The sequence below is a fragment of the Dyella sp. C11 genome (assembly GCF_003121485.1).
GTDB lineage: Bacteria > Pseudomonadota > Gammaproteobacteria > Xanthomonadales > Rhodanobacteraceae > Dyella.
Window position 1 is genome coordinate 1 of the sequence record NZ_QAVX01000001.1, and the last position, 57671, is coordinate 57671.

General features: G+C 64.1%; 43 protein-coding genes. 31 read left to right on the forward strand and 12 right to left on the reverse strand.

Annotation, left to right across the window (positions count from 1 at the left end):
- Nucleotides 1-155: 155 nt before the first annotated feature.
- Entirely contained in the window at nucleotides 156-653 is a 498-nt protein-coding gene (locus tag DK366_RS00005; RefSeq protein WP_198651385.1) for a c-type cytochrome, read from the reverse strand.
- A gap of 678 nt (nucleotides 654-1331) precedes the next feature.
- Between DK366_RS00005 and DK366_RS00010 the strand changes: the two genes are divergently transcribed.
- The 7 genes from DK366_RS00010 to DK366_RS00040 all read left to right on the forward strand — a co-directional run bounded on the left by DK366_RS00010 (nucleotide 1332) and on the right by DK366_RS00040 (nucleotide 14823).
- On the forward strand, nucleotides 1332-2621 hold the full coding sequence (locus DK366_RS00010; RefSeq protein ID WP_109123467.1) for an efflux RND transporter periplasmic adaptor subunit: 1290 nt from the start codon (nucleotides 1332-1334) through the stop codon (nucleotides 2619-2621).
- A gap of 178 nt (nucleotides 2622-2799) precedes the next feature.
- Complete coding sequence (locus DK366_RS00015; protein ID WP_109123468.1) at nucleotides 2800-6036, forward strand: efflux RND transporter permease subunit; 3237 nt, start codon at nucleotides 2800-2802, stop codon at nucleotides 6034-6036.
- A gap of 157 nt (nucleotides 6037-6193) precedes the next feature.
- On the forward strand, nucleotides 6194-6715 hold the full coding sequence (locus tag DK366_RS00020; RefSeq protein WP_109123469.1) for a Rossmann fold nucleotide-binding protein: 522 nt from the start codon (nucleotides 6194-6196) through the stop codon (nucleotides 6713-6715).
- A 336-nt stretch (nucleotides 6716-7051) separates the two neighbouring features.
- Complete coding sequence (locus tag DK366_RS00025; RefSeq protein ID WP_109123470.1) at nucleotides 7052-10180, forward strand: efflux RND transporter permease subunit; 3129 nt, start codon at nucleotides 7052-7054, stop codon at nucleotides 10178-10180.
- A 295-nt stretch (nucleotides 10181-10475) separates the two neighbouring features.
- Complete coding sequence (locus DK366_RS00030) at nucleotides 10476-12707, forward strand: NADP-dependent isocitrate dehydrogenase (protein ID WP_109123471.1); 2232 nt, start codon at nucleotides 10476-10478, stop codon at nucleotides 12705-12707.
- 286 nt (nucleotides 12708-12993) lie between these two features.
- Nucleotides 12994-13560, forward strand: a complete 567-nt coding sequence (locus tag DK366_RS00035) for a hypothetical protein (RefSeq protein ID WP_109123472.1) — start codon at nucleotides 12994-12996, stop codon at nucleotides 13558-13560.
- Nucleotides 13561-13755: 195 nt separating this feature from the next.
- On the forward strand, nucleotides 13756-14823 hold the full coding sequence (locus tag DK366_RS00040) for a TraB/GumN family protein (RefSeq protein ID WP_109123473.1): 1068 nt from the start codon (nucleotides 13756-13758) through the stop codon (nucleotides 14821-14823).
- Between the two features lie 93 nt (nucleotides 14824-14916).
- Here the strand turns inward: DK366_RS00040 and DK366_RS00045 are convergent, their stop codons facing one another.
- Nucleotides 14917-15861 carry an aldo/keto reductase gene (locus DK366_RS00045; protein ID WP_109123474.1) on the reverse strand — a complete coding sequence of 315 codons (945 nt, stop codon included), beginning with the start codon at nucleotides 15859-15861 and terminating at the stop codon, nucleotides 14917-14919.
- 111 nt (nucleotides 15862-15972) lie between these two features.
- Here DK366_RS00045 and DK366_RS00050 point away from each other — a divergent pair, with 111 nt between their 5' ends.
- On the forward strand, nucleotides 15973-18189 hold the full coding sequence (locus DK366_RS00050) for a glycoside hydrolase family 3 C-terminal domain-containing protein (protein WP_109123475.1): 2217 nt from the start codon (nucleotides 15973-15975) through the stop codon (nucleotides 18187-18189).
- A gap of 38 nt (nucleotides 18190-18227) precedes the next feature.
- Here the strand turns inward: DK366_RS00050 and DK366_RS00055 are convergent, their stop codons facing one another.
- Nucleotides 18228-18422 carry a hypothetical protein gene (locus tag DK366_RS00055; protein ID WP_109123476.1) on the reverse strand — a complete coding sequence of 65 codons (195 nt, stop codon included), beginning with the start codon at nucleotides 18420-18422 and terminating at the stop codon, nucleotides 18228-18230.
- A 105-nt stretch (nucleotides 18423-18527) separates the two neighbouring features.
- Here DK366_RS00055 and DK366_RS00060 point away from each other — a divergent pair, with 105 nt between their 5' ends.
- The 4 genes from DK366_RS00060 (at nucleotide 18528) to DK366_RS00075 (ending at nucleotide 23242) form a co-directional block, all read left to right on the forward strand.
- A complete protein-coding gene (locus tag DK366_RS00060; protein ID WP_109123477.1) occupies nucleotides 18528-19436 on the forward strand; it encodes a LysR substrate-binding domain-containing protein in 909 nt (302 codons plus the stop codon).
- A 1047-nt stretch (nucleotides 19437-20483) separates the two neighbouring features.
- Nucleotides 20484-21596: an S-(hydroxymethyl)glutathione dehydrogenase/class III alcohol dehydrogenase gene (locus tag DK366_RS00065; RefSeq protein WP_109123478.1), complete on the forward strand. Its 1113-nt coding sequence runs from the start codon at nucleotides 20484-20486 to the stop codon at nucleotides 21594-21596.
- Nucleotides 21597-21771: 175 nt separating this feature from the next.
- Entirely contained in the window at nucleotides 21772-22668 is an 897-nt protein-coding gene (locus DK366_RS00070) for a class I SAM-dependent methyltransferase (protein ID WP_109123479.1), read from the forward strand.
- Nucleotides 22669-22708: 40 nt separating this feature from the next.
- Nucleotides 22709-23242 (forward strand): pseudouridine synthase, encoded by a 534-nt coding sequence (locus DK366_RS00075; RefSeq protein ID WP_109123480.1) that lies wholly within the window; start codon nucleotides 22709-22711, stop codon nucleotides 23240-23242.
- Between the two features lie 22 nt (nucleotides 23243-23264).
- Here the strand turns inward: DK366_RS00075 and DK366_RS00080 are convergent, their stop codons facing one another.
- On the reverse strand, nucleotides 23265-24059 hold the full coding sequence (locus DK366_RS00080; protein ID WP_109123481.1) for a TatD family hydrolase: 795 nt from the start codon (nucleotides 24057-24059) through the stop codon (nucleotides 23265-23267).
- A 350-nt stretch (nucleotides 24060-24409) separates the two neighbouring features.
- On the opposite strand from DK366_RS00080, the gene gspE reads away from it, so the two are divergent.
- From gspE to hrpB, 12 genes are all read left to right on the forward strand, one after another.
- Complete coding sequence (gspE, locus tag DK366_RS00085) at nucleotides 24410-26098, forward strand: type II secretion system ATPase GspE (protein ID WP_198651386.1); 1689 nt, start codon at nucleotides 24410-24412, stop codon at nucleotides 26096-26098.
- A 189-nt stretch (nucleotides 26099-26287) separates the two neighbouring features.
- Nucleotides 26288-27505 (forward strand): type II secretion system inner membrane protein GspF, encoded by a 1218-nt coding sequence (gspF, locus tag DK366_RS00090; protein WP_109123483.1) that lies wholly within the window; start codon nucleotides 26288-26290, stop codon nucleotides 27503-27505.
- Nucleotides 27506-27533: 28 nt separating this feature from the next.
- Complete coding sequence (gene gspG, locus DK366_RS00095; RefSeq protein WP_109123484.1) at nucleotides 27534-27959, forward strand: type II secretion system major pseudopilin GspG; 426 nt, start codon at nucleotides 27534-27536, stop codon at nucleotides 27957-27959.
- Between the two features lie 69 nt (nucleotides 27960-28028).
- Complete coding sequence (locus DK366_RS00100; protein WP_255412535.1) at nucleotides 28029-28499, forward strand: GspH/FimT family pseudopilin; 471 nt, start codon at nucleotides 28029-28031, stop codon at nucleotides 28497-28499.
- Entirely contained in the window at nucleotides 28496-28894 is a 399-nt protein-coding gene (locus tag DK366_RS00105; RefSeq protein ID WP_109123486.1) for a prepilin-type N-terminal cleavage/methylation domain-containing protein, read from the forward strand. The genes DK366_RS00100 and DK366_RS00105 overlap by 4 nt, the downstream gene beginning before the upstream one ends.
- A complete protein-coding gene (locus tag DK366_RS00110) occupies nucleotides 28891-29574 on the forward strand; it encodes a prepilin-type N-terminal cleavage/methylation domain-containing protein (protein WP_109123487.1) in 684 nt (227 codons plus the stop codon). Before DK366_RS00105 ends, DK366_RS00110 begins: the two co-directional genes overlap by 4 nt.
- Complete coding sequence (locus tag DK366_RS00115) at nucleotides 29571-30431, forward strand: type II secretion system protein GspK (RefSeq protein ID WP_109123488.1); 861 nt, start codon at nucleotides 29571-29573, stop codon at nucleotides 30429-30431. Before DK366_RS00110 ends, DK366_RS00115 begins: the two co-directional genes overlap by 4 nt.
- Nucleotides 30428-31588 (forward strand): PilN domain-containing protein, encoded by a 1161-nt coding sequence (locus DK366_RS00120; protein WP_109123489.1) that lies wholly within the window; start codon nucleotides 30428-30430, stop codon nucleotides 31586-31588. The genes DK366_RS00115 and DK366_RS00120 overlap by 4 nt, the downstream gene beginning before the upstream one ends.
- Nucleotides 31585-32214: a type II secretion system protein GspM gene (gene gspM / locus DK366_RS00125; RefSeq protein ID WP_109123490.1), complete on the forward strand. Its 630-nt coding sequence runs from the start codon at nucleotides 31585-31587 to the stop codon at nucleotides 32212-32214. The genes DK366_RS00120 and gspM overlap by 4 nt, the downstream gene beginning before the upstream one ends.
- Complete coding sequence (locus tag DK366_RS00130; RefSeq protein ID WP_109123491.1) at nucleotides 32211-32927, forward strand: general secretion pathway protein GspN; 717 nt, start codon at nucleotides 32211-32213, stop codon at nucleotides 32925-32927. The genes gspM and DK366_RS00130 overlap by 4 nt, the downstream gene beginning before the upstream one ends.
- A gap of 3 nt (nucleotides 32928-32930) precedes the next feature.
- A complete protein-coding gene (gene gspD, locus DK366_RS00135) occupies nucleotides 32931-35345 on the forward strand; it encodes a type II secretion system secretin GspD (protein ID WP_109123492.1) in 2415 nt (804 codons plus the stop codon).
- A 149-nt stretch (nucleotides 35346-35494) separates the two neighbouring features.
- Nucleotides 35495-38011 (forward strand): ATP-dependent helicase HrpB, encoded by a 2517-nt coding sequence (gene hrpB, locus DK366_RS00140; RefSeq protein ID WP_109123493.1) that lies wholly within the window; start codon nucleotides 35495-35497, stop codon nucleotides 38009-38011.
- Between the two features lie 59 nt (nucleotides 38012-38070).
- Here hrpB and DK366_RS00145 read toward each other — a convergent pair whose 3' ends face one another.
- The 7 genes from DK366_RS00145 to DK366_RS00175 all read right to left on the reverse strand — a co-directional run bounded on the left by DK366_RS00145 (nucleotide 38071) and on the right by DK366_RS00175 (nucleotide 44623).
- Nucleotides 38071-39462: a sugar porter family MFS transporter gene (locus DK366_RS00145; RefSeq protein ID WP_109123494.1), complete on the reverse strand. Its 1392-nt coding sequence runs from the start codon at nucleotides 39460-39462 to the stop codon at nucleotides 38071-38073.
- A 64-nt stretch (nucleotides 39463-39526) separates the two neighbouring features.
- Nucleotides 39527-40432 carry an SMP-30/gluconolactonase/LRE family protein gene (locus DK366_RS00150; protein WP_109123495.1) on the reverse strand — a complete coding sequence of 302 codons (906 nt, stop codon included), beginning with the start codon at nucleotides 40430-40432 and terminating at the stop codon, nucleotides 39527-39529.
- Nucleotides 40429-41190, reverse strand: a complete 762-nt coding sequence (locus DK366_RS00155) for an SDR family oxidoreductase (protein WP_109123496.1) — start codon at nucleotides 41188-41190, stop codon at nucleotides 40429-40431. The genes DK366_RS00150 and DK366_RS00155 overlap by 4 nt, the downstream gene beginning before the upstream one ends.
- A 2-nt stretch (nucleotides 41191-41192) precedes the next feature.
- Nucleotides 41193-42341 (reverse strand): galactonate dehydratase, encoded by a 1149-nt coding sequence (dgoD, locus tag DK366_RS00160; protein WP_109123497.1) that lies wholly within the window; start codon nucleotides 42339-42341, stop codon nucleotides 41193-41195.
- Nucleotides 42338-42973 (reverse strand): 2-dehydro-3-deoxy-6-phosphogalactonate aldolase, encoded by a 636-nt coding sequence (locus DK366_RS00165; protein WP_109123498.1) that lies wholly within the window; start codon nucleotides 42971-42973, stop codon nucleotides 42338-42340. Before DK366_RS00165 ends, dgoD begins: the two co-directional genes overlap by 4 nt.
- Nucleotides 42974-42977: 4 nt before the next feature.
- Nucleotides 42978-43898 carry a 2-dehydro-3-deoxygalactonokinase gene (locus DK366_RS00170; protein WP_109123499.1) on the reverse strand — a complete coding sequence of 307 codons (921 nt, stop codon included), beginning with the start codon at nucleotides 43896-43898 and terminating at the stop codon, nucleotides 42978-42980.
- Nucleotides 43898-44623 (reverse strand): FadR/GntR family transcriptional regulator, encoded by a 726-nt coding sequence (locus DK366_RS00175; protein WP_109123500.1) that lies wholly within the window; start codon nucleotides 44621-44623, stop codon nucleotides 43898-43900. The genes DK366_RS00170 and DK366_RS00175 overlap by 1 nt, the downstream gene beginning before the upstream one ends.
- A 409-nt stretch (nucleotides 44624-45032) precedes the next feature.
- Between DK366_RS00175 and DK366_RS00180 the strand changes: the two genes are divergently transcribed.
- The 6 genes from DK366_RS00180 (at nucleotide 45033) to DK366_RS00205 (ending at nucleotide 54808) form a co-directional block, all read left to right on the forward strand.
- Nucleotides 45033-46181, forward strand: a complete 1149-nt coding sequence (locus DK366_RS00180; protein WP_198651367.1) for an aldose epimerase family protein — start codon at nucleotides 45033-45035, stop codon at nucleotides 46179-46181.
- Between the two features lie 125 nt (nucleotides 46182-46306).
- Nucleotides 46307-47491, forward strand: coding sequence for a cellulase family glycosylhydrolase (locus DK366_RS00185; RefSeq protein ID WP_109123502.1), 1185 nt, complete (start codon nucleotides 46307-46309; stop codon nucleotides 47489-47491).
- Nucleotides 47492-47604: 113 nt separating this feature from the next.
- Nucleotides 47605-50394 (forward strand): TonB-dependent receptor, encoded by a 2790-nt coding sequence (locus DK366_RS00190; protein WP_109123503.1) that lies wholly within the window; start codon nucleotides 47605-47607, stop codon nucleotides 50392-50394.
- Nucleotides 50395-50499: 105 nt separating this feature from the next.
- Nucleotides 50500-52077: an exo-alpha-sialidase gene (locus tag DK366_RS00195; RefSeq protein ID WP_109123504.1), complete on the forward strand. Its 1578-nt coding sequence runs from the start codon at nucleotides 50500-50502 to the stop codon at nucleotides 52075-52077.
- A gap of 2 nt (nucleotides 52078-52079) precedes the next feature.
- Entirely contained in the window at nucleotides 52080-53054 is a 975-nt protein-coding gene (locus DK366_RS00200; protein WP_109123505.1) for a glycoside hydrolase family 43 protein, read from the forward strand.
- A 101-nt stretch (nucleotides 53055-53155) separates the two neighbouring features.
- Entirely contained in the window at nucleotides 53156-54808 is a 1653-nt protein-coding gene (locus DK366_RS00205; RefSeq protein WP_109123506.1) for a M20/M25/M40 family metallo-hydrolase, read from the forward strand.
- Nucleotides 54809-54885: 77 nt separating this feature from the next.
- Here DK366_RS00205 and DK366_RS00210 read toward each other — a convergent pair whose 3' ends face one another.
- Nucleotides 54886-55980 (reverse strand): hypothetical protein, encoded by a 1095-nt coding sequence (locus tag DK366_RS00210; protein ID WP_109123507.1) that lies wholly within the window; start codon nucleotides 55978-55980, stop codon nucleotides 54886-54888.
- Nucleotides 55981-56308: 328 nt separating this feature from the next.
- On the opposite strand from DK366_RS00210, the gene DK366_RS00215 reads away from it, so the two are divergent.
- Complete coding sequence (locus tag DK366_RS00215; protein WP_232820855.1) at nucleotides 56309-57487, forward strand: alpha/beta hydrolase; 1179 nt, start codon at nucleotides 56309-56311, stop codon at nucleotides 57485-57487.
- Nucleotides 57488-57671: the final 184 nt, after the last annotated feature.

A 57671-nucleotide genomic window follows, 5' to 3' on the forward strand; every position in this document is an offset into this window, starting at 1 on the left:
CCAACCGCGCGGCTTGGTGGCTCTTTCTCGAGCACCCCCCCCTCACCCCGGCCCTCTCCCCGCCGGGGAGAGGGAGAAGTGCGGGGCATCGCGAATCGCCCAACGAAAAACGCCGCCCTAAGGCGGCGTTTTCAAATACGAAGTACGAAGAAGGCTTACTTCGCCTGATCCACGATCCAGTGCACCGCGGCCTTCACCTGATCATCCGTCAGCGCCGGGTTGCCACCCTTCGCCGGCATCATGTTGCCGTCCGGACCCTTGTAGCCATCCGTCGCGTGCTTGATCAGCGTGTCGATGCCTTCGGCGATGCGTGGACCCCAGTTGGCCTTGTCACCCAGCTTCGGTGCGCCGGCGATGCCTGCGGTGTGGCAGCTGTGGCAGAGGTTGTCGTAGATGGTCTTGCCGTCGGTCGTGCCACCATAGGCGACCTGCGAGGCGGCGGCCTTGGCGGCGGCTTCCTGCGCGGCCTGCATGGCGGCGCGGCCGGTGTCGCCGGCGTAGACACCGCCGGCCGGCGCGATACGCGCTTCGGTCTGGGCGGTGGTTTGCGGATTCACTTCCTTCGGCTCGTGGTCGTAGATCAACCAGGCGCCGCCGATCAGCAGGAGGGTCAGTACAGACAGGCCCACGATCAGCAGCGAGAAGCTACGCATGAAACTCTGGTCGGACTTCGTCAAGGAACCGCTCACGCAATGACTCCAATTCAATGGACAAATCAATGGACGGCCCAAAGGGATGTCGCGGGCCGGATTAGCTTTGGTTCAGGCAACAATTGGCCGAGTATAGACGAAGGCCGCGCCAAGTTTCAGTTGCTCCGATAGCGGCGCCATGTCGCGGTATGACCACACTATTTCATGCAAATTTCTTCATTTTGACGCGATAGGCTGGCAAAACCCTGCCATCGGTCATGGGGTACCCATGTCAACTGGCATTGTCTATTCCCGTTGATCTGACCCTATCCTTTCACTCGACACATAGGTCTTGGGATGCTCTGAGGAATTTTGCGCAGCCGCCACCGGCTCTGTCTGCTCGCAGGTTGCAGGGGAGTCAGCGAAGGCAGACTGGACGTCTGTCGAGCCGGCTTCCCGAAGAGTTGCGGGCAAACAGAGCCGGCCATAGCAGCAAGTTCTGGTGTTTTTGGTGATGTCTGGAAGGCCCGCTGCCGGCGCCGCTCGGCTTGGCAAGACAGCCCGTCTTCCCTGCGCCGTGCAGCGCCGGCAGCGGGCCTTCCAGACATCATGGCGGCTGCGCAAAATTGTTCAGAGCATCCCTGGGCGCGCGGAGCGCACCGAGGGGTCGGGTGACCTGTCTTTCTTTCTGGGAGTTTTTTCATGTCGCGTTTTTGGAAGATCGCGCTGATCGTTGTGGCCGTGATCGTGGTGGGAGCCGTGGGCTTCCGTTTGCTGCACAAGCCCGCTGCCGAGGAAGGCGCACAGGGTCAGCACCGCGGTCAGCACAGGGGACAGGGAGCATCGGGTGACGCCCCAGCCGGCGGCGCCTCGGACAAGGACAAGGACGCCGCACCGGTGCCGGTGACGGTGGAGCCCGTGGTGAAGCAGGATGTGCCGGTGTACCTCACCGCGCTGGGCACCGTGCAGGCGCTCAACACGGTCACGGTGAATCCGCAGATCAGCGGCCAGATGCTGAGCATCAACTTCAAGGAAGGCCAGGAAGTGAAGAAGGGCGACCTGCTCGCGCAGATCGACCCGCGTCCGTTCCAGGCCGCCTATGACCAGTCCGCCGCCAAGCAGCAGCAGGACGAAGCCCAGCTCGCCACCGCGCAGAGCACGCTCAAGCGCAACGATGCGCTGGTGGCGAAGGGTTATGTCGCCCAGCTGGACATGGACACCTACCGCAACAACGTGGCGAACCTCGTTGCCACCGTGGCCGCCGACAAGGCTGCCGTGCGCGCTGCCAAGGTGAACCTGGACTACACCCGCATTCTTTCGCCCATCGATGGCGTGGCCGGCATTCGCCAGGTTGATCCGGGCAACGTCGTTACCACCACCACCAACGTGGTCACGCTGACGCAGATCCACCCGATCTACGTGATGTTCACCCTCCCGGAGCAGAACCTGGAGACGGTGCGCAAGGAAGCCGCCAGCGGTGAACCGCTGGAAGTGCTGGCGCTGGACCGCTCCGACTCGCACACCATTGCCGACGACGGCCAGCTCAACGTGGTCGACAACCAGATCGACACCACCACCGGCACGTTCAAGCTGCGCTCGGTGTTCCAGAACGCCAAGGGCGACCTGTGGCCGGGCCAGTTCGTGAACACGCGCCTGAAGGTGAGCACGGTAAAGGGCGGCCTGGTGATCCCGGCGCAGGCAGTGCAGCGTGGTCCGGATGGCGACTACGTGTACCTGGTGCAGCAGGACCAGACGGTCAAGATGAATCCGGGCAAGGTGGCCAATGAAGTGGGCGACAGCCACGTCATGATTTCCTCGGGCCTCGCGCTCAACGACCTGGTGGTGACGGAAGGCCAGTTCCGCCTGAAGCCGGGCAGCAAGGTCAAGGCGCTCAAGCCGGGCGAAGTGCCGACGGCACCGACCACGGCCGAGATGGACAAGGCCAAGAAGAACGCCAAGCAGCAGGGCGGCGGCGGTCGCCGCGGCGGCTGATTTGTGAGGGATGAGAGACGAGGGATGAGTAGCGAGGGCGTGATGACCAAGCCGTTCGCCGACCATCCATGGTGCTGAGTAGCGCGGGCTTGCGCCCTCGCTGCTCGCCTCTTACCCCTGCATCCATGGCAACGCGCGTTACAGGAACAGGCGCGCTCACCTAACCAACGGCAAACCTATGGGCTTCTCCACACTCTTCATTCGTCGACCGATCGCCACCTCGCTGCTGATGGTGGCGGTGCTGCTGCTCGGCATCCTCGGCTACCGCCAGCTGCCGGTATCGGCGCTGCCCGAGATCGACGCGCCCAGCCTGGTGGTGACCACGCAGTATCCGGGCGCCAGCGCCTCGACCATGGCGTCGCTGGTGACCACGCCGCTGGAGCGCAACCTGGGCCAGATCTCCGGCCTGGCGATGATGACCTCCGACTCGTCGGCCGGTCTCTCGACCATCGTGCTGCAGTTCGCCATGGATCGCGACATCGACATCGCCGCGCAGGACGTGCAGGCCGCCATCAACCAGGCGCGCGGCACGCTGCCCAGCACGCTGCCGTATCCGCCGGTGTACAACCGCGTGAATCCGGCCGATGCGCCCATCATCACGCTCAAGCTCACGTCCGACAGCCTGCCGCTGCGTGACGTGAACAACTACGCCGACTCGATCCTCGCGCAGAAGCTCTCGCAGGTGCAGGGCGTGGGCCTGGTGTCCATCGCCGGCAACGTGCGTCCGGCCGTGCGCGTGCAGGTGAACCCGTCGCAGCTGGCCAATCTCGGCCTCACGATGGAAGACGTGCGCAGCGCGCTCACCGAAGCCAACGTGAACGCGCCCAAGGGCACGCTCAACGGCGCCACGCAGTCCTACAGCATCGGCACCAACGACCAGCTCGCCGACGCCGCCGAGTACAAGAGCACCATCATCGCGTACAAGAACAACGCGCCGGTGCGCCTGTCCGACGTGGCCGAAGTGGTCGACGGCGTGGAGAACGACCAGCTCGCCGCGTGGGCGAACGGCAAACCCGCCGTGCTGCTCGACATCCGTCGCCAGCCGGGCGCCAACATCGTGCAGACCGTGCAGCAGATCCGCGCGATCCTGCCGCAGCTGCAGGCCGTGCTGCCGGCAGACGTGCACCTGGATGTGTTCGCCGACCGCACCATCACCATCCGCGCGTCGGTGGAAGACGTGCAGTTCACGCTGATCCTCACCATCTGCCTGGTGGTGGCGGTGATCTTCGTGTTCCTGCGCCGCCTGTGGGCCACGGTGATTCCGTCCGTTGCGGTGCCGCTGTCGCTGATGGGTACGTTCGGCGTGATGGCCTTCACCGGCATGTCGCTGGACAACCTCTCGCTGATGGCGCTGACCGTGGCCACCGGCTTCGTGGTGGACGATGCGATCGTGATGATCGAAAACATCGTGCGCTACATCGAGCAGGGCAAGGAGGGCAAGGAAGCTGCTGAAATCGGCGCGAAGGAAATCGGCTTCACGGTGCTGTCGCTGACCGTCTCGCTGATTGCCGTGTTCCTGCCGCTGCTGCTGATGCCGGGCGTCACCGGTCGCCTGTTCCACGAATTCGCGTGGGTGCTCACCATTGCGGTGGCCATCTCCATGCTGGTGTCGCTGACGCTGACGCCGATGATGTGCGCCTACCTGCTGCGACCCGATGCGCTGCCCGAAGGCGACGACGCGCACGAGCGCCACGCCGCCGCCGGCAAGAAGACCTGGTGGTCGCGCCTGGTTAATGTGTACGAGAGCTCGCTCGACTGGGTGTTGGGCCATCAGCGCCTGACCATCCTGATCGCGGCGGCCACCGTCGTGCTCACCGTGTTCCTCTACATCGTGATTCCGAAGGGCCTGCTGCCCGAGCAGGACACCGGCCTGATCACCGGCGTGGTGGCGGCCGACCAGAACGTCGCCTTCCCGCAGATGGAGCAGCGCACCAAGGCCGTGGCTGACGCGCTTCGTCGCGACAAGGCGGTGACCGGCGTGGCCGCGTTCATCGGTGCCGGTTCCATCAATCCCACGCTCAACCAGGGTCAGCTCAGCATCGTGCTGAAGGATCGCGGCGACCGCGATGGCCTGGACGAAGTGGTGGCGCGCCTGCAGAAAGAGGCCGCCGGCATTCCGGGCGTGGCGCTGTACCTGAAGCCCGTGCAGGACGTGACGCTGGATAGCCGCGTGTCCGCCACCGAGTACCAGTACTCGATGTCCGACGTGAACGCGACGGAGCTTTCCGGTTACGCCACGCAGATGACGGCAGCGCTGCGCGAACTGCCCGAACTGGCCGACGTGGACAACAACCTCGCCGACCAGGGCACCTCGCTCAAGCTCACCATCGACCGTGAGAAGGCCAGCCGTCTCGGCGTGCCGGTGCAGACCATCGACGATACGCTGTACGACTCGTTCGGCCAGCGCCAGATCTCCACCATCTTCACCCAGCTCAACCAGTACCGCGTGGTGCTGGAAGTGGCGCCGCAGTTCCGCACCAGCACCGCGCTGCTCAACCAGCTCACGGTGAAGAGCAACGGCAGCGGTGCGCTGACGGGCAGCAACGCCACCGCGTTCGGCCAGGTGGCGTCGAGCAACTCGTCCACCAGCACGGGCATCGGTGTTTCCAACACCGGCGTGATCATCGGTGGCGGCGGCACCATTCCGCTGGCGTCGCTCGCGACGGCGGAAATCAGCACGGCGCCGCTGGTGGTCAGCCATCAGCAGCAGCTGCCGGCCGTGACGATCTCCTTCAACCTTGCACCGGGCTATTCGCTGTCCGAAGCGGTGGAAGCGATCCACGGCGTGGAGCAGAAGCTCAACTTCCCGCCGCAGGTGCGTGGCCAGTTCATCGGCAAGGCAGCGGAGTTCTCCACCTCGCTGACCAATGAAGTGCTGCTGCTGATCGCCTCCATCGTGGTGATCTACATCGTGCTGGGCGTGCTGTACGAGAGCTACATCCACCCGCTGACCATCATCTCCACGCTGCCGCCCGCGGGCGTCGGTGCCTTGCTGGCGCTCATCCTGTGCGGCATGAGCCTGTCGGTGGATGGCATCGTGGGTATCGTGCTACTGATCGGTATCGTGAAGAAGAACGCGATCATGATGATCGACTTCGCGATCGAGGCGCAGCGCGAAGGCATGAAGCCGCACGAAGCGATCCGTCGCGCGTGCTTGCTGCGTTTCCGTCCGATCATGATGACCACCGCGGCGGCCATGCTGGGCGCGTTGCCGCTGGCGCTGGGCAACGGCATCGGCGCGGAACTGCGTCGCCCGCTCGGCGTGTCCATCGTGGGCGGCCTGCTGCTCTCCCAGCTGGTGACGCTGTACACCACGCCGGTGATCTACCTGTACATGGAGCGCTTCTCCGACTGGCTGCGCGAACGCCGCGAGCGTCGTGCGCTCGAACGCGCGCAGACGCGGGGCGCGATGTGATGAAACAACGACGATCCGGTGTTCGCCGGGTCGCCGAACACCACGAAAGGGGCGCGGCCGACACGGCGCGCCCCTTTCGGCGTTTTCGACGGGCAGGGTGCAGCGCTGCGCTTGAACCATCTGCTGCCATCCCTGCGAACAAGGCAACGACAGGACCATGACGAGAAAACCCCAGGTATGCGTGCTTGGCAGTGCCGAGCCCGGTTCAAAGGCTTATGAGCTTGCCGGCGAAGCCGGCGCGTTGCTTGCCAGGGCGGGCATCACGGTGGTGAGCGGCTGCGGCAGCCCGGCCACGCGCCATGCCGCACAGCGCGCCATCGATGCGGGCGGGCAGGTGCTCAGCATCATTCCCGCGGATGAAATGCCCGCCGCCGACTGGCCTGCCACGACGGTGGTGCCGTGCGGCATGGGCGATGCGCGCAATCTGTTGATGGCGTTGGCTGGCGATGCCTGCCTTGTCATCGGCGGACGCGCCGGCACCATCTCGGAAGTGTGCCTGGCGTGGCTGCATCGCCGTCCGCTGCTGCCGTTGACGGGTTGCGGCGGCTGGTCCGACGGCCTGCTGGACAACCCGCCGGATGAACGCGGCAATTCGCCGATCCTGCCGTGGGATTCCGTGGCGGCGCTGGAGGCGCAACTCAGATCACTGGGATTGGGTGTGTCGTTGAGTAGCATTTAGACGTCTAAGTCGACACCGTGTCCAACCACGCAACCTCCCTATCCCTCACCGTCATTCCCGCGAAGGCGGGAATCCAGCGACTTTGCTCGGACGCTGGGGGAATGCGAAAGGCACTGGATTCCCGCCTTCGCGGGAATGACGGTGAGGCTAAGCACGCATGACAGCGAGCCTTGAAGCCTGCGCAATTGCATCGACAGCCCCATCAACCAAACCGCCCGTCATGCGTTCTTGCGTGAATGTGCGGTATATACGTAGCTTCGTGCGCGCGCCTTCGTCGGCGAGCGGCTTGTTTGAATACCTTCGCGCCCGGCGCGTTGCTTCTGGTTTCCTGACGGCATGAATATTTCCGGCCCCTTCATCCGCCGCCCGATCGGTACCTCGCTGCTCGCCATGGGCGTGTTCGCGGTGGGCTTGATCTGCTACGTGCTGTTGGGCGTGGCCGCACTGCCGAACATGCAGTTCCCGGTGATCTTCGTGCAGGCCAGCCAGGCGGGCGCGAGTGCCAGCACCATGGCATCCACCGTGGCGGCGCCGCTCGAACGCCATCTCGGCCAGGTGCCGGGCATCGACACCATGCGCTCGTCCAGCTCGCTGGGCAGCACGCAGGTGTTCCTGATGTTCGATACGGGGCGCAACCTCGATTCCGCCGCGCGCGACGTGCAGGCGGCGATCAATGCCGCGCAGTCGGATCTGCCCAGTGGCCTCAACGCTCCGCCGAGCTATCAGAAGGCCAACCCGAACGACGATCCCATCATCGCCTTCGCACTGACCTCGGAAACGCAGTCGGCACGTGAGCTCTACGACATTGCCGACTCGCTGCTTGCACAGCGCATCCGTCAGCTCGAAGGTGTGTCGGAAGTGGACATCCTCGGCGCCGCCACGCCGGCCATTCGCGTGGATGTGAACCTGCGCCAGCTCAATGCGCTGGGTCTCTCGCCCGATCAGCTGCGCAACGCGCTCACCGCCGCCAACGTCACCTCGCCGCAGGGTTTCCTCAGCGACGGCAAGACCACCATGGCGGTGACGGCGAACGATTCGCTGCACAACGCTGCCGACTTCGCCAACCTGGTGATTGCCTCCAACAACGGCACGCCGGTGCGCCTGTCCGATGTGGCCAAGGTGTACGACGGCCTGCAGGACGCGTATCAGGCCGCATGGTTCCAGGGCAAGCCGGCGATCCTGATGTACGTGTATCGCCAGTCCACGGCCAACATCATCGGCACCGTGGATCGCGTGAAGGACGCCGTACCGTTGCTGCGCGATTACCTGCAGCCGGGTACCACGCTCACGCCGTACTTCGATGGCACGCCCACCATTCGCGCATCGCTGCATGAAGTGCAGGCCACGCTGGTGATCAGCCTGTTGATGGTGATGCTGACCATGGCGCTATTCCTGCGCCGCCTTGCACCCACGCTTATCGCCACCGCTGCCGTGCCGTTGTCGCTCGCGGGTGCGGCGATGGTGATGTATGTCCTTGGCTTCACGCTCAACAACCTGACGCTGCTGGCGCTGGTGATCGCGATCGGCTTCGTGGTGGACGATGCCATCGTGGTGATCGAGAACATCGTGCGCCATATCGACCAGGGCATGACGCGCATGGAGGCGGCGCTCGCGGGTGCGAAGGAAATCGGCTTCACCATCGTGTCGATTACCGCCTCGCTGGTGGCCGTGTTCATCCCGTTGCTGTTCATGACTGGCATCACGGGCCTGTTCTTCAAGGAATTCACCATCACCCTGGTGGCGGCCATCATTGTGTCGGCACTGGTGTCGCTCACGCTCACCACATCGCTGTGCGGCCAGTTCCTCTCGGGCCACGAGCAGGACAAGCCCACGACGCGCATCGGCATCGCGCTGGAGAAATTCCAGGCCGGCATGCTCGCCGCGTATTCGCATTGCCTGAAGTTCTCCATCAAGCATGCCTTGGCGTTCTCGCTGACGCCGCTGGTGCTGATCGTCATCACCATCTTCCTGTTCGGCCAGGTGAAGACCGGCCTGTTCCCGCCGCAGGACACCGGTTTGATTCGCGGCCGCGCCACCTCGGGCGCCACCGTGTCCTTCCAGGATGCCGTGGCGCGCCAGCAGCGCTTGATCGACATGCTGCTGAAGGACCACGACGTGGCTCGCGTGGGTTCGCGCCTGGGCACCAGTCGCCAGGGTTCGTCGGGCACGTTCGATATCGAACTGAAGACCCACGCACAAGGCCGCAAGGACGACACCTTCGCCGTGCTCGCCCGCCTGAGTGCCAAGGCCGCGCGCTATCCCGACCTCAACGTGCGCCTGCGCCCCATCCAGGATCTGCCGAGCTTCGGCGGTGGTGGTGGCACCAGTCAGGGCGCGCAGTACCAGGTGTCGTTGCAGGGCGACGATCCGGAAGAATTGACTCTGTGGCTGCCCAAGCTGGTGGCCGAGCTGAAGAAAAACCCCAAGCTCAAGGACGTCGGCAGCGACGTCGACGATGCGGGCCTGCAGCAGAACATCGTGATCGACCGCGACAAGGCCGCACGGCTCGGCGTGGGCATCGGCACCATCGATGGCGCGCTGTACAACGCCTTCGGCCAGCGCCAGATCAGCACCATCTATTCCGACCTCAACCAGTACAAGGTCGTGGTGAATGCGCTGCCCAACCAGACGGCAACGCCCGACTCGATCAACCAGGTCTATGTGGCCAGCACGGCCGGCAAGATGGTGCCGCTCACCGCGTTCGCGCATCAGGAGCCAGGACTTGCGCCGACGCAGATTTCGCACGAAAACCAGTACACCGTGATGAGCATGAGCTTCAACCTCGCGCCCGGCGTGAGCATGGGCGAAGCCTTGGAGATCATTCAGCAGACCGGTGCGCAGATGCGCTTGCCGGGCGACATCCGCATCAACATCGGCGGTGACTTCCGCCGCTTCCAGCAATCGCAGAGCGGCATGCTGTGGCTGTTGCTGGGCGCGGTGGTGGTGGTCTACATCGTGCTGGGCATGCTGTACGAAAGCCTGATCCACCCGGTCACCATTCTTTCCACCTTGCCTGCGGCGGGCGTGGGCGCGTTGCTCGCGTTGTGGATCACCGACACCGAGTTGTCGGTGATCGCGCAAATTGCGTTGGTGCTGTTGATCGGTATCGTGAAGAAAAACGCGATCATGATGATCGACTTCGCGCTGGTCGCGCGCCGCGAGCACGGGCTGAGTCCCGCCGATGCCGCGTACGAGGCAAGCATGGTGCGTTTCCGTCCCATCATGATGACGACGATGGTGGCGATCCTCGCCGCCGTGCCCATCGCGATCGGCCTCGGCGAAGGGTCGGATCTGCGTCGCCCGCTGGGTATCGCGCTGATCGGCGGCCTCTTGATCTCACAGAGCCTGACCCTGCTCAGCACGCCGGCGCTGTACGTGATCTTCTCGTGCCTGGCGGATCGGTTCGCCGCGTGGCGGGCAAGGCGGCGGGTGCCGAAGCGGCTGACTGCAAGCGAAGGCGCCTGAGGCGTAACCCCTTTGTAGGAGCGCACTTGTGCGCGACCCGCCAGGTCGCGGCCTCAGGCATGGCGGTCGCGCACAAGTGCGCTCCTACAAAAAGCCCTGTTGCACCATACCCTTGCGCATTGTTTCAGCCCTGCGCTTTCCCCCCTTCCGCGAAATCGTGACAATGAGGGGCTTTCGTCCGCCCGTTCCGCCCCCATGTGGTTCGGCTCCGGGCGATGTATTCGCCCGAGCCTGGCGCAGCCAGCGGGCGCGCCTCCCCATTCGATAAAGCTGTCGCAGCGAGGTCATAGCAACAATGTCGAACACGCCCAAGATCATCTACACGCTCACGGACGAAGCGCCGTACCTCGCCACGCACTCGCTGCTGCCCATCATCAAGGCGTTCACCGCCACCGCTGGCATCACCGTGGAAACGCGCGACATCTCGCTCGCCGGCCGCATCATTGCCCAGTTCCCGGACGTTCTCCCGGACAACCAGAAGATCGCCGACGACCTCACCGAACTTGGCCAGCTGGCGACCACGCCGGATGCCAACATCATCAAGCTCCCCAACATCAGCGCCTCGATGCCGCAGCTGAAGGCCGCGATCAAGGAGCTGCAGTCGCAGGGCTACGCGCTGCCGGATTACCCGGAAGACCCGAAAGACGTCAGCGAGTGGAACGTCAAGGCGCGCTACGACAAGGTGAAGGGCAGCGCGGTGAACCCGGTGCTGCGCGAAGGCAACTCCGATCGCCGCGCACCGCTTTCGGTGAAGAACTACGCACGCAAGCACCCGCACAAGATGGGCGCGTGGAGCAAGGATTCGAAGACGCACGTGGCCCACATGGACGGCGGCGACTTCTACGGCAGCGAAAAGTCGACCGTGGTCGAGAAAGCCACCAACGTCAAGATCGAATGGTTCGGCAAGGACGGCACCAGCAAGGTGCTGAAGGAAAAGACCGCGCTGAAGGATGGCGAGATCATCGACGCCGCCGTGATGAGCAAGAAGGCGCTGGCCGCCTTCATTGACGCGCAGATCGAAGACGCGAAGAAGCAGGACATCCTGTTCTCGCTGCACCTGAAGGCCACCATGATGAAGGTCTCCGACCCCATCATGTTCGGCTTCGTGGTCAACGAGTTCTACAAGGACGTGCTGACCAGGCACGCCGATACGCTGAAGGGCGTGGGCTTCGAGCCGAACAACGGCATCGGTGATCTCTATGCGCGCCTTGGCCAGCTGCCGCAGGCCAAGCAGGACGAGATCCTCGCCGACATCAAGGCCGAATACACCAAGCGTCCCGCGCTGGCGATGGTGAACTCGGACAAGGGCATCACCAACCTGCATGTGCCGAGCGACGTCATCATCGACGCCTCCATGCCGGCGATGATCCGTGACTCCGGCAAGATGTGGAACACCGAAGGCAAGCTGGCCGACACCAAGGCGGTGATCCCCGATCGCAGCTACGCCGGCGTGTACCAGGTGGTCATCGAAGACTGCAAGGCGAACGGCGCATTCGATCCGGCCACCATGGGCAGCGTGCCCAACGTGGGCCTGATGGCGCAGGCCGCCGAGGAATACGGCTCGCACGACAAGACCTTCCAGATCGCTGGCGACGGCGTGGTCAAGGTCATTGATGACGCCGGCAAGGTGCTGCTGGAGCAGCCGGTGGAAGCGGGCGACATCTGGCGCATGTGCCAGACCAAGGATGCGCCGATCCAGGATTGGGTGAAGCTCGCCGTCACGCGCGCGCGCCTTTCCAATACGCCCGCCGTGTTCTGGCTCGACGCCAACCGCGCACACGATGCGCAGGTGATCAAGAAAGTCGAGCGTTACCTGAAGGATCACGACCTGTCAGGTCTGGACATCCGCGTGCTCGCGCCGGAAGAGGCCACCAAGTTCTCGCTGGAGCGCATCCGCAAGGGCCAGGACACCATCTCGGTGACCGGCAACGTGCTGCGCGATTACCTCACCGACCTGTTCCCGATCATGGAGCTGGGCACCAGCGCCAAGATGCTTTCCATCGTGCCGCTGATGGCCGGTGGCGGCCTGTTCGAAACCGGTGCGGGCGGTTCGGCGCCCAAGCACGTGCAGCAGTTCGTGGAAGAGGATTACCTGCGCTGGGATTCGCTGGGTGAATTCCTCGCCATGGCCGCATCGCTGGAACATCTCGCCAACCGCTACGACAACGCCGACGCCCGCGTGCTGGCCAAGACGCTGGATGAAGCCAACGGCAAGATCCTCGACAACAACAAGTCGCCGGCCCGCAAGGTGGGCGAACTCGACAACCGCGGCAGCCACTTCTACCTCGCCATGTACTGGGCGCAGGCCCTCGCCGCGCAGAACGACGATGCCAAGCTCAAGGCCAAGTTCGAGCCCATCGCCAAGGCGCTCACCGAGAACGAAGCCAAGATCATCGACGAGCTCAACGGTGCGCAGGGCAAGCCGGTCGACATCAAGGGTTACTACCACCCGAACACCGACCTGGTGACCCAGGCCATGCGCCCGAGCAAGACGCTCAACGACGCGCTGGCGCCGCTGTCGCGCTGATTGCGATAAGCATCGGTCCTGGAAAAGGGGCGCTTCGGCGCCCCTTTTTTTGCCTTTTCCGAGCCGTACAAGTGAGCGCGTGGGGAGTGATAATCAACGACAGCGAGCTGGCGATGAGGAAGTCATCATGTCGATCACGTCGCGCATTACCAACGTCGTTGTGGGAGCGCACCCTGTGCGCGACGGTCAAACGGTAGCCTTGCCTTCACCTCGAACCGTCGCGCACAGGGTGCGCTCCCACAAGGGCAATCGCTGCAGGGCCGTGCCCGCCATCCTGGGAGCACCGATGTTTCTGTGGCTGTCCATGGCAAGCGCACAAAGCGCCATTCCATCCGGGGCTGCCAACCTCTGGTTGTTCGAACAGCCCGTGCAAGCGGCACCGCTCTATCGCGCACGCATCGCCGGCACGGCGACTTACCCGCCATACACCGGCAACGCCACACTCGCGTTCGCCTGCCGCGCCGATGGTGGCAGCCTGTCAATGGAGCTGGTGATCGATCCCAAGGCGCTGGGGTTTGATACCGATCCCTACGAGGGGCCGGATGCCATGGCGCATGGGCCCGTCACGGTGTCCACGGCAGGCAGCGATGCGGTCAAGCTCAAGGTGTCAGGCTGGTTCGGGGATGGCGGCGCTTTCAATGTCGGCACACCCTTCATCTTCGGAGCATCGTCGGGAGACATCAGCGCCGTCGCGCAACAAGGAGCGACCGAAAGCGCGCACGGGCAAGTCGTGACGATCGAAGTTCCCGCCAACGCGGGAGGCAAGCCGATGACAGCGACATTTCGCTGGCCCGACGACAACGCGGTTTTGAAACGCGTGATCACGCCTTGCCTTCGTACCCACGTGCACTGACTGAGTGCGCCTTGCGTCGCTGCGAAACCAAACGCCGGCTGCACGAAGCGCCGGTGCGTGTCGTCTGGTGGCCTGCGCGGCCGTTTTACAATGAGCCCCGAAACGCAGCGACAGTTCGCTGAACGCGATGCCCAGCCCAAGGAACCGGCACATGGCGCGCGTGTCTCAAGGCTGCCCTCAACGGAATCTGAAGCCATGATCCCCACTCGTCTTGCACGCTCGTTGTCCGTGGCCTTGCTGGCAGGAACGTTGGCAACGCCCGCCTTGGTCGCTGCGCAGAGTGCACCGGCGCCGGCCAGCAGCGCGCCAGGTCAGGTGCAGAACCTGGAGGCGGTCACCGTCAGCGGCATCCAGCCAGGCCCGGGTCTGTGGAAGGTGAGCAAGGGCGATCACGTGATGTGGGTGCTTGGTACCTTGTCGCCGCTGCCGGACAAGATCCAATGGAAGACCGACGAGGTCGAGCAGACCATCGCCGAATCGCAGGAAGTGCTCGGCCCACCCTCCATTGCGCTGAAACCGAAAACCAATTTCTTCGGCAAATTGTTCCTGCTGCCGTCGCTGGTGGGCGCGCGCAAGAACCCCGATGGCCAGACCTTGCAGCAGATGGTGCCCGCACCCGACTACGCGCGCTGGCTGACGCTGAAGAAACAGTACATCGGCAATGACAGCGGCATCGAAAGCTGGCGCCCGATCTTTGCGGCGGTGGAGTTGTACGACAAGGCCATCAAGCGCTACGGCCTCACCGCCTCCGGCGGCGTGAAGGACTCCGTGCGTGATCTCGCCAAGAAGCACAACGTCAACTTCGTCACCTCGCGCTATACGATGATGATCGACGAGCCGCGCAACGCGGTGAAGACGTTCAAGTCCTCACCGATGGATGATCGCGAATGCTTCGGTCGCACGCTCGACACGGTGGAGCGCGACATGGGGCGCATCACCGAACGCGCCAATGCGTGGGCCACCGGCGATATCGATGAGTTGCGCAAGCTGCCGATGAACGACCAGCGCGAAGCCTGCATTTCCGCCGTGACGGAAGCGGGTTTTGCCAGGCAGCTTGGCTTCAATGACGTGCAGCAGAAGGCCGAATCGATGTGGATGGGTGCGGCGGAGCAGGCGTTGAACACCAACGCGCAGACCTTCGCCATGTTGCCCATGCAGGAAGTGCTGTCGCCCAAGGGCCTCATCGCCCAATTGAAGGCAAAGGGCTATCAGGTGGAAGCGCCGGATGGCAGCGATGCGGAAGGCGTGGCGACACCGCCATAAGTGCGCCCGAGCTTGCCGGTCATTTGAATGATCACGTCACCCCCGGGCGTGCAGGGGTGACGGTAGGTCATTGCCGCCTTGACTCGTGTTGAATCAGGCGCTCGCCTGGTCCAGTACAGCGATGTCTTCCTTGCTCAACTGCAAGCTCACACCCCCCAGCAATTCCTTGAGCTGCGGCAGCGTGGTTGCACTGGCAATCGGTGCCGTCACGCTCGGGCGCGCGATCAACCAGGCGAGTGCGACCTGAGCCTGCGTTGCGTTGTGTGCAGCAGCGACCTTGTCCAGCGCAGCGAGCACGCCAAGGCCGTGCTTGTTGAGGTACTTCTGCACGGCGCCACCGCGTGCCGCGCTCTTGGCGAAGTCCGCCTCGGTGCGATATTTGCCACTGAGGAAACCGCTGGCCAGCGCGTAGTAATTGATGACGCCCACGCCCTCGGCGACCACCAGCGGTTCCAGATCCTGCTCGTATCCCTTGCGGCTCACCAGGTTGTATTCCGGTTGCAGCGTTTCGTAGCGCGGCAGCTTGTATTCCGCCGACACCTTCAACGCTTCGGCAAAACGGTCGGCGACATAGTTGGAAGCGCCGATCACGCGCACCTTGCCCTGCTCGATCAGCTTGCCGAATGCACCCAGCGTTTCGTGCAGCGGTACCGTCGCATCGTCTTCGTGCGCCTGATAGAGATCGATATAGTCGGTCTGCAACCGCTTGAGCGAACCTTCCACCGCCTGGTTGATGTTCATCGGCGACAGGCCCGGATGTTCCGCCCATTTGGCGACCTTGGTGGCAATCACCACCTTGTCGCGCTTGCCGCTGCGCTTGAGCCATTTACCGATGATGGTTTCCGATTCCCCACCGCGATTGCCCGGTACCCACGCCGAATACACGTCCGCCGTATCGATCAGGTTGAAGCCGGCGTCCACGAACGCATCCAGCAGTTCGAACGAGCGCTGCTCATCCACGCTCCAGCCAAAAACGTTGCCGCCGAAAGCCAGGGGCGCGACGGAAACCGTGGACCGACCGAGGGGACGCAATTGCATGGATGTGCTCCGTGTTCGATGTGATGGGGAGGAGGTTCGTGCATACTCGGGAGTATACGCGCCGCCCATGTGATGCCGAGGCGAGCACGTGATCACATGGGAGAGACACGAATGAAGAGCAAGGCAGCAGCACTGCGGTGTGCGGTTCTGAGTGGCGCGATTGTGATGGGTTTGTGCACGTGGGCCGGTATGGCTGCTGCACAGGCAACCACACGCCCGTGGAACGACACCACGCTATCGCCGGATGCACGCGCCAAGCTGTTGCTGGCGCAGCTCACGCAGGACGAAAAATTCCAGCTGATCCGCAGCTATTACGGTGGCCCTGATCGCCCCGCCAACGTGCCGTTTCCCAAGGGCGCGTTGGCATCGGCAGGTTACGTGCCGCCCATCGATCGTCTTGGCATCCCGGCGCTGGAAGAAAGCGATGCCGGGCTTGGCGTGGCCAGTTCCGATCGCATGCGCCCCGGCGACCATGCCACGCCGTTGCCGGCCGGCCCGGTAACCGCGGCCACGTGGGACCCGCAGGTCGCTTATCGCGGTGGCGCCATGATCGGCAGCGAAGCGCACAGCAAGGGCTTCAACGTGCTGCTTGCGGGTGGAGTCAACCTTACGCGTGAGCCGCGCAACGGACGCAATTTCGAATATGCGGGTGAAGACCCGCTGCTCGCCGGCACCATCGTGGCCGAGGCGATCAAGGGCATCCAGGATCAGCACGTCATCTCCACCATCAAGCATTTCGCGTTGAATGATCAGGAGACCAACCGCAACGCGATCAACGTGCAGATCGGCGAGCAGGCGATGCGTGAATCGGACTTGCTTGCCTTCGAGATCGCCATCGAGCGCGGCAAGCCCGCGTCGGTGATGTGCTCGTACAACAAGCTCAACGGCGACTGGGCGTGCGAGAACGATTACCTGATGAACCAGGTGCTCAAGCGCGACTGGAAATACCCGGGTTTCGTCATGTCGGACTGGGGCGGCGCGCACAGCGCGGCCAAGGCAGTGAATGCCGGCCTGGATCAAGAGTCGGCGGGCGAAGTGTTCGACAAGGAGGTGTATTTCGATGCGCCGTTGCGTGCCGCGCTTGCCAAGGGCGAAGTGAAGCAGTCGCGCATCGACGACATGGTCCAGCGCATCCTGCGCAGCATGTTCGCCGTCGGCGTGTTCCAGTATCCCGCGGGCAAGGCGCCCATCGACGCGCAGGCGAACCTCAAGGTCTCGCGCGAAACACTGGAATCCGGCGCTGTGTTGTTGCGCAACGAGCACGACACGTTGCCGCTGGATGTCACCAGGCTGCAGTCCGTCGCGGTGATTGGTGCGCATGCGGACAAGGGTGTGCTGGCCGGCGGCGGTTCATCGCTGGTGACGGCGATGGGTGGCAACGCCGTGCCGGGCATTGCGCCCACCACGTGGCCGGGGCCGGTGATGTATCACCCGTACGCGCCGTTGAAGGCATTGCGTGATGCGGCGCCGAAGGCCAACGTACAGTTCGCCGAGGGCAACGACATTGCCGCTGCCGCCGCGCTCGCCGCGAAGTCGCAGGTGGCCGTGGTGTTCGTGCAGAAGTGGCAGGCCGAGTCCGTCGACGCGCCGGATCTGTCGCTGCCCGACAATCAGGACGCGCTGGTGGAAGCGGTCGCCAAGGCGAATCCGCACACCGTCGTCGTGCTGGAGAACAGCGGCCCGGTCGCCATGCCGTGGCTCGATCAGGTCGGCGCCGTGCTGGAAACCTGGTATCCCGGCGGCGACGGTGGCAAGGCGATCGCAAACCTGTTGACCGGCAAGGTAAACCCCTCGGGTCGACTGCCGGTAACTTGGCCGCGTGATCTTTCCCAGCCGCCACGCAAGGACATCCCCGGTGCCACGGGCGGTACGCCGCCGGAGTCTGTCGATTACGCCATCGAAGGCGCCAATGTCGGCTATCGCTGGTACCAGGCCAAGGGCATCAAGCCACTGTTTCCGTTTGGCTATGGCTTGTCGTACACGCAGTTCAAGCACGATGGCCTGAAGGTGGACGCACACGGCAACCAGCTGCAGGCGACCGTGAACGTGTCCAATACTGGCGCGCGTGCGGGTGCCGACGTGGCCCAGGTTTACGTGCATGTGCCGGGCGCGAAATCAGCGCGTCTTGCCGGCTACGCCAAGGTCTTCCTGAAGCCCGGCGAACACCGCACGCTCACCATTCCTCTGGAGCCCCGTCTGCTGGCGGACTTCGACGTGGCCAAGCATGGCTGGGTGATTCGCGGTGGCCAGTACAGCGTTTCCGAAGGTCCTTCTTCCGAAGACCTTGGGTCGCCTGTGTCAGTCCAATTACCTGCCGGCAAGCTCTGACAGCGCAGAACGCCGGCCCTGAGGCCGGCGTTTTCGTTTCAGCCGCAGCCGTTGTGTGCGAGTCCAGCGGGCAACACCACTTCCTTGCGCGTCGTTTGCGCCGCCATGGGAGCGCGCTCCCTCTTGCCCTTCTGCTTCGGGCGCTCGTTCTGCGCATCCGCCAGCCTACGTGCCAGCTCGGGATCGGCGATGTGGCCGTGAAGGAACAACAGGTTGGTGAAGATCGAGCTCATGACGTCCTCCCTTCGTGTCATTGCTTGAGTGTTTGTTCAACATAGACCCGTAGCAAATGGCCAAAAAGCGATATATTTGCAAGCCAGACTTGAGGAGCATTCAAGATGGCGCGCGTCTCGCTGGATCTTCTCCAACAGTTCGTCCAGGCGGCCCGGCTGGGCAACCTGTCCCGCGCCGCCGAGCAGGCCAACCTCACTGTCAGCGCGCTGAGCCATCAGGTTCGGCAGCTGGAACAGCGTCTGGAACGCAAATTGTTCGAACGCGGACCACGTGGCGTGCAGCTCACGGCGGAAGGGCGTCGCTTGATGGAAGCGGTGGGACACCATTTCGAAGGCATCGATCGCGCCATGGCGGCCTTTCGTTGCCGGCGCGATGACGTGCTCACGCTCAGCGCCATTCCCGGTGTCATGTCCAGTTGGCTGGTACCACGGTTGGCGCGCCTCGTCGCGGCGCATCCGGAGTTGCAGCTCAATCTGCAATCGAGCGTGGAGTTGGTGAATTTCGAACGCGATCCGGTGGATGCCGCCGTTCGCTACGGGCGCGGTCCGTGGCCGGGTCTGGTCACCGAGCGCCTGTTCGGCGAATGGATTGCGCCGGTCGTGTCGCCTGCCTTGCTTGAACGCATGCGCGATGCAGACCCCAATGACCTTGCGCAGTGGCCACTGCTGGGCGATCCGGGCGACCGCTGGCGCGACTGGTTTGCCGATGACCAAGGGGCGTCGCCGCGTCGCTACGTGGCGCATTTCGACAACACCGACGCCTTGCAGCGTGGCGCGATGGAAGGCATGGGCGTGGCGCTGGGACGCATGGTCATGGCCCGTCCGCTTATCGAAGCCGGCTTGCTCACGGTGCTGGGCGATCGCTACCAGCAGATCCCTGAGGCCTACTTCCTCGTGTATCCGGAGCACGCGAAAGATCACGCCGGCCTGCGCACGTTCCGCGAATGGCTGTTGTGCGAAGCAGGCAAGTACGCAGAGACGATGTCGTACGCCACCGGAAATGCGGCGTCATGAAGCGCGCTTTTCGTAACCATCACGGGCGAGAAACACCGGCAGGAGCTTCGTGCAAGAGGAAACCTGTGGGAGCGCACCCTGTGCCCGACATGGGCAATTCTGGTCGTCGCTTCGTTGAATGTCGCCCACAGGGTGGGCTCCCACAAAAGTGGCGGAGCACCCTGTAGGAGCGCACTTGTGCGCGACAGCATCCCTTCGTGGCCGTCGCGAGGCACGGCGGTCGCGCACAAGTGCGCTCCTACATAAGCGCTTGGTGCAAGATTAAGTAGGCGCTTCGTGCAAGAGGAAACCTGCGGGAGTGCACCCTGTGCGCGACATGGACAACCCAGGTCGTCGCTTCGTTGAATGTCGCCCACAGGGTGGGCTCCCACAAAAGTGGCGGAGCACCCTGTAGGAGCGCACTTGTGCGCGACAGCATCACCTCATGGTCGCCGCGAGCTAGAACGGTCGCGCACAAGTGCGCTCCTACATAAGCGCTTGGTGCAAGAGTAAATGGGCGCTTCGTGCAAGAGGAAACCTGTGGGAGCGCACCCTGTGCGCGACATAGGCAACCCAGGTCATCGCTTCGTTGAATGTCGCCCACAGGGTGGGCTCCCACAAAAGTGGCAGTACCCCTTGTAGGAGCGCACTTGTGCGCGACAGCATCTCCACGTGACCGCGGGGCATGGTGCGGCGGTCGCGCACCAGTGCGCTCCTACATAAGCGCTTGGTGCAAGATTAAGTAAGCGCTTCGTGCAAGAGAAAACCTGTGGGAGCGCACCCTGTGCGCGACGTGGGCAACCCAGGTCGTCGCTTCGTTGAATGTCGCCCACAGGGTGGTTTCCCAGCAAAGTGGCAGAAAACCCTGTAGGAGCGCACTTGTGCGCGACAGCGCCCCTTCGTGGCCGTCGCATGGCACGGCGGTCGCGTACCAGTGCGCTCCTACAAAGGTGCTTTGCACACGTTCTGCAAGACGCCTCGCACCAAAGTCGATCGCGTAAACGGTTTCACATCCGGCCTTGAACCGTCATCATTCACGCTTCCCCATATACCCCACTGGAGAACGCCATGAAGTCGCGCGCCGCCGTCGCCTGGGAAGCAGGCAAGCCCCTTTCCATCGAGCAAGTTGACGTCGCCGGCCCCAAGGCGGGTGAAGTGCTGGTGCGCATCGTCGCCACCGGCGTCTGCCATACCGATGCGTTCACGCTGTCCGGTGCCGATCCGGAAGGCCAGTTCCCGGTGATTCTTGGCCACGAAGGCGGTGGCATCGTGGAAGAAGTGGGCGAGGGCGTGACGTCGCTGAAGGTTGGCGACCACGTGATTCCGCTGTACACGCCCGAATGCGGCGAGTGCAAGTTCTGCCTCAGCGGCAAGACCAACCTCTGCCAGAAAATCCGCTTGACGCAGGGCAAGGGCGTGATGCCCGATGGCACGTCGCGTTTCTCGCTCAACGGCAAGCCGCTGCTGCACTACATGGGCACCAGCACCTTCAGCGAATACACCGTGCTGCCGGAAATCTCGCTGGCAAAGATCAACAAGGCCGCTCCGTTGGAAAAGGTGTGCCTGCTTGGTTGCGGGATCACCACCGGCATCGGCGCCGTGCTCAACACTGCGAAGGTGGAACCGGGCGCGAGCGTGGCCGTGTTCGGCATGGGCGGCATCGGTCTTTCGGTGGTGCAGGGTGCGGTGATGGCCAAGGCCGGACGCATCGTGGTGGTGGACACCAACCCCGACAAGTTCGAGATGGCGCGTGCGTTGGGCGCCACCGACTTCATCAATCCGAAGGATTACCCGGACACGCCGATCCAGCAGGTCATCGTGGATCTCACCGATGGTGGCGTCGACTATTCGTTCGAGTGCATCGGCAACGTCAACGTGATGCGCTCGGCACTGGAGTGCTGCCACAAGGGTTGGGGCGAGTCGATCATCATCGGCGTGGCCGGTGCCGGCCAGGAAATCAGCACGCGTCCGTTCCAGCTGGTGACGGGGCGCGTGTGGCGCGGTTCTGCGTTCGGTGGCGTCAAGGGCCGCTCGCAGCTGCCGGGTTACGTCGACCGCTACATGGCCGGCGAGATCAAGATCGACGAGATGATCACCAAGGTGCTTCCGCTGGAGCGTATCAACGAAGCCTTCGACCTGATGCACGAAGGCAAGGTGATCCGGTCGGTCATCCACTACTGAGATCGTCCAGCGATGCCGCTTTCGTGAAAGATGGCCTCCAGCCTGGCGTGTTTGGATAGTGCCGGCGGCGAGGGGAAAACCCCTCGCCTTTCCACACCTTGTATACATTTCGGACGGCAAGCTGGAACGAGCGTGCCGATACCGTTCTCCGGACGTTCCTGCTAGGGGTTTCTCGATGAAAAGCCGTGTGTTCCTGGGGCTGGCAGCAACGCTGCTGGTGGCTTGCAGTGGCCATTCCGCGCCTGCCGATGCGCAGTCGCAGGATCAGCCCGCCGCCCTCGTGCCACCCACCAGCGCCAGCGATTTCACGGCTTCCCAGCTCGATCAGGTGATCGCGGGCGACTGGCGCGCCGTCGACCACAAGGCGCGCGATGTCTATCGCCACCCGAAGGCGACGCTGCAGTTCTTCGGTATCCGCCCCGATCTCACCGTCATCGAAATCACGCCTGGCGGCGGCTGGTATACCGAGATTCTTGCGCCGCTGTTGAAGAACAACGGCCACTACATTGCCGCCGCGGCCAAGCCCTCCGCCGAGGGTGAGGCGAGTCGTGACCTCAACGGCCTCAAGGCCAAGTTCGCAGCCGACCCCGCGCACTACGGCAAGGCGCAACTGGTGGAATTCGATCCCAAGGCGCCGTCGTTCGGTGCGCCCGGGTCGGCCGACATGGTGCTCACCTTCCGCAACGTGCATAACTGGGTCGAGGCGGATACCGCACCGGCCATGTTCAAGGCGTTCTTCACGGTGCTCCGCCCAGGCGGCGTGCTCGGTGTGGAAGATCACCGCGCGGCGGACAACGCCAGCCTGGAATCGGTAAAGAGCAGCGGTTACCTGCCCACCAATGTGGTGATCAAGCTCGCCACCGATGCCGGCTTCCGCCTGCAGGAGTCGAGCGAGATCAACGCCAATCCGAAGGACACCAAGGACTATCCGAAAGGTGTGTGGACGCTGCCGCCCACGCTCACCCTGGGTGATCAGGATCGCGCCAAATACCTCGCCATCGGCGAATCGGACCGCATGACGCTGCGCTTCGTGAAACCCGACGCGCCCACGTCCGCGTCCTCGGCGCATTGATTAGGGCGCCCTGCGCGACGCAGGGCGCTAAAGTTGTCGCATGCTCATCGCACTCAACAAGCCTTACGGCGTGCTCTGCCAGTTCAGCGACGCCGATGGTCGTCCTACGCTCGCAGGCTTCGTCAGGCAAAAAGACGTCTATCCCGCGGGCCGGCTCGATCACGACAGCGAAGGCCTGCTGCTGCTGACCGACGACGGCCGCCTCGCGCACAAGCTCACCGATCCGAAGCACAAGGAACCCAAGACCTACCTTGTGCAAGTGGATGGCCAGATCACCGACGACGCCATCGCCGCATTGAAGCGCGGCGTGGTGCTCAACGACGGACCCACGCTTCCCGCGCATGCCGAACACGCCACGGAACCCGAATGGCTGTGGCCGCGCGATCCGCCGGTACGTTTTCGAAAGCTGATACCCACCAGCTGGCTGCGCATCACCTTGCGCGAAGGCCGCAACCGCCAGGTGCGTCGCATGACGGCAGCGGTGGGATTTCCCACGCTACGGCTTATCCGCGAGCGCATCGGGCCCTATGCGCTCGACGGGCTGGCCCCGGGAACCACGCGCGTCGTCGGTTGACCCAACGGTGGTTGGGTTTGCCTCAATCCGTGGGCAGGGAAAAGAACGCGCGGGCCGTGGCTGTCGTGTGCGAAGCCGTAACCTCGACGGCCTCGCCACGGTCGCGCGCAATCTCGTGGCAGATGTGCCGCAAGTACATCGGTTCGTTGCGTCGGTGCGACGGCTGCGGCTTCACCGTGCGGGGCAGCAGGTAGGGCGCGTCAGTTTCGATCATCAGCCGGTTGGTCGGAATCTCTTTCACCAGCTCACGCAAGTGCGTGCCGCGCCGCTCATCGCAGATCCAGCCGGTAATGCCGATGTGGCAGTCCAAGGCCAGGTAATCGCGCAAGGCTTCGCCCGTGTCCGTAAAGCAGTGCACCACGGCGCCGGGAATCTTGTCGCGGTAGCGGCGAAGCAGGGCGACGAAGTCGTCGTGCGCATCGCGCTGATGCAGGAACAGCGGCTTCTGCACATCCACCGCGATCTGCAGCTGCCGCTCGAACACCGCCAGCTGCACATCACGCGGTGAGTAATTGCGGTTGTAGTCGAGTCCCGTCTCGCCCACGGCGCGCACTTCAGGGTGAGCCGCCAGCTCGCGCAACAGCGCGTCCGTGGCATCGTCGTAGTCGATCGCATGGTGCGGGTGCACGCCCGCCGTCGCATACAGGAACCCGGGATGCGCCTGCGCCAACGCCAACGCATGCCTGCTCCCATCGCTCGACGCACCCGTGACCACGAGCTGCGCCACATCGTGATCCCTGGCGCGCTGCAACACGGCATCGAAGTCGTGGTGGAACGACTCATGGGTGAGATTGGCGCCGATGTCGATCAGTTGCATATGGCGGACTACCCAAAGGGCGCATTGTCTCAGGGTTGACGTACGGGGGAAACGGCATGACGGGCCGATTCGCAAGATATCGCGGCAGTCTTTGGGTTGGGGACTGGGCTGGGTCCCGAGCTCCACGTGTCTCGGGATCTTTACTTTTCGCTGCGGAACGTTGGCTCGATTGAAAGGTCCGAAACCGTGAGCCGTTGTGAGAAACCGTGCTCGCGCGTCTACAGGCGGGTGTGTTAACAATGCGCCTCCGGTGCCGTTGGGGGCGGCATCTGCGGAGTTGGTGCAGCCAGGAAACGGGGTGAAGCATGTCGGCAGTCGCAAAGCCGGCGGCCAATGTGGAGGGAGCGGCCATGGAAAGCCGCGAGGCGGCGGTTTGTGCGCTGCTGGTCTCCCGTGGGCGTCTTAAGGATACGGATCTCGCGCGCGCGCGCCGCCTGCACGACGAGTCGCCCGACGGCACCCTGACGGCGCTGATGGCCCGGCTGGGCCTGGTGTCGGAGCGCGACCTGGCGGAAGCCTGGTCGGAATTGCTGGACACCCCGCTGCTGGCGGCTCGCGAAGCACCGGACATGCCGCCGGCCGAGCTGGACGTCTCCGTGCGCTTCCTCAAGCAGCTGCACGTGGTTCCCGTCCGCGTCGGTGAGGACGGGCTGGCGCTGGTCGTGTCCGATCCCGCCGATCCCTATCCGCTGCAGGCCATGCAGCTGGCCGCTGGTCGTCCGGTGGCGCTGCGTATTGGCCTTCGTTCGGAAATCGACGACCTGATCGAGCGCTATTACGGTTCCGGTCGTTCGGCGATGGGCACCATCGTGGAAAACCTCGACGGCAGCGCCGCCGTGGAAGACGACGTGGAGCATCTGCGCGACCTCGCCTCCGAGGCGCCGGTGATCCGCCTGGTGAACCTGATCCTGCAACGCGCGGTGGAACAGCGCGCATCGGACGTGCACATCGAGCCGTTCGAAAACCGCCTGAAGGTGCGCTACCGCATCGACGGCGTGCTGCATGAAGTGGAGGCGCCGCCGTCCAGCTCCACCGCGGCGGTGATTTCCCGCGTGAAGATCATGGCCAAGCTCAACATTGCCGAGCGCCGCCTGCCGCAGGACGGTCGCATCCAGTTGCGCGTGCAGGGCAAGGAGCTGGACCTGCGCGTGTCCACCGTGCCTACCAGCTTCGGCGAGTCGGTGGTGATGCGTATCCTGGATCGCGAGTCGGTGGTGTTCGACTTCGCGTCACTGGGTTTTACGGACAACTTCGAGCAGCGCTTCGTCGACGTGCTCGAACGACCGCACGGCATCTTGCTGGTGACCGGTCCCACCGGTTCGGGCAAGACCACCACGCTGTACACCGCGCTGTCGAAGATCAACACGCCGGACGTGAAGATCATCACCGTGGAAGACCCGGTCGAGTACCAGATCGAGGGCATCAACCAGATCCAGGTGAAGCCGCAGATTGGACTGGATTTCACCGGCGCCCTGCGCTCCATCGTGCGCCAGGACCCGGACGTGATCATGATCGGCGAAATGCGCGATCTGGAAACGTGCCGCATCGCCATCCAGTCCGCGCTTACCGGCCACCTGGTGCTTTCCACGCTGCACACCAACAGTGCAGCCGGCGGCATCACGCGTTTGCTCGACATGGGCGTGGAAGATTACCTGCTGGGTTCCACGGTGAACGGCATTCTCGCGCAGCGCCTGGTGCGCCGCCTCGATCCGGAAACGGCGACGCCGTATGAAGCGTTGCCGGAAGTGATCGAGCAGTTCGAGCTGCACAAGTACACCAACGAACGTCCCATCCGCTTGTGGAAGCCGGGCAGCAGTGCGGCCAATCCCACAGGCTATCGCGGTCGACGCGCCATCATGGAATTCCTGGTGATGACCGACCCGCTGCGTCGCCTGGTGATGCAGCGCGCCGATGCCGGCGAGATCGAACGCGCCGCGCGCGCCGAAGGCATGCGAACCATGTACGAGGACGGCATCGCCAAGGCGGTGGCGGGCATCACCACCATCGAGGAGGTGTTGCGTGTCACGCAGGAAGGCTGATGCCAACGTGCCGAAGACGTCACTGGTCTTTGATCGTCATCCCTGCGAAAGCAGGGATCCAGTGTCTTTCGGTTCGTGTGCTGGCGCTGGGCAAGAGCAAAAGTCGCTGGATCCCTGCTTTCGCAGGGATGACGGCGATGTAGGGGCGTTGTACATCGGAGCGCTCGTGCCCTCGCTGCAGGCCTTGCCATGACCCAGTTCCGCTATCGCGCCGTCAGCGCAGCTGGCGAAGTGCTGCAAGGCCAGATGGAAGCCTCGAGCCTCGAGGAGGTCGTCAGCCGTCTGCAGGACCAGGGCCACACGCCGCTCGATGCACGCACCGCCGACAGCGATGCCGGTGGCGGCGGCATTGCGGGCTGGTTCAAGCGGGGTCCGTTCACGGGCGATCAGCTGGCGCAGTTCACGCATCAGCTCGCCACGTTGCTTGGCGCGGGCCAACCGCTGGATCGCGCGCTCGGCATCCTGATGGATCTGCCCGAAGGCGCGAGCGCCAAGCAGTTGATCGAGCGCGTGCGTGATCGCGTGCGCGGCGGTACGCCGTTGTCGCAGGCGCTGGACGACGAGCACAGCGTATTTCCCAAGCTTTACATCAGCCTTGTACGCGCGGGTGAGGCGGGCGGATCGCTGGAAGACACCTTGCGTCGCCTCGCTGACTATCTCGAACGCTCGCAGCAGCTGCGCGGCAGCATCATCAACGCGCTGATCTACCCGGCGTTCCTGATGGTGGGCGTACTGGGTTCGCTGCTGTTGCTGTTGGCCTACGTCGTGCCGCAGTTCGTGCCGATTTTCGAAGACATGCAGGTGCCGATTCCGTTGATCACGCAGATCGTGCTGGCGGTGGGCGGCACGTTGCAGACATGGTGGTGGGCCATCGCCATCCTGCTCGTGCTGGGCGTGCTCATCGCACGGGCGCGACTGCGCGACCCGGTGACGCAGCTGGCGTGGCATGCGCGCCTGCTGAGCATGAAAGTGGTCGGCCCGCTCATGCTCAAGGTGCAGACGGCGCGCATCGCGCGCACCTTGGGCACCTTGCTGAAAAACGGTGTGCCGCTGCTCACGGCCTTGGGCATTGCGCGCCAGGTCACCGGCAACAAGGCACTGGACCTTGCGTTGTCACAGGCGTCGGATCAGGTGAAGGAAGGCACCGGCCTTTCGTTTGCACTGGCGCAGTCGCAGCGCTTTCCCCGCCTCGCGCTTCAGATGGTGCAGGTGGGCGAAGAAGCCGGCCAGCTCGACACCATGCTGCTGAAGGTGGCCGATACCTTCGAGCTGGAAAGCCGCCGCGCCATCGATCGCCTGCTGGCGGCCCTGGTACCTGCGCTCACCATCGTGATGACGGTGATGGTGGCGATCATCATGGCCGCCATTCTTCTGCCCATGCTCGATCTCACCAGCAACATCCAGTAACCCCCTTCGAACGACGATGAGGTACCCCATGCGACAAAGGACTTTTGGCCGTCACCACGCGGCGCGCGGTTTCACCCTGCTGGAAATGCTGGCGGTGATCGTGCTCATCGGCATCATCGGCGCCGTGGTGGTGACGCAGGTCGGCAAGAACGTCGACAAGGGCAAGTACGGTGCGGGCAAGGCGCAGCTCACCACGTTGAGCCAGAAGATCGAGAACTACGCGCTCGACAACGGCTCGCCGCCGCAGCAGCTGCAGGACCTTCTCGTGAAGCCGGCCAACGCACGCAACTGGCAGGGTCCGTATGCGAAGGAATCGGAACTGAAGGATCCCTGGGGTCACGATTTCGGCTACAAGGCGCCGGGTGATCACGGTGCGTTCGACCTGATTTTCTACGGCCAGGATGGCAAGCCCGGTGGCGACGGCTACAGCGCCGACGTCGGCAACTGGCAGTAATACGGAGGCATGGTGAGTCGCGGCTACGCCAACATCGAACACCGGCGCCCAGCCGTGTGTCCAGATGCGGTGGATTCGCGTGCTCGCCTTACTTCCCAGGCGGGTTTCACGCTGCTCGAAATGCTCGCCGTGATCCTGCTCATCGGCATTGCGGCGGCCGCCGTCGCCGTATCGGTGACGCAAGGGCTGGCCAGTGCACGCGTGAGTGCGGCGGGTGGTGAACTCGCCGCCGCGCTGCGTGGCGTGCGCACGCAGGCCATCGTGCACGGCAATGAACATACATTCGACGTGGACACGCGTGACAACACCTATCGCGCGGACAACGGTCCCTCGGTGCGCCTGCCATCGGGCATGCGCATCGGCATCACCAGCGCGAAGGAAGACCAGGTCAACAGCTATACCGGGCGCATCCGCTTTTTTCCGGATGGCAGTTCCACCGGCGGACACATCACGTTGCAGCGCGAACAGCGTCAGTGGCGCGTCAATGTGTCGTGGCTTACCGGTGCGGTCAGCGTGGCTGATGTGAGTGTCAAGCGATGAAGCACGCCACGCGCGGTTTCAGCCTGCTTGAAGTGGTGGCAGCCACGTTGCTGCTCGCCATTGCCTTCACCGCGTTGCTCAAGGTGGCGGGCGGCGCCATGGAGTTGACGCGCAACGCGGACGGCCATAGCCAGGCGGCGCTGTGGGCTCGCTCGTTGCTCGACACCGTGGACATCACCACGCCCCTGCAGGCGGGACGCACTGAAGGCCGCTTCGATGCCACCTATCGCTGGCGTCTTGTGGTGACGCCGTGGAGTCCGGCGGTGACGCCGGGTCAAAACAACCCCATGCGCGTGGTGAAGCTGGACCTGGATGTGATCTGGGGTCCGTCGCTGCGCGAACGTTCGGCGCACTTCAGTACGTTGCGTGTGCTCGGAGCAGCGAAATCGCCATGAGTCGAAGCACGCCCCAGCACGTGCGCGGCTTTACCCTGCTTGAAGTGCTGGGCGCACTCGCGTTGTTCGCATTGCTTTTGCTGGGCGTGTATTCCGGCGTGCGTGCGGCCACGCATGCGGTGCATTCGGGTGAGGCATCCATCGAGCGTGCGGACGAAGTACGTTCGGCACAGCAGTTCCTGCGACGCGAGCTGGCGCAGGCACGGGCCGTGCCGCTGTCGCATACCGACAAGGGTGATCCGCAGTTCTTCAAGGGCGATGCCCATGAACTGAAGTTCGTGGCGCCGCTGCCAGGCTATCTCGGCAAGCTGGGTCCGCAGTTGCAGCAATTGAAGCTGGTCTCCAATGGCGATGGCACGTCAAGGCTGGAAGCCAGCTTTGCCGTAATGCCGCCGGACGGCACGCCACCCAAATCGCTGGGTGATCCGGAAGTGCTGGTGGATCGCGTGCGTGGCGGCAGTTTCAGCTATCGCGAACCGGACGCGCAGGATCATGCCGGTCAATGGCGTGATCACTGGGACGACACGCGCGCCATGCCGCGCATCGTGCGCATTGCGTTGCAGCTGGACGGCAACGCCGAGTGGCCACAACTGGATGCACCGCTGCGCGTGGATGTGACCGCGGTGCAGGGGCAGGCGGCTGATCTGTTGCAGGGCCTGCAACGCCGGAGCGTGCAATGAGCACCGCCATTCGCCACCAACGCGGTGTCGCGCTGCTCGTCGTGCTGTGGGCGTGCACGTTGCTCGCGATCCTGGTGGGTGGCTACGCCGTGCTGGCGCGAACGGAAGGGCTGCAGGCGCGTTACCAGTTTGCGCAGACGCAAGCCCACTACGCTGCCGAAGCCGGTCTGATGCGTGCCATCTATGCGCTGCAGGACCCGCAACAGGATCAACGCTGGGTGCCGGACGGCCGCCCTTATCCGTTCGCATTCGACGGCGCCAAGGTCACCATCAGCGTGATCAGCGAATCGGGCAAGGTGGATCTCAATGCCGCCTCGCCGGACGTCTTGCAGGGCCTGTTTCGCGCCGCGGGGATGTCCGACATGGATGCGCAATCCGTCGCGGGCAATATCGTGGACTGGCGCAGCTTTTCCTATTCACCACCGGGTACGGTGCCCAATGCCACGTACGCCAATGCCGGTCTGGATTACGGTCCGCGGCACGGGCCGTTCGGCACCGTCGAGGAGTTGCAGATGGTGCTGGGCATGACTCCCAAGGTGTATCGCGCGGTGGCTTCGCAGGTCACCTTGTGGTCCGGTCGCCCGTCGCCCGACCCCAATACCGCGCCGCCGCTGGCGCTGGCCGCCGTGCCGGGCATGACCCCGCAGCAGGCCCAGGCCATCGCCGCATCCCGCGGCGCCGGGCCCGTGCAACCGGGCCTAGCCGCTATGCAGGGAGTAACGCATAGTATTCGCTCGGAGGCCACGCTGGCTGACGGTACGCGCGCGATCCTACGTGCGACGGTGCGATTACAGGGCCTACGCCCGGGCGCACTGCCATATACCGTGCTGCGTTGGCAGGAGGGAGAGGGCGAGTGAGTACCGTACCGCAGCCACTGCAACTGCAGTTCGATCGTGTGCGCCGTGCATGGCATGGCTCGCCCATGCCGCGCTTTTTTGCGTGGTGGGGCGGCGAGCTGCAGGCGATGTTGCCGGTGCGCTGGCGCGAGCGTTTCGGCGGCGGCCTGGCCTGGTATCTGCTGCAGCTCGATGGTGACGAGTGGACGGTGCGCAAGGCAGGCGGTGTGGTGTTTGCCCGCTGGAGTAGCCAGCTGGATGCCACCAGCCAGCAGGTGGCTCTGTCCGATGCCTTGCGCGGTGTCGATGTGGAAGACCTGCGCATCGCGCTGTGCCTGGATGCAGGTGCCGTGTTGCGCCCGCATTTGATCCTGCCGCTGGCCGCGCGCGACAACCTTCAGCAGATCGGTACGTTCGAAATGGACCGGCAGACGCCGTTCCGTGTCGAACAGGTTCGCTACGACGTGCGTGAATTGCGCGCGCCTGCACCGCCGGGGCGATTCGCCGCGGAACTGGTGGTTGTGCCTCGCCAGACGCTCGACCCCTTGCTGGCAAGGCTTGCCGCATCCGGTTTGCAGGTGGATGCCGTGGATGTGTCCACGGGCAGCGATCGCCTTGGTGCCAATCTCTTGCCGGCTGAACTTGCGCCGCGACGCAAGCACCCGCGTCAGCGTCTCAATCTTGCGTTGGGTGTCGCGGCGATCCTGCTGCTGGTGCTGTCGCTGTTCCAGTTTCTGCACAACCGCGAGAGTGCGTTGGAGCAGATGCGCAGCGACGTGGAATCCATGCGTGCCGATGCACGGCAGGTTGGCGCGTTGCAGCAGCAACTGCAGGACAACGCCGGCGCCGCGGGTTTTCTGGCGGAGCGCAAGAAGCGCACTGTGTCCGCGCTCGCCGTATTGCAGGACATCAGCCAGCGTTTGCCGACCACGGCATGGCTGGAACGCCTGAGCATCGACAACAGTGGCCAGGTCGGTTTCCAGGGCCAGAGCCCGCAGGCGGCGCGACTGGTCGACGCGCTCAAGGGCTCGCCCGTCATCACGGATGCGAATTTCCAGGGCACCATCCAGGTCGATCCTTCGACCGGCAAGGAGCGCTTCTACATGGTGGCGCAGCTGCGCAAGCCCAACGACGCCAAGCCGAAGGCGGCACCTGCCAACGCAGGGAGCGCGCCATGAAGATGACGGCGCTGAAGCCACGCGAAAGCCGCATCGCCGCCGTGTTGCTGCTGCTCGCGGTGTTGGTCATCGCGTATTTCGTGCTGCTGCACTGGTGGTTCGTGGCACCGCTGCAATCCATCCATGCGGAGATGGATGACCTGCGCGACACGCATGCACGCTTTGCCGCCGCCATTGCCGAGAAACCGCAACTGCAACAGCGCATCGCCGCCATGGGTGCAGGGCAGGCGGCCAGCCACGCGTTCCTGCCGGAAGACGACCCGAACGCTGCCGCCGCCGGCCTGATGCAACGCGTGGTCGACGCGGTGGCAGCCCATCCGCAAGGCGGCGCCTGCGACGTCACGCAGAAAATGCCCGTGACCAATCCGCCCGCCGCGCCGGACGAGCCGTATCGCAAGGTCGCCGTGAGCATCAGCCTGCGCTGCGACGTGCAGCCGCTGGCCGAGACGCTGCACGATCTGGAACAAGGCACGCCTTACCTGTTCGTCGATGATCTCAGCATCTATCGCAATCCGGTCGCTGCCTTGCAGCAGGCGGCGGCACCGCTGGAAGTGCAGTTCACGCTGTCGGGTTATGTACGCCAGCCGCGTGTCACGAATGGCGATGCACAGGGAGGTGCGCCGTGAATGCTGCCGCCCAACGTCGCATGACACCCTTGCTTGGCGGCGTGGCTGCCGTGTTCGGCGCGTTGTTCCTGACCTTGCTTGCCGGTGTCGGACGTGGCGTGTCGTGGGGTCCGGACAGGCCGCCGACGCCATTGCCCGCCGCGCACGATCAAGGCCTGCCGCCGCCCGTGCCGCTCGCGCAGTTCTCCGCCGTGTGGATGCAACCGTTGTTCAGCAACGACCGCAAGCCGGCGATGCATGCGGCCAGCGGCGGCGCCAGCATTGGCGACATGCAGCTCACCGGCATCATCCTCACGTCGCCGCTGCACATGGCGTTGTTGCGTGACAAGAGCGGCGAGCACGACGTGCGCGTGCGCGAAGGCGACACGCTGCCCGATGGCAGCTGGCGCCTGGTTGAACTGAAGCCGCGTTCCGCCGTGTTCGAATCGTCCAGCGGGCGCACCGAATTGCAGTTGCCGGCGGGCGCGCCCATCGACATGCCCAAGCCGGACGGCAATCCGCCGCCGAATGCCCCTCCGCCGGCTCCGGGCATGGCTGCTGCGCCCGTGCCGGCGCAGAGCGGACCGATGATCAACCAGGCCAATACACCCAACCCGGCCCTGCAGTCCCCCAATGGCGTGGACTCGCAGGCCGATCGCATTCGCTTGTTGAAAGAAGCGATTCAAAAACGTCGCGCCCAACAGCAGGCAGCGGCCCCCGAGGGAGCTCATTGACCCATGTCCATTCAGCGCACGCCGCGGCTTCGTCGCATCAGTACGCTCACCCTCGCCTTGTGGCTGGCCGGTTGCCAGACGCTGCCTCCGCCGAGTAAAGACGATGGCGCCCTTCAACGCGAGGCCATGGCCGGCACGGAAAAACCGGTGCCGCCACCGCTGCCGCTCAACACCGGCAACAAGACGGCTGACCAGAACGTCACGCCGAAGCCGCAGTTGAGCGAAGGCAGCGGCCAGTTCGTACGCGCCACCGGACTCGCGCAGCCTCGCAGTGCAGCCACCGGCGATGGCGCGGTCACCTTCAACTTCGAAAACCAACCGGTGCAGGCGGTGGTGAAAGCCATCCTGGGCGACCTGTTGAAGCAGAACTACACCATCGTGCCGGGCGTGCAGGGCAACGTGTCGTTCTCCACCTCCGAACCGGTGGACAGCAGCCAGGCCATTCCGATCCTGGAAACGTTGCTGTCGTGGACCAACAACGCGTTGGTCATGCGCAACGGCCAGTACGTAGTGATGCCCGCGAAGGATGCGGTGGCGGGCAACCTGGTGCCCAGCCTCAATGCGGTGGCACCGCAGGGCGGATTGCAGGCACGCCTGTTCCCGCTGCGCTACATCTCCGCCAACGAGATGCAGAAGCTGATCAAGCCGTTCGCGCGCACCGATTCCGTGCTGCTGGCCGATCCGTCACGCAACGTCATCGTGCTGTCGGGCACGTCGGCGGAACTGGACAACTACCAGCGCACCATCCACACCTTCGACGTGGATTGGCTGCGCGGCATGTCGGTGGGCGTTTTCAGCCTGCAGCATGCCAATGTCGGTGAACTCGGGCCGCAGCTGGATCAGATGTTCGGCCCGAAGGGCGACACGCCGCTGGCCGGCATGGTGCGCTTCCTGCCTATCGAGCGTACCAATGCCATCGTGGTGATCAGCAGCCAGCCCAGCTACCTGCAGGAAGTGGGTGACTGGATCACCAAGATCGATCGCGGCGGCGGCAACGAACCGGAGCTGTTCGTCTACGACGTGCGCAACCTCAAGGCGTCGGATCTCGCGCAATACCTCGCCGGCATCTACACCAATGGCGGCGGTGGCGGCGGTAATGCCGGCAAGGTCGGCCCGGGCCTCAATGGCGGCACGCTGGGTGCTAGCGACAACGCCAACGGTTCGGCCAGCGGCATGGGCAGCACCGCCGGCAGTTTCGGCAGCAGCACCACGGTCAATGGTGTCGGTGGCGGCTTTGGCAGCGCCGGTGGCCTGAGGAGCGGTGGCACGTCCGGTGGTATCGGCAGCACGGGCACCAGCGGCGGCTTTGGCAGCAGCACCGGTACCGGTACCTCGGGCGGCGCAGCCGGTGGCATGTCGTCGTTCGGCAACAGCAACAACAACACCAATGGCGCCGGCCAGCAGTACGTGTCCGAAGACGGCAGCATCCGCATCAGCTCGGTGGATTCCAGCAACCAGTTGCTGGTGCGCGCGCGCCCTTCGCAGTGGAGTGAAATCGAGCAGGCGGTGAAGCGGCTGGACAATGTGCCACTGCAGGTGCAGATCGAGATGCGCATTCTCGAAGTGGATCTCACCGGCCAGCTTGAGTTTGGCGTGCAGTGGTATCTGCAGGGCCTCGCCAACAGCACGCCGACTTACGACAGCAGCGGCAACGTTAACGGCGCAACCAGCGCATACCCGGGTGCGCATCGACAGATTTCGTTGGGCTCCGGCGGTAACCAATACGCTGGCGAACCGTTCTTCTATTCGTTCCTGAGCAGCAACGGCAAGTTCCAGGTGGCCGTGCGCGCGCTGGAAACGAACGGCAACACGAAGACGCTGTCGGCACCGTCGCTGGTGGTGCTCAACAACCAGGTGGCGCACATCTCCGTGGGTGACCAGGTGCCGGTGAACCAGCAGTCCATTGTCACCGGCCTCAACACTACCGGTTCCACCGCCACCAGCGTCAGCTACATCCCCACCGGTGTGATCCTGGATGTGCAGCCGCGCGTGAATCCCGGCGGCCTCGTTTACCTCAATGTGCAGCAGCAGGTGAGCAACACCACCGGCGCGGCGAACTCGCAGGGCAACTTCACCATCCAGCAGCGCGCGGTGGGCACGCAGATTGCCGTGCAAAGCGGGCAGACGGTATTGCTCGGCGGCCTGATCCAGCAGGCGGAAGACAACACGGACACCGGCGTGCCCGGCCTCAACCGCATTCCCATCCTGGGACGCCTGTTCGGCACCACCAATCACAGCCGCAACCGCACCGAGCTGATCGTGCTGATCACGCCGCGCGTGGTCACCAGCAGCGAGGATGCCAAGCAGATTACGGACGAGTACCAGCGGAAGTTCGAGTCGCTGGCACCGTTGCGGGCAGCCAATGCCAACGGTACCAGCGGTGCTGCCGGCGCGACGGGAACGACAGCGCACCCGTAAGCGGGATGTTGCTCCCTCTCCCCTCCGGGGAGAGGGTTGGGGTGAGTCCCGAAAAGGGGATAAAGGGCGGGTGCTCGCGATAACGCCGCAAAAAAGTCAGCGCCGATGCGCCGAATGCCGCTAAAAGGCGCGCCAGCTATCATTCCCCAATGAGTACCCCGCTGTCCTTCCCCATCACGCCGATCCTGCCCGAGATCTGCGCGTCACTCGCCACGCATCCACGTCTCGTGCTCGAAGCACCGCCCGGTGCGGGCAAGACCACGCAAGTGCCGTTGCTGTTGCTCGACCAGCCCTGGCTGGCGGGTGGAAAGATCCTCATGCTTGAGCCCCGCCGTATCGCAGCCCGCGCGGCAGCACAGTTCATGGCGAAGCAGCTGGGCGAGGAGGTCGGGCAGACGGTGGGTTATCGCATCCGCTTCGAATCGCGGGTTGGCGCATCGACGCGTATCGAAGTGGTGACCGAGGGCATCCTGACGCGCCTCATCCAGGACGATCCGGAACTCAGCGGTATCGGCGCCATCCTGTTCGACGAATTCCACGAACGGCACCTCGCCGGCGATCTGGGCGCAGCGCTTGCACTCGATGTACAAGGCACGCTGCGCCCCGAGCTTCGCATGGTCGTGATGTCCGCCACGCTCGATGGCGAACGCATCGCGCAATGGCTGGATGCGCCGCGCATCAGCAGCCCTGGACGCAGTTTCCCGGTGCGCGTGGAATATCCCGCCGCACGCACCCAGGAAACGACGGAGCATCATCTTGCACGTGTCGTTCGCCAGGCATTGGATGAAAACACCGGCGACGTGCTCGCCTTTCTGCCGGGGCGTCGCGAAATCGCACGCACGCAATCGGTGCTCGAATCATCGCTGGACGAGAACATCGGCATCGTTGCGTTGCACGGCGAGCTGTCGATGGCAGAGCAGCAGGCCGCGTTGAGCCCCGCAGAGCCAGGCACGCGTCGCGTGGTGCTCGCCACCAACGTGGCCGAATCCAGCGTCACCTTGCCGGGTATCCGCGCGGTGGTCGACAGCGGGCTGGCGCGCGAACCACGCTTCGATCCCAACTCCGGTTTTACGCGGCTGGAAACCGTCAATATTTCGCAGGCATCCGCCGATCAGCGCGCGGGACGCGCGGGACGCGTGGCGGAAGGCGCCGCGTATCGCCTGTGGCCGCAGAGCAAGCGGCTGGACGCATCGCGCACTGCGGAAATGGCACAGGCCGAGCTTTCCGGTCTCGCACTGGAGCTCGCTTCGTGGGGCATTACCGCCGAGAGCGGCAGCGACCTGCCGTGGCTGGATGCGCCGCCGCAAGGCGCACTCGCGCAAGCACGCGAGTTGCTATCGCAACTTGGCGCACTCGCCAGTGGCGGGCGCATCACGGCGCTGGGCCGGGAGATGCTCGAACTCGGTGCCACGCCGCGACTCGGCGCCGCAGCGCTGCGCGCGGAACCCGAACGCCGCGCGCTGGTGGCGGATCTTCTTGCCTTGATGGAAGCGCGCTCGCCGTTGCGAGGCGAACAGGCACGCACCGATGACTTCCGCGCGCGCGTCAGTGCATTGCACGTGTGGCGTGACCGCAAGACGGCGGGCGCGCGTGGGGGCGCCGATGCCGGTGCGCTTGCCGCCATCGAGCAGGCGAGCAAGGGGTGGCGCCGTCGACTGGCCATACGCACGGCCGCGACGGGCGTGCCGGACAGCCATGCGGTGGGCGATCTGCTTCTGCATGCCTTTCCTGATCGCGTGGCGCGTCGCGACGACAACAACCCGCTCCGCTACACACTGGCCAACGGTCGTGGCGCGCGCCTGCACGAAAGCACCGCGCTGCACGGTGAGCCCTGGCTTGTGGCGCTGGACGTGCGCTTCGAGGCACGCGACAGCTTGATCCTCGCCGCGGCACCCATCGACTCGCGTGTGCTTGAGCGCGACTACGCCAGCCAGTTCAAGCGTGAACGTGCCTTGCGCTGGAACGACGAACGCAACGCCGTCGAAGCCTTCGACGAACACCGCTTCGCCAGCATCGTGATCGAGCGGCGCAGTGTGCCGGTGAAGGCGGAAGATGCGTTGCCGGCTTTGCTCGCCGCCATTCGTGCGAAAGGCATCGACGTGTTGCCATGGAGCGAGAACGCGCGACGCCTGCGTGCGCGCATGCAAGCGTTGCGTGGCTGGATGCCAGAGTTGGGGCTGCCTGATGTGTCCGATGCCACGTTGATCGACACCTTGGAAAACTGGCTGGCGCCCTACCTCGAAGGCAAGCGCCGTATCGATGCCTTGAGTGCGGAAGAACTCTCGCAGGCACTGGGCACGCTGTTCGACTACGAACAGCGCCGTCAGCTCGACGCGCAGCTACCCGAAAGCCTCACCGTGCCCAGCGGCATGACGCGCCGCCTGGAATACGCCGAGGGTGAGCCGCCCGTGCTGGCGGTGAAACTGCAGGAGTTGTTCGGTCTTGCCGATACGCCGCGCGTCGCGAACGGCCGTGTACCGGTGACGCTGCACCTGTTGTCGCCGGCCGGCCGGCCGATCCAGGTCACGCAGGATCTGAAAGGCTTCTGGGAGCGCACCTATCCCGAGGTAAAGAAGGAACTGAAGGGCCGCTACCCGCGCCATCCGTGGCCGGACGATCCGTGGACGGCGGTACCCACGCACCGCGCCAAGCCACGCGGGACATAAAAACGAAAAGGGTTGCCAACCTCGCGGTGGCAACCCTTCTTGATTCCAAACAACAGCGATCAGCGGCCGATATCGCGCAGTCGCTTGCCTGCCATCAGGTTGCGTTCGATCTGCTCCAGCGTCACGCCCTTGGTCTCCGGGACCAGCCACAGCGTGAACAGGATGAACACCGCGTTGAGCGCACCGTACATCCAGAAGGTGCCTGCATTGCCGATGCCGTTGAGCAGGCTCAGGAAGGTGAAGCCCACGATCATGTTGCAGATCCAGTTGGTGAAGGTGGACACACCAATGCCGAAGTCGCGACCCTTGAGCGGCTGGATCTCCGAGCACAGCGTCCAGATCAGCGGGCCGGCCGACATGGCGAAACCGACGATGAAGATCAGCAGCATCGCCACGGTAAAGATCTGCGAACCGTGGTCGTGGATGCCGTTGTGCATCATCGTGCCGACCACACCCAGGCCAACCGCCATTACGGTGAAGCCGGTGTAGAGGATGGGCTTGCGACCCCAGCGATCGATCAGTGCGATGGCGATGAAGGTGGCCAGCACGTTCGTGAGACCCACCAGCGCGGTAAACCACATCTGCGCCGACGTGTCGTAGCCCATCTCCTTGAAGATGCGCGGCGCGTAGTACATCACCACATTCATGCCGGTGAACTGCTGGATCAGCTGCAACAGCACGCCCAGCCACACCGAGCGACGGAAGTTGCGGTTCTCGAGAAACAGGTGCCAGCCGCGCTGCGGCGTCTTCAGCTGTTCCTCGATGTCGGCGGTTTCGCGCGCGACCACGGCGCTGTCGCCGCGCAGGCGTTGCAGCACGTCGATGGCTTCGTCGCGACGGCCGCGCATCAGCAGCCAGCGCGGGCTGTCGGGCAGGAACATCACGCCCAGCAGGAACAGCGCGCCGGGAATCGCAATGATGCCAAGCATCCACCGCCATGCGCCGTTGTAGCTGAAGGCGGTATCGGACAGGAACGCCACGAAGATGCCGATGGTGATCATCAGCTGGTAGGTGGAAATCATCGCGCCGCGAATATGTTCCGGCGCCACTTCGGCCAGGTAGAGCGGCGCCGTGAACGAGGCGATACCGATGGCCAGGCCCAGCACGACGCGGGCGATGATCAGCGTCTCCGGCGACCAGGCGAAGCCGGAGAGCAGCGAGCCGATCACGAACAGCACGGCGCCAAGCACCAGCGAGCGCTTGCGGCCCAAATGTCCCGACAACCAGCCGGCACCGAGGGCACCTACGGCGGCGCCGAACATCATGGAACTGACGATCCACTCGATGGTGTGGTCGCTGATGGCGAATTCGGTCTGGATGAACTGCTCGGCGCCGGAAATCACGCCGATATCCAGGCCAAACATCAGGCCCGCCAGCGCGGCGAGCACGCAGACGAACACGACGGTGGTTTTCGATTGCGCCGAGGTCGACGCGATGACTTGGGCATTCATGGATGAAGCTCCCCCGCTAGCGATGATGTTGCCTCTGTGGGCGTTTAGGTAAACCGCTGCGCCCCTACGCTGCGGCAATGATGTGTGGCGGCGGGCCCGCGAATCGCGGCTCCCGCAAACCCCGGAATCCCGGTTCAGCGAAGAACAATGCCCCGGCATACGGTTGCGACGCAAGCGCGCCATCGCCCAGCCCGTCACGTGCGCTGGTGATGTAGAGCGTGGAGAAATCCGTGCCGCCGAACGCGGGCTTGGTCGGTTGCGAAGCGGGCACGTCGATGATGCGATCGATCTGGCCATCGGGCGTGTAGCGCACGACGCGACCCAGGCCCCATTGTGCATTCCACAAGCCGCCATCGCGATCCACGCAGGAACCATCCGGCTCGCCGCGCCGGTCATCAAGCGTCACGAACGTGCGGATATTGTCGACGTGGTCGCCGTAGTCGCAGCACTGGATGGCGCGCGTGAGCGAATCGCAGAAGTACATGGTGCCGCCATCCGGACTGAAGGCCACGCTGTTGCTGATGGCGACGCCCGGCAGTGGCAGGTGTTCCAGCGTGAGATCGTGATTCAGGCGGTGGAAGCCACCCACGGGTTGCTTGGGTCCCGTGGCCGGTTCATGCAAGGTGCCGAACACGAAGCGACCTTGCCGATCGCACACGCCATCGTTCAAGCGCGTCGGCAGATCGGCTTCCACATCCATCACCGGCACCAGGGCCTGCGTGGAGGGATGAAAGAACGCCAGCCGTGAAGCAAGCCCAAGCAGCAACCAGCCATCGGCTTCACACAGTGCAAAGCTGGCGAGGCGCTCGGGCAGGCTCCACTGGTGCAGTGCGCCGTCGTGCGGGCGGTAGCGCCACAGCGTGGCGGCGTGGATGTCGGTCCAGTACAACACCTGCTCGCGATCGCACCATGTGATGCCTTCGCCCAGCGTGTTGTGCACCTGTATGGCGACGGCGGCGCGGGCGTTCATACCCAGCCACCATCCACGATGAAATCCTGGCCCGTGCACATGCGGCTGTCGTCGGCGGCGAGAAACAGTGCGGCGCGTGCGAGATCCTCGGCCATCAGATAGCCGGGCATGCATTGCACGCGTTCAATTTCCGCCTTGCCGGCATCGTCCAGCCACAGGCGGCGCTGTTTGTCGGTGATGACCCAGCCCGGCACCAGCACGTTGATGCGGATGCGATCGTGGCCGAGTTCGCGAGCAAGGCCATTTACCAGACCATGCACGGCGGACTTCGCCATCGCATACATCGGATAGCCGGCGTTCTTCTTCCTCCAGCCGGTGGAGCCCAGGCAGATCACGGAGCCGCCGCCGAGCGAACGCATGTCCTCACGCACGGCCTGCGTGGCGAAGTATTGATGGCGCAGGTTGATGGCGATGTTCTGGTCGAACTCCGCCACGGTGGTGCTGCCGAACTGGTGACGCACGTCGTTGGCTGCGTTGTTCACCAGCACGCCTACGGGGCCGTTCACTTCACGTGCCGTGGCGAGCGCCGCTTCCAGCGCTTCGATTTGCGTCACGTCGCAGCGAATGAACAAGGGGCGGTGGGCGCAGGCGGCGAGATCATCGGCAAGTTGTTCGCCGCTGGCCTGGTCGATGTCGATGAACGACACGCGTGCGCCCTGCCTGGCGAAGTGCTCGACAAACGCGGCACCGATGCCCGTCGCGCCGCCCGTGATGAACACGTGGCGGTCGACCAGGCTGGGATAAGTCGCGTACGTCATGCTTACCACTCCGCGACGCTGCCGTCGGCGTGACGCCAGATCGGGTTGCGCCAGCGGTGCCCCACTTGTGCGCGTTCGGTCACGTAATCCTCATTCACCTGGATGCCGAGGCCCGGGCCGTTCGGGATCGCCACGAAACCCTTTTCGTAAGCGAACACGCTGCGATCCTTCACGTAATCGAGCAGGTCGTTGCCGGCGTTGTAGTGAATGCCCAGGCTCTGTTCCTGGATGAAGGCGTTGTGGCACACCGCATCCAGTTGCAGGTTGGCCGCGAGCGCAATGGGGCCGAGCGGGCAGTGCAGCGCCACGGCCACGTCGTAGGCTTCGGCCATGGCCGCGATCTTGCGCGTTTCGGTGATGCCGCCCGAGTGCGAGGGATCGGGCTGGATGATGTCCACGCCACCCATCTGCAGCACGCGCTTGAAGTCGTAGCGCGTGTACAGGCGCTCGCCCAGCGCGATGGGCGCGGGCGAGATGGCAGCGAGTTCCGGCAACGCTTCCAGATGATCGGACAGCACCGGCTCCTCGATGAACATCAGCTTGAACGGCGCCAGTTCACGCATCAGCACCTTGGCCATCGGCTTGTGCACGCGGCCGTGGAAATCCAGGCCGATGCCAATGTGCGGGCCCACCGCATCGCGAATGGCCTGCACGTTCTCAAGCACCTGCTCGACCTTGTCGTGCGTGTCGATGTACTGCAGTTCTTCGGTGGCATTCATTTTTACGGCGGTAAAGCCGCGTGCTACCGCTTCCTTCGCGGCGCGTGCCGTGTCGGCCGGGCGATCGCCTCCGATCCATGAGTACACGCGAATGCGATCACGCACCGGGCCACCCAGCAACTGGTGCACGGGCTGGCCGAGATCCTTGCCCTTGATGTCCCACAGCGCCTGGTCGATGCCGGCGATGGCACTCATCAGCACCGGCCCGCCGCGATAGAAACCGCCGCGATACATCACGTTCCACAGGTCTTCGATGTGGCGCGGGTCCTTGCCGACCAGGTAGTCGGAGAGTTCTTCCACGGCGGCCGCGACGGTATGTGCGCGGCCTTCGACTATGGGCTCGCCCCAGCCGACGACACCCGCATCGGTATCGATGCGCAGGAACAGCCAGCGCGGGGGAACCAGGTAAGTGGTGAGGCGGGTGATCTTCATGCAGGCGATCCTTTCGAAACAGAGTGGCGCCAGGCATCGGCGAAGGCGCGGGCGCGCGCGGCGACGTCGCTGGCCGGGCGGCCGGGGGCGTAAAGAGAGGAACCGATGCCGAAGCCGTTGGCTCCGGCGGCATGCCACGGCTCCATGTTGTCCGGCGCGATGCCGCCGACCGGCAGCACCGCGAGATCCTTGGGCAGCACCGCGCGCCATGCCTTGAGCACGGACGGGCTGGATTGCTCGGCAGGGAAAAGCTTCAGCGCATCGGCGCCGGCCGCGAGTGCCGCAAACGCTTCGGTGGGCGTGGCCACGCCGGGCACACAGTAAAGGCCGGCCTGCTTCGCGGCGCGAATCACCGTGACGTCCGCGTGCGGCATCACGATAAGCCGGCCACCGGCATCGGCCACCTGCTTCACCTGCGCGGGATCGAGCACCGTGCCGGCGCCTACGAGGTAATCACTGCCCAGCGCGTCCACCATGCGGCGAATGCTTTCGAACGGCTGTGGCGAATTGAGCGGCACTTCCAGCATGCGGAAGCCGGCATCCACCAGCACGCGGCCGATGTCGACGGATTCGTCGGGAGTGAGTCCGCGCAGGATCGCGACAAGGGGAAGCGGTTCAAGCCAAGCCTTCATGGTGTCATGCCGTTGCTTGCGTGGAGACGAGAGCGGCAGCCTGGGCGATGCGCCACAGGCCGTGCGACGTGGTGGCGTCGGGCGCCGCGTGGATGTCGAGCGCGAATCGCTTGGCAGCTTTCAGATACCGATCGCACAACGGACCTTCACCCACCATCAGTACGTGGGTGTTGGCATCTACCCAGCCAGCCGCCATGGCCATGCGAAGTTCGTCGCCGATCAACAGGCCGGAGAGGTAGTCGGGCACCGCAGTAGCTGGCAGCGTGCCATCGAGCATCAAGGTGCGTGCCGAGAATACTCGCGAGAATGCGCCTGCGGCACCGCTGTCACGTGCCATGTCGACGCCGCGAAGAAACGCTTCGTCGTCGTCGACAGCCGGCGGCAATTGCGCGCCGAGAATGGAGTGCTCTTTCAACAGGCCGAACAGTTCGCCCGTCATCACGGTGGCGAAACCCGCGACCGATCCCTCGCGCAGCGAGACCCACTTGCTGTGCGTACCCGGCAGCAACAGGCAGCCATGGCGGGCCACGTCGGGCGACTGCGTCACCACGCCGACCACCTGTGTTTCTTCGCCGCGCATCACGTCGGGTCGCGACGGATCGCGCAAGCCCGGCACAAGATGCAGCGTGCGGCCATCCGGCGTGGCCATGGTCGTGAGTGCATGCGCCAGCCGCTCGACGCTGGTGGGTGTATCCAGGTAGGGCACTTCCAGCCAGCCGTTGCGGCTGCCCACCATGCCGCAGGCAAGCACGGGCACTTCCGGCCACTGATCCACGGCTTGCGCAAAGGCGGCCTGAAAACCGCCATCGGGAAGCTGGCGGATGCCGAACGGCAGCGCTCGCTTTTCCAGCACCCGACCCAGACCGTCATAGCGATAGGCACGCAAGTGCGTGCTGCCCCAGTCGAGTCCGATCAGGTGCGTCATCAGGCGCCCGCCTTCTTGCGTGCGCGGCTGCGGTTGCGCTGCAGGTTTTCGTGCGAGTCGGCGATCATCGTCTGCATGGTCTTGCGCGCCACTTCCGGTTGCTTGCGCTTGATCGCCTCGAATACCTTCTGGTGATACGGCAGCGAATACTTGAAGTTGGTGGCGTTGCGCGCGGACAGTGTGAAGAACGTACCCAGTGACGTTTCGATCACCGAGAACAGCGACTGCATCAACTCGTTGCCGGTGGCGTGCAGCACGGCATCGTGGAACTCCAGGTCGGCCTTCGACCATTCTTCCAGGGTCTGCGCGGCATCCATGGCATTGAGCGCTTCTTCGATGACAGCGAGCTGCGGCGCGGTGCGGCGACGCGCTGCCGCTGCAGCTGCAGCCGGTTCGATGATCTCGCGCATCTCCACCAGCTTGTCCACGAAATCGTCGGTGGGCATGGAAGCGCAACGCCAGGCCAGCACGTCGGCATCGAGCTGATTCCAGAAGCGCTCTTCCAGCACGCGCGCACCGACGCCCGTACGCGATTCGATCAGCCCTTTGGCCGACAGCACCTTCAGTGCTTCGCGCAAGGCGGTACGGCTGACCTGCAGGCTATCGGCAAGGGGCTCCTCGCGCGGCAGCACATCGCCCGGCTTCACCTTGCCGCTGACAATGCGTTGCCCGATTTCGTGCATCACATGCCCATAGAGGCTGCGAACTGCGATCGGCTTCTTCATGAAATCCTCTGACCCCCGGTACTGACCCTTGAGCGTTCCGTGCGCGCCCGAGCGCATATAGATAGCGCTCGATTCGATTGTCATACAAACGGACTATAAGCAAGTTGCTTGGCCGATGCCAAGGTGTTTGCACGGATTTTTTGGTGCGTCCACATGAAGGCACATCGGCGTGACAGGAACATGCGATGACGCAATGCAGAATGTTTGCGCCGTCCCGGGCATGAGCCCTTGTTCGCGATCCTGCCGGTACATCGCATCAAAGCGCCACTTTTCGTTTCGGCGACCATGCCACTTCGCGTAATGCCGCAATGCATCAAGAAAAATTTTCGTGCCCAGGAACACTTGCACGATAATCATACAATGTGATTGCATGCGGCCACTCGTGATACGCGAAGGGGATACCAGGGACATGCAACGAGCAGGTTGGATGGGTTCGATTCTCGGCCTTGCGATGCTGTCGGCAGCTGCGCATGCGACGGACGCAAAGCGCGAAACCTTCGGCACCATGCCGGACGGCACGAAGGTGGATGCCGTGGTGCTGAGCAACGCCCATGGCATGCAGGCACGTATCATCGCGCTGGGCGCAAGCGTGCAATTCCTTTCCACGCCGGATCGCAACGGCAAGAGCGCGAACATCGCGCTGGGCTACGCGTCGCTCAATGATTACGTGAGCAATCCGCAGTATTTCGGCGCTACGGTAGGCCGTTACGCCAACCGCATCGCCAAGGGTCATTTCACCCTGGACGGCCACGCATACAGCGTGCCCGTGAACAATGGCGTCAACTCCCTGCACGGCGGCACGCGTGGCTTCGACAAGGTGGTGTGGACCATTGGCGAAGTGAAGCACGATGCCGGCAAGGCGAGTGTGTCGCTGAGTTATGTGAGCCCCGATGGCGACATGGGCTATCCGGGCAAGCTCACGGTCACGGCGGTCTACACGCTGGACGAGGAAAACCGCCTCTCCATCGATTACCGTGCGACCACCGACAAGGTGACCATCGTCAACCTGAGCAACCACGCGTACTGGAATCTTTCGGGCGAGGGTTCGGGCAGCGTGATGGACGACCTGCTCACCATTGCTGGCGACGCCTACCTTCCCGTCGATGCCGGCTCCATTCCCACCGGCGAAATCCGCAAGGTGGCTGGCACCCCGTTCGACTTCCGCACGGCCAAGCCGATCGGCCGCGATATCCGCACCAACGATCCGCAGCTGCTCAACGGTCACGGTTATGACCACAACTGGGTCATCAGCAAGGACGAGGCACCGGCGCTGCGCATGGTGGCGCGCGTGGAAGATCCCGCGTCCGGTCGCGTGCTCACCTTGAAGTCGTCCAAGCCGGGCCTTCAGTTCTATTCGGGCAATTTCCTTGACGGCACCAGCGTGGGCACGGGCGGCCACGTGTATCGCCAGGGCGATGCCTTCGTGCTGGAACCCCAGCTTTATCCGGACACGCCGAACCAGGCGTCGTTCGGTTCGGCGCGGCTGGAGCCGGGCCATGAGTACCGCAACCTGATCGTGTACGAGTTCACCACCGAGTCGACGCGCGGAGCGCATTGACCTGACGAGCAATCGAGAGAAGGGCGCCTGTGAAGGCGCTCTCAGGGTCGCTTTGTCTTCAAAAAGCGGCCACGCGTAACCAATGCGTCGCCTGGACGAGGTCCGGCGCCTTCGAGGGAGAGCTGATGAAGTACGCACTTTTGGCAGTGGCACTGGGCCTGGCGGCAACTATCGCCGCGCCGACCCATGCGCGCGATGCAACGCAACGCTGGACGCCGGCCGAAGCCAAGGCCTGGTACGCCAAGCAGGCGTGGCCGCTGGGCAGCAACTACCTTCCGTCCGACGCCATCAACCAGCTGGAAATGTGGCAGGCCGACACCTTCAACCCCGCGCGCATCGACCAGGAACTGGGCTGGGCGCAGCAGTCGGGCATGACCACCATGCGCGTCTTCCTGCATGACCTGCTTTGGCAGCAGGATGCGGCGGGCTTCAAGAAGCGCATCGACACGTTCCTCGCCATTGCCGACAAGCACGGCATCAAACCGATCTTCGTGCTGTTCGACTCGTGCTGGGACCCGGAACCGAAACTCGGTCCGCAGCGTCCGCCGATTCCTGGCGTGCATAACTCCGGTTGGGTCCAGAGCCCCGGCGTGGCGATGACCGACGCCAGCCAATACCCGCGGCTTCAGCAGTACGTGAAGGACATCGTGGGCAGCTTCGCCAACGACAAGCGCATCCTGGCGTGGGACGTGTGGAACGAACCCGACAACCCGGGTGGCGGCAACTACGATCCGGTCGAGCCGAAGAACAAGACCGAACATGTCGCCACGCTGCTGCCGCAGGTATTCGCCTGGGCACGCAGCGCGTCGCCCACGCAGCCGCTCACCAGCGGCCTGTGGCATGACGACGACTGGTCCGATGTGTCGAAGCTCAACGCCGTGGAGCGCACGCAGGTCGAGCAGTCCGACGTGATCAGCTTCCACGACTACGGCTGGCCCGAAGTGTTCGTCGGTCGCCTGAAACAGCTGCAGGGTTATGGACGTCCGCTGATCTGCACCGAATACATGGCGCGCGGCAACGGATCGACCATCGACGGCGTGTTGCCCATCGCCAAGAAGGCGGACGTGGGCATGGTCAACTGGGGTTTCGTCAACGGCAAGTCGCAGACCAACATGCCATGGGATTCCTGGCAGCGTCCCTACACGCTGCAGCCGCCGACCCTGTGGTTCCACGATCTTTTCTACGCGGATGGCAAGCCATATCGCCAGCGTGAGATCGACATTCTTCGCTCGCTTTCGCACGCGCCGCGCGGCGCCGTGCCGGCGGATGCCATTACCGTACCGATGCAAACGGCAGGTGCCGGCCACTGAGCAGGCACCGTCTTTCAACGACTTCAAACGCCGTCGCGGAGAACGGTGGCGTTCTGAATAACGACACCGCCGGTTTGTCCGGCGGGTAAACGACCTCTGAGGGGAGGCTTTCCATGACTCGCACACAGCTTCACAAGACCTTGCTGGCGGCGGCCATTGCGGCGTCGTTCGGCGTTGCCCACGCAGCTGATACACCGGCGGCTTCCGCGCCCGCCGATCCGCAGCAGTCCACCACGACCACCGATGCCACGCCGCCGGCCAACGCGCCCAAGAAGGATGGCACCAGCGCCGACGCCCAGCAGAAGGACGCGGTGAACCTGTCCGGCGTGGTGGTAACGCCGTTGCGCGAGAGCCTGCAGAGCGCGCAGACGCTCAAGCAGGATTCGCGCATGATCACCGACTCCATCGTGGCCGAAGACATCGGCAAGCTGCCTGACAACAGCGTGGCCGATGCGCTCCAGCGCATCACCGGCGTGCAGGTGGCGCAGGGTTTCCAGGGCGAGACCAGCTCGGTGGTGATCCGCGGTTTGCCCAACGTGATCACCACGCTCGACGGTCGCGAGATTTTCAGCGGTGTGGGTCGCGCTTTCGCCTTCCAGAACCTGCCGTCCACGGCGGTGAAGACGGTGCAGGTCTATAAGACCAGCGAGGCGAGCCTGCCTGATGGCGGCATCGCCGGCATGGTCGACATGCAGCTATTCCGTCCGTTCGATTTCGACGGCCCCAAGGTCGCCGCGACGTTTACCGAAACCAACAGCAAGTACGCCGCGCACACCGACCCCAACGGCAGTGTGTTGCTCAGTGATCGCTGGAAGACCGACATCGGCGAGTTCGGCGCGTTGATCAACGTGGGCTACGACAAGCAGCACTACGACTACAACGCCGTGTGGGACGACTTCCCCAAGGTGCTGACCACCGGCGCCGGCGACCCCGTGCGTACGTCCAACGGCAACCTGATTGCTGCGCCGAACGGCTTTGGTGCGGACTACAACATCGGTGACCGCACGCGCCAGGAAATGAACTATGCGCTGCAGTGGAAGCCGAACGACAGCACCGAGATCTACATCGAAGGCCTGTACGACTGGGATTCGGACAACTACAACCAGCCGTACTTCTTCAGCTTCCCGGTGGGTTCGGTGGACCCGCAGAACGTCAAGGTCGGCAACACGTGTTATCCGGACCAGCTGACCGGTTCGGCGTACTACGGCCAGACCATCTGCGACATGACCAGCGGCAGCTGGACGGGCAACACCTACGCGGCCACCAGTACGCAGGCGCACCAGGAGTGGGGTCACGACATCCAGAACGCCATCGGTGCCAAGTGGCACGGTGACCGCCTGAACCTGTCGACCGACCTGTCGTTCAACTCCAGCTCGTTCCACGAGCAGACCTTCATCATCGACACGTTCCTGCAGGCGCCGATCACCACGGTGTGGAACGGCGGCCACAACTGGTCGCTGGTGGGCAACCCGGCGAGCAATCCGGCCAACTTCTATCTCAACGGCCTTTATCAGGACTGGGACAACCAGCGCGGCACGCAGACCGCGTGGCGTGGCGACGGCAATTACGACCTCAACGGCAGCTTCTTCCAGTACATCGACTTCGGCCTGCGTTATTCCGATCACAAGGCCGAGTACGTGGGCAGCACGCAGATCTCCACGCCGCCGCCGGGTGGCACGGGAGACATCTCGTTGAACCCGAATCCCGCCAACCAGGTGATTGCGCGTTTCCCCAGCGGCTATTGCTGCAACCAGCCGGGCACGCAGGCGATTCCGGTGTCGTGGCTCAGCGGCTGCTTCAACTACCTCACCAACAATGCCGACGCCATCCGCACGCTGTACGGCCTGCCGACCGGCCTGGCCCCGGAAAATCCCGGTCGCTACTACCAGATCGACGAGAAGTCGTACGCCGGTTACTTCCAGCTGGGTTACGGCAACGAACTGTGGGGCATGCCCTTCGATGGCCTTGCCGGCATGCGCGTGGAACGCGTGAAGCGCAATCTCGATGCGTTCTCCTATGACGCGTCGACCAACATCTACACGCCGCTCTCGGACAGCACCAGTGCACCGGTGTACTTGCCCAACCTCAGCTTCAACCTGCACATCAAGGACAACCTGCAGTTCCGTTTCGTGGCAGCCAAGACGTTGACCTATCCGGACTTCGGCCAGCTCAACCCGTCGCTGTCGTTGAACCCGGGCACCATCAACCGTGCCGGCGCGGCAGCCAGTGGCAACCCGGACCTGAAGCCGATCCGTTCGAACAACTACGACGCGTCGCTGGAGTGGTACTTCGCGCCGGCCGGCTACCTCAGCGGTGGCGTGTTCTATCGCGACATCAACGGCTACATCCAGAACTACGTGACGGACGTGACCATCCAGGGCCAGCCGTACCAGCTCAGCTCGCCGCAGAGTGCGGGTTCGGGTCATCTCGATGGTGCGGAATTCGCCTACCAGCAGTTCTTCGACTTCCTGCCGGAGCCGTTGAATGGTCTGGGTGTGCAGTTCAATTACACCTACATCGAAGGCTCCACGCGTTCGCCGCAGTTCATCGGTGGCCCGGTGGTCACCTCGCCGCTGCAGAACGTGTCGAAGAACAACGGCAACGCCGTGTTGATGTACGAAAAGTTCGGCTGGTCCGCACGACTGGCGTACAACTACCGCAGTCGTTTCATCGACGGCTTCAACCAGCCGACCGTGGCTGGCGTGAACGACGAAGTGAAGCCCGCCAACCAGGTCGACTTCTCGCTGGGATACGACGTCAACAAGTACTTCACCGTGGTGCTCAACGCGACCAACATCTTTGGCGCGAACCTGCACCAGTACTTCGGCGATGGCGACGGCAGTCCGCGTGACATCCGCTACCAGGACAAGACGATCGGCCTGGGCGTGCGCTTCAAGATGTAAATCTCTCCCACTGGGCGGGGGCGGTGGTGACATGCCGCTTCCCGCCATTTTTTTGGGAGATGTCTTTCGGCGGCTTGCTCGCCAACGTGACACGGGAACCTTTGCATGACACGTTCGACGTTCGGTCTTTCCCTGTTGTCCCTGGGCCTGCTTGCTGCGATTTCCACGCATGCCGACGCACAGGATTCACGCGAACCGGTGGTTGGCACGCATCTCGCCGACGGTTCCGGTTATGTCAGCATTACGCTCATCGAGCACGGCGCAGCCGAAGACAAGGGACGCTTGTTGATGGCGTTCGAGCAGGACGGCATGGGCGGCGTCCCGCTGTGGGAAAGTCGCGATGGCGGCGATCATTGGCGTTTCCTGATGAACGTCACCGATCAAACGCATGCGAAAGACCCGCGCTGGCAATTGCGCTGGCAGCCGCATATCACCGAGTTGCAGCGCGCCAGCGGCGACTTGCCTGCTGGCACGCTGGTGCTTTCGGCCAACGCCACCGGCAACGATCCGAAGGGTCATGTCGTTGAGGAAGACCTGCAGGTCTATACCTCCACCGATGCGGGCAAGACGTGGCACTACCGCAGCTCCATCGTGAAGGGCGGTGGCCATCCGGAAGACAAGGACAACAAGGGCGTGTGGGAGTCGAACATCCACGTGCTCGATGACGGCCGCATGGTGGCGTACTACTCCACCGAGCAGCACAAAGCCGAGGGCTACAACCAGGCGTTGGGACATAAAGTGTCCGACGATGGAGGCAAGCACTGGGGCAAGGAAGTACTGGACGTCGCCATTCCCGGTGGCGTGCAGCGTCCGGGCATGGCCATCGTCACGCGACTGGGCGATGGTCGTTACGCGATGACGTACGAGAACATCGACGGCCCGAAGAACGGCCAGGTGTTCATCAAATTCAGCCGCGATGGCCTGGATTGGGGCGATCCGCAACATCACGGCGAGCCGGTAATGACGCTCTCCGGCTTCTGGCCTGCCGCGTGCCCGGTGGCGCAGTGGTTCCCGGTGGGTGGCCCGGAAGGCGTGATCGTGGTGTCGGCCGAGCGTGGCGGTGGTGGCGCGGAGGAAGGCGGCCGCGATCTCTATTGGAACAACGCCTCGGGCCGTGGCCCGTGGTGGGAAGTACGGGCGCCGGTGCAGAAGCGCACAGGCAACATCCACGCAGGCTGGACGCAGGCACTGTTGCTGCGCGACGACGGCAGCTTCCTGCATGTCACCACATCGTCCTCGCCGGACAAGCCGGAGAGCGTCGCCCACAACGAAGTGCTGTTCAACACCGCGAAGCTCGATTTTCACCGCTATGAGGCGGAGGACGCGCAGTTCAACAGCGCGGTAGCCGTCCCCGATCCGAAGGCATCCAACTTCCGCAAGGCGCGACTGGGGCAGGGTCCCGACGGCAGGCTTCGCTTCGTGATCAACAGCAACGGCGGCACGCACGCACTGCATGTGCGCTTTGCCGATCTCGGACTTGCAGCGCGCCCCGATGTGGTCGTCAACGGCGCTCGCTTGCCGGAAGGCAGCGTGTCGAAAGCGGACGATGGCTGGGAAGTGCTTGATGTCTCCGCTGCGTTGTTGCCGGGGTTCAACACCATCGACGTCGATGGCGGTGCGCATGTGGTGGACGTCGACTATCTGCAAGTGGACGGCGACACGCCGGTCACCGGGAAGCCGTAACCATGCGAGGAACGATCAACCGACTGTCTGCCGCGCTTGGTTTGATGTTGCTCGCATCCGCTGCGCACGCGCAGGCATCGGAGGTCATGCATCCGTTGTTGCCCAGTGGACCCGACCCGTGGGTCACGCAGCGCGACGGCGTCTACTACTACACCAGCACCGAGGGCGATCGCATCTCGCTGCGCAAGACCACGGACATGGCGCATCTGGCGGATGCCGCGCCCGAGGTCGTCTGGCGGCCACCGGCGCAGGGTGGCAACTCGTCGTCCATCTGGGCGCCGGAACTGCACTTCCTCGATGGCAAGTGGTACCTGTACTACTCCGCATCGGACAAGGCGCACGATGACGATGCGCATCGTCGTGTGTGGGTGCTGGAGAACGCATCGCCCGATCCCATGCAAGGCGAGTGGATCGACAAGGGTATGCTCAAGACGCAACTCAACGGCATCGATGGCACGGTGTTCGATCACGGCGACAGGCGTTACTTCGTCTATTCGGCCTACGTGGGCGATCACAGCGATCTCATCATTGCACCCATGACCAACCCGTGGACGCTGGGCGAGCCGCAGGTGGACATTGCTCATCCCACGCAATGGTGGGAAATGCGTGGCGGCCGCAAGATCCTGGAAGCGCCGGAGTTTCTCGAAGGACCGGGCGGCAAGGTATTCCTCTCGTATTCCGGCAGCGCGTGCTGGTCCGACGATTATTCGGTCGGGCTGCTGAGTGCGGAGGCGCATGCCAACCTGCTCGATCCCGCGTCGTGGCACAAATCGCCCGAGCAGGCGCTCGCCAGTTCGACGAAGCATCAGTTCTATGCCCCGGGCCACAACGGCTTCTTCAAGACACCGGATGGCGAGGACTGGATCATCTTCCACGCCAATGGCGGTCCCGACTGGAAGTGCACGGCGCGCCGCGCGCCTTACGCCATGCCCTTCACCTGGACGGCCGCGGGCGAGCCGGACTTCATGGGCAAGTAATCGCGCCGCTGCGACGTTGGTCTGGTTTGATCGGCTCTCGCGGCCGTGGCAACCTGCATTCCCCCCGGGCGGCCAGCCGTCCGCACCACGACGGAGTGCCCATGCCTCGCACGTTCCTTGCCTTCGCGCTTGCCGCGACATTCACCACGGTCGCGCTGGCCGCGGTGCCCGCCAACGAGCAGCCAGGCCTGGCGCAGATCCGCGAACGCGACCTGCACGCCGACATCAGCTTCCTGGCCTCCGACGCGCTGCAAGGCCGCCTGTCGCTGCAGCCCGGTGACGACGCGTCGGTGCAGTGGATTGCCTCCGAGTTCGAGAAGGCCGGATTGAAGCCGGCCGCTACCGATGCACAGGGCAAGCCCAGTTTTCTGCAGGCGGTGCCCCTCGTCGAATATCGCCCCGATGGCAAGGCCACGTTGCTTACGCTGAAGCGCGGCGGCAAGAGCACCGACTGGAAAGATCCCGACGTGTCGGGCGCGTTTCCCCCCGACCAGGATGTCTCCGCGCCCGTGGTGTTTGCCGGTTACGGCATCACCGCGCCGGAGCTTGGCTACGACGATTACGCCGGCCTGGATGTGAAAGGGAAGATCGTCGTGGTGTTTGATCACGAGCCGCAAGAGACCGATCCCAAGTCGATCTTCAACGGCACCGGCAACACGCGTTACGCCACTGCCTACGTGAAAGTATTGAACGCACAGGAACACGGCGCCGTGGCCGTGCTGCTGGCGCCGGAACCCTCGCACAACCATCCCTCGCAGCTGGAGGTGCGCAAGCGCATCGGCCACCAGGCGGAACACGCGGCGAACCCGATTCCCGCGCAGGCGCTGGCGGACAGCCCCGTGCACATTCCCAGCATGGTCATCTCCGCTGATGTGGAAGATGCTTTGCTGAGCACCAGTGGCAGCACGCCGAAGGCAATGCAGTCGGGTATCGATGCGGATCTGAAATCGCGCTCGCTGGCATTGCCGGATACGACAGTCAGCCTGCACCTGAAGAACAGCTCGCGTCGCGAAGCCACCGCGTGGAATGCGGTGGGCCTGCTCGAAGGCAGCGATCCCAAGCTCGCGCCCGAGACCATCATCATCAGCGCGCATCACGATCACGACGGCCAGGCCGGCGACAAGATCTGGCACGGCGCGGACGACAACGCCTCCGGCACCGTGGGCGTGGTGACGCTGGCGCGTGCGTTTGCCGCGAACCCGACCAAGCCGAAGCGTTCCATCCTGTTCGCGGTGTTTGCGGCTGAGGAACGCGGCCTGCTCGGCGCGTATTACCTTGCCGCGCATCCGCTGCGTCCGCTGGACACCACGCGCGCCATGATCAACTTCGACATGATCGGCCGCGATGAGAAGCCCAGTCCGCAAACCGAAGGCCTGATCGACATTCCCGCCGACACCAGCAATCGCCTCAACCTGATCGGCGCGGCCTACAGCCCGGATTACCAGAAGACCGTGGCCAAGGCGAACGGCGACGTGGGCCTGGTGCTGGATGACCGCTTCGACCACGAGTACGCGCTGAACGTGTTCTTCCGCTCCGACCAGTTCCCGTTCGTGCTGCACAACGTGCCCGCATTCTGGTGGTTCACCGGCTTCCACCCGGACTACCACCACCCCAGCGATACGGCGGAAAAGATCGACTATCCGAAGATGGCGAAGATCCTCAAGCTGGCTTATCTCAGCACGTGGCAGTTTGCCAACGAAGCCACGCCGCCGCGCTTCGTGTCGCATCCGGGCAGCGAGAAGAAAGCGCCCTGATCAACCGGCATCGATGAAAAAACACCCCGGCTGGTCCGGGGTGTTTTCGTTTCAGGGTGCCGATGAACGCAGCGCGCTTAGTGGGGTTGCGCCGCCATCGCCTTGGCGATCTGCTGGCAGCCGCGCGTGTAGGTGAGCAGTTCGTTGCGCACCGGGTCCAGTTCCATCCAGAACCCGTACCGCACGGCGCCGCCCTTGTCGGACAGGTAGGCGCTGATCGAGCGAGCAGTGGTCAGCTGCTGCAATTGCGCTTCGGTGAAGGGCTGGGTGAACACGACGGACTGGCCCACGGCCGAGACGCTGGCGCGCTGGCGTTCGGTGGCGGGCTGATGGTCGATCTCGAAGTAATACTGCGTGGCGCGAGCGGCGATCTGCTTCGCGTGATCGGCGCCGATGGTATAGGTCGCAGTGACCGTCATGCCGTCGTTGCGGCACATCATGGTGAGGCTGTGCTCGCCATCGCGCGTGGTCTGCGTGAGCGAGAGCGAGGCGATGCCGTTCACGGGTTGATTCACCGCCTTGGGTGGCAGCCGGCCATTGTTGGCGACGCCGTAGCCCAGCATCAGGTCGCCGTCGAGCCACGTCACCGTGCCGTTGGTGCTGGCGTTACCGAAGACCAGCGGATTGATGCCCATCTCTTTCAGGTAGTCGTGGATGGCTGGCGCCGAGGCGCCGGTGCCGGCGACGGGTTGTCCGCCGAAGCGGTCCGCGCCGCTGGCGGACCAGCGATACAGGCCGCCGACATACGCATACGCGCAGGCATCCACGCATTGCGATTCCTTGGACATCACCGGCTGGCCGGCTACGCGTCGCGGGCTGCCCAGGTGCGTGCCGATGTTGTTGGCGCGGAACAGGCGCCCGAGCGCCATGCCTGCGTTTGCATCGCCACCCGGCGAATTGAGGTAGATGTCGCTGCCCGCGGGAATCTTGTGCGACTGGATCATCGCTTCGACGCGTTGCGCCGCACCGGCATCGATGGGTCCGTAGAGATAGACCTGCGGCACCTTCGCCACGGAAATCGTCATGCGGTCGTCGTTCACCTGCACGGCGAGCTGGCCGCCGGTGCTGGTGGCTACGCTGGCGCCCGTCGGCGCTTCAGCCCATGCCGGCAGCGCGAGGGCGGCGGCGAGCCATGCACAGCCCGCGGCGATCGATCGGTTGAACACGTTCATGGCGGGACGTGGGGAGTGAGCGACGGGCACGCGACTGACCTTGCGACGAAGGTCGGCAAGTGTGCTTGAACGTGGATGTCTCGCAAGTGAAGGGCAAGGTAGCCCGCGTGATGTCCGGTGGGGCGGACAGGCCCGGACGTCCGCCGTGTTGTCCGCGGACGCAGGATCTTTCAACGGGCCTGTGCGCAAGTGCCTGATCTTCGGTGCATCACCTGCGTATCGTGGCTTGGCACGCCGCTTGCTCTTTCGACATCAACAGCGGCATGTCGCCGAATCACCCGCCGAAGCTGAGGGGCTTCGCGGGCATACACCAGCCAGGAGAGCTGCCTTGACTATCTTGCGTGCATCCATGTTCGTTACGTTGCTTCTCGCCGTCGGGTTCCAGGCCGACCGCGTGCGCGCCGACGATGCACCCGCCAAGCCCGCCGCTGCCGCGACGGACAAGTCGATGATCGCGCGCGACGAAGTGCGCCGCATCCTCGACAGCAACCGCATGATCATCACGCCGCAAGGCATCGACGAGAAGATCAAGCTGCACATCAACGGCATCGATCAGTGGATCTCCGTGCGCGGCAAGGACCGCCGCAATCCCATCCTGTTGTTCCTGCATGGCGGCCCGGCCTCGCCGGCCATGCCGGAGGCATACACCTTCCAGACGCCATGGGAGGATTACTTCACCGTCGTGCAATGGGACCAGCGCGGCGCGGGCAAGACCTATCGCGCCAACACCGAGCAGGCGATGGAGCCGGGCATGAGCGTGGCCGGCATGACGGACGATGCCGCGCAGGTGGCGCAGTACCTGCGCGAGCACTTCCACAAGCAGAAGATCTTCCTGCTGGGTCATTCGTGGGGAAGCATCCTCGGCGTGGAGCTGGCGCAGAAGCATCCGGATTGGTTCTACGCGTACATCTCGGTGGGCCAGGTGGTGAATGGTCGTCGTAATGAAGCCGTGGGCTACAACTTCGCGCTGAGCCAGGCGAAAGCCGAACACAACACGCAGGCCATCGCCGAGCTGGAAGCCATCGCGCCGTATCCGGGCAATGCGCCGTTGACGCCCGAGCGCGTCGGCGTGCGCAGCAAGTGGGAGATGTACTACGGCGGCCTTGCGTGGGGCCGCAAGGACTTCCAGTTCGACGGCGACGCGATGCATCTTTCGCCGGATTACGACCAGGGCGACCTGGAAGCCATCGACAAGGGCAGCCTGTACTCGCTCAACCATCTGCTCGGCGCGCTGGTGACGACCGACTTCGACCACGTCACGCACTTCGGCTGCCCTGTGCTTGTCTACGTCGGCGCTCACGACTACACCACGCCGTACGAGGTGGCTGAAAAGTGGTTCGGCGATATCCAGGCGCCGTCGAAGCGGCTGGTGGTCTTCGCCGATTCCGCGCACATGATGATGCAGGAGCAGCCGGGTCGATTCCTGGTGCACCTGGTGAACGACGCACTGCCGCTGGCGCAGAAGGTGGGTGACGCGGCGCCGGCCGAGGTCACGCGCGACCCGTGAACCGGGTGGCTGCCGGGTACAGGTTCGCCTGCACCCGGTCGGCCAGGGCCGCGGCTTCGCGGCCTTTTTTGTGCACGAAATTTTCACAGCGGGGTCCGGGAAGCCGGCTTGATGTCGATCTAACTATTTGACGGGACGACTAATTTTCCCTGTCCGGGGGTGTGAAAAAGGGTGACTGGTCACT

Coding starts and splice junctions, on each gene's coding strand:
- DK366_RS00005 (WP_198651385.1), bottom strand. CDS start 653: ATGCGTAGCTTCTCGCTGCTGATCGTGGGCCTGTCTGTACTGACCCTC.
- DK366_RS00010 (WP_109123467.1), top strand. CDS start 1,332: ATGTCGCGTTTTTGGAAGATCGCGCTGATCGTTGTGGCCGTGATCGTG.
- DK366_RS00015 (WP_109123468.1), top strand. CDS start 2,800: ATGGGCTTCTCCACACTCTTCATTCGTCGACCGATCGCCACCTCGCTG.
- DK366_RS00020 (WP_109123469.1), top strand. CDS start 6,194: ATGACGAGAAAACCCCAGGTATGCGTGCTTGGCAGTGCCGAGCCCGGT.
- DK366_RS00025 (WP_109123470.1), top strand. CDS start 7,052: ATGAATATTTCCGGCCCCTTCATCCGCCGCCCGATCGGTACCTCGCTG.
- DK366_RS00030 (WP_109123471.1), top strand. CDS start 10,476: ATGTCGAACACGCCCAAGATCATCTACACGCTCACGGACGAAGCGCCG.
- DK366_RS00035 (WP_109123472.1), top strand. CDS start 12,994: ATGTTTCTGTGGCTGTCCATGGCAAGCGCACAAAGCGCCATTCCATCC.
- DK366_RS00040 (WP_109123473.1), top strand. CDS start 13,756: ATGATCCCCACTCGTCTTGCACGCTCGTTGTCCGTGGCCTTGCTGGCA.
- DK366_RS00045 (WP_109123474.1), bottom strand. CDS start 15,861: ATGCAATTGCGTCCCCTCGGTCGGTCCACGGTTTCCGTCGCGCCCCTG.
- DK366_RS00050 (WP_109123475.1), top strand. CDS start 15,973: ATGAAGAGCAAGGCAGCAGCACTGCGGTGTGCGGTTCTGAGTGGCGCG.
- DK366_RS00055 (WP_109123476.1), bottom strand. CDS start 18,422: ATGAGCTCGATCTTCACCAACCTGTTGTTCCTTCACGGCCACATCGCC.
- DK366_RS00060 (WP_109123477.1), top strand. CDS start 18,528: ATGGCGCGCGTCTCGCTGGATCTTCTCCAACAGTTCGTCCAGGCGGCC.
- DK366_RS00065 (WP_109123478.1), top strand. CDS start 20,484: ATGAAGTCGCGCGCCGCCGTCGCCTGGGAAGCAGGCAAGCCCCTTTCC.
- DK366_RS00070 (WP_109123479.1), top strand. CDS start 21,772: ATGAAAAGCCGTGTGTTCCTGGGGCTGGCAGCAACGCTGCTGGTGGCT.
- DK366_RS00075 (WP_109123480.1), top strand. CDS start 22,709: ATGCTCATCGCACTCAACAAGCCTTACGGCGTGCTCTGCCAGTTCAGC.
- DK366_RS00080 (WP_109123481.1), bottom strand. CDS start 24,059: ATGCAACTGATCGACATCGGCGCCAATCTCACCCATGAGTCGTTCCAC.
- gspE (WP_198651386.1), top strand. CDS start 24,410: ATGGAAAGCCGCGAGGCGGCGGTTTGTGCGCTGCTGGTCTCCCGTGGG.
- gspF (WP_109123483.1), top strand. CDS start 26,288: ATGACCCAGTTCCGCTATCGCGCCGTCAGCGCAGCTGGCGAAGTGCTG.
- gspG (WP_109123484.1), top strand. CDS start 27,534: ATGCGACAAAGGACTTTTGGCCGTCACCACGCGGCGCGCGGTTTCACC.
- DK366_RS00105 (WP_109123486.1), top strand. CDS start 28,496: ATGAAGCACGCCACGCGCGGTTTCAGCCTGCTTGAAGTGGTGGCAGCC.
- DK366_RS00110 (WP_109123487.1), top strand. CDS start 28,891: ATGAGTCGAAGCACGCCCCAGCACGTGCGCGGCTTTACCCTGCTTGAA.
- DK366_RS00115 (WP_109123488.1), top strand. CDS start 29,571: ATGAGCACCGCCATTCGCCACCAACGCGGTGTCGCGCTGCTCGTCGTG.
- gspM (WP_109123490.1), top strand. CDS start 31,585: ATGAAGATGACGGCGCTGAAGCCACGCGAAAGCCGCATCGCCGCCGTG.
- gspD (WP_109123492.1), top strand. CDS start 32,931: ATGTCCATTCAGCGCACGCCGCGGCTTCGTCGCATCAGTACGCTCACC.
- hrpB (WP_109123493.1), top strand. CDS start 35,495: ATGAGTACCCCGCTGTCCTTCCCCATCACGCCGATCCTGCCCGAGATC.
- DK366_RS00145 (WP_109123494.1), bottom strand. CDS start 39,462: ATGAATGCCCAAGTCATCGCGTCGACCTCGGCGCAATCGAAAACCACC.
- DK366_RS00150 (WP_109123495.1), bottom strand. CDS start 40,432: ATGAACGCCCGCGCCGCCGTCGCCATACAGGTGCACAACACGCTGGGC.
- DK366_RS00155 (WP_109123496.1), bottom strand. CDS start 41,190: ATGACGTACGCGACTTATCCCAGCCTGGTCGACCGCCACGTGTTCATC.
- dgoD (WP_109123497.1), bottom strand. CDS start 42,341: ATGAAGATCACCCGCCTCACCACTTACCTGGTTCCCCCGCGCTGGCTG.
- DK366_RS00165 (WP_109123498.1), bottom strand. CDS start 42,973: ATGAAGGCTTGGCTTGAACCGCTTCCCCTTGTCGCGATCCTGCGCGGA.
- DK366_RS00170 (WP_109123499.1), bottom strand. CDS start 43,898: ATGACGCACCTGATCGGACTCGACTGGGGCAGCACGCACTTGCGTGCC.
- DK366_RS00175 (WP_109123500.1), bottom strand. CDS start 44,623: ATGAAGAAGCCGATCGCAGTTCGCAGCCTCTATGGGCATGTGATGCAC.
- DK366_RS00180 (WP_198651367.1), top strand. CDS start 45,033: ATGCAACGAGCAGGTTGGATGGGTTCGATTCTCGGCCTTGCGATGCTG.
- DK366_RS00185 (WP_109123502.1), top strand. CDS start 46,307: ATGAAGTACGCACTTTTGGCAGTGGCACTGGGCCTGGCGGCAACTATC.
- DK366_RS00190 (WP_109123503.1), top strand. CDS start 47,605: ATGACTCGCACACAGCTTCACAAGACCTTGCTGGCGGCGGCCATTGCG.
- DK366_RS00195 (WP_109123504.1), top strand. CDS start 50,500: ATGACACGTTCGACGTTCGGTCTTTCCCTGTTGTCCCTGGGCCTGCTT.
- DK366_RS00200 (WP_109123505.1), top strand. CDS start 52,080: ATGCGAGGAACGATCAACCGACTGTCTGCCGCGCTTGGTTTGATGTTG.
- DK366_RS00205 (WP_109123506.1), top strand. CDS start 53,156: ATGCCTCGCACGTTCCTTGCCTTCGCGCTTGCCGCGACATTCACCACG.
- DK366_RS00210 (WP_109123507.1), bottom strand. CDS start 55,980: ATGAACGTGTTCAACCGATCGATCGCCGCGGGCTGTGCATGGCTCGCC.